Genomic DNA, 57,671 nt, shown 5'->3' on the forward strand with positions numbered 1-57,671 from the left:
AAAGGCGCTACGCGCAGAGCGGCGACTGAGTGTCTACAGAACTCTGGCCGGTCCAGCGCAGCTTTCGATGTCGTTTTATGCGACATGGCGCACCTCCACCTTGCGACGACGCGAAGACGTGGAAGCACTCAAACCCTGGCCACCTTTCAACGTCTCCAACCGCGGCCGTTTTTCCTTGTAGGCCTTCATCGGCTGTGGATCAGGCTGGCCGTTTTGCGCACACAGGATCCGACGGCGCGCCACGGCCATGTACTGCGGACTCAACTCGAAGCCAATGAAGTTCCTACCCGACCTGACCGCAGCCACGCCCGTGGTGCCCGACCCCATGGTGAGATCCAGTACGGTCTGGCCAGGATTGGAGTAGGTCTTGACCAGCCATTCCATGAGGGCGACGGGCTTCTGCGTCGGGTGCCAGCCACGCGCCCAGGCGAAGAACTGCACCGAACGCGGATACCGCGTGCCGGCGTTCTTGCCTCCCTTCCGTTGGCCGTTGATGCCGCCGGCTTTGCCACCCGAATAGGCTCCTCCTGCCCCGGTGTAGGGTTTCCCCTCCACCATCTGCGGGTTGTAACGGGCGGCATTGCGACAGAAGACCAAGATGTCTTCATGCACCTTCAAGGGCCCGCGATTAGCCAGGAACGGATTGGTACCGTTCGACTTCTCCCACACGAGCGTTTGGCGCAGATGTTTCAACCCGTAAGGATTGGACTGCGCCAACACGAACGTGAAAGGCGATTGCGCGGTGAAGACAAAGACGCAGTCGGGCTTACCGACGCGATACAGCTCTTTCCACATCGCGGCCAGATCGATGACCGAGTCCCAATCGAGGGGGGTCGTGCCGTAAGGCAGATCGGACAGCACCAGATCCACCGAAGCGTCTGGCAGCTTTTTCAGTTGGGCGATGCAATCGCCCTGGGTGAGGGAAATAGAAACGCCACCACCTTTGCAGGCAGTGGCGAGACGGGTGGAACGGGAACGACGGGTAGAAATCTCCACGATGAGGGCCTGTAAGACCCACCGCGCAAGGGCGATGGGGCGATAGGCGATCGCGGTGATCTCCTCCAACCGACCGGTTGGGATGGAGCACTGTCCCGGACGTTACCGGGCACTTTTGAGCCTCGTCATAGCCGCCCTTCCGGGTTCCGGACATGCCCGCCTTGCGGCGTCGGCGCGGCGCAGTTCGTGCGTCGCATTGGTTTCCCGTAGGTCGCCAACGGGATAAATGCTACGCCTGTTCAGGTTCGGAAAACCGAGCCTGCCTGCGCGCCGCTTTGGACTTGTTGATTTCTAATAGGGTCAGCGTATTTTTCCCGCCTGATAATCGATGCTGCTCAATGACTTACGTCGTTCAGGTAGGTTTATTCGGCGTTTAGCTAGGCCCTCAAAAAAGGGCCAGTTGCGGGACAGCCAGGCGTTTCTGCTCGCCTAGGAGCCAACCGATCTGGGCGCGGCACCGGCCGATGTGACTGACCACGGCACGCAGGGCGTCGGCCAGCCCTACTTCGGGGCCACTGACCCGATACGCGATGCCGATGTCGTAGTTCGACAGCGCATCCAATCGACGTGCGCGCAGGTCGTCGTAGCGACGGATGTAGCGGCGAAGTTCGTCCTGGTACTCGTCCAGTGCTGCAGGCAACTGGGCACGCCGGCTGTTCTCGTTCTCGGACAGGTCGGGCCACAGCAGCGCGTTCAGCTGGTGCCAGGGTTCGATGTCGTCCGGGGCCGGGAAGGCCAGGGTGATCTGGTCGATATGGTGGGGGTTCGCGTTGGCGCGAAGCTGGGCAACGTCGGATTCAAAGCTCATGGCGGTCTCCTTCGGGGGGAGACCAACCAAGCTCGGGCGAGACAGGGAGCGCGCACCGTAGGGCGAAACATCGTGGAGCAGGCGTCAGCCTTGCGCGGGCACGCGACCGTGCTGTCGTGTGTCGAAACCCGAGGGGATCGCTAAGATGAGGCCGTGCCTAGCTGCCCGAGAAAAGCCGATGGTCGATCAGCCCTTGCATGAGCGTTTGAGCCACCTGGAAGGTTGGGATGACATGTCCCCAGAGGCGAAGTTTGAAGCCATACGCAACGCGGATTTGCTCCTGTTGTTGGACAACGGCATCGGCAGATACAAGATCGATGAACTTGTCGCTATGGCCGAAGATGAGGGAGATGAACTGGATGATTATCTCGACCTCTACATCACGGACCCAGACGACCATTCGTGCGACTACTACAACATTTCGGACCTTGACCAGTTCGAGGGTGGCGAAGTGATGGCTGGTCTAGGCGAACTGTTTCCCGAACTGGAAATCGACGAAGACGACGACTTCGACGCGTGGCTGCGGGTTTACGTTCGGCGCGAACGGCTAGGAACCCTCGGCGGTCGTGGTGCACCCTCAACCGAGCGGGGCAAGTTGTAAGCACGATCAGTCGTAGGACTTACGCGAAAACACGGCCATTACGAACGCCACAAGCCAGCCGATGCCGGTCCAGCCGGCAAACAGGTTCACGAGTGAAACCGCAACGCCACTATTGGCGTTTCGCACCATGGCAATGACAGTGGGCAACCAGTACATCAGGATCATGGATCCGATCAGGGCGGCGCCCCGACCATTGGCGAATGAGGTTAACGTGATATCGCCAACGGTTTGGTTACCGCTGACCACGTACAGGTACAAGGCGACCATCAGGCCGATCCAGAGAGGGAGAACGAGGCGCTTCATGATGTGTGGAGGTTGTGGAGGACCGCCCCAGGGTAGATCGGTTGCAAGGAATGGCAACCCCTACTCCGTCGATCCAAAATAAGCGTGGGCCGCTTCATACGAGGGTCGAATCAGTCGATCCATGGCTTCTGCATCAAGTGGCGATAGCGACATGGCCACGCCTATCGCAAGTTGAACGAAAACCAAGATGTTGTCCACGGCATGGGTCAGCTCGTCCCATTCAATCGTGATATCACCCCATGCATCGTGCTGGGTGTAGATGGCCAGAACTTCCTTGCCACCGTGGACCAAGCCAGACAGGTCTTTGTAATGGCTCTTGACCGTGCGCAATAGCCTTTCTTCGTCCCAGCCCAAGTGCTGCGCAGCTTCCTTGGCAACGTCGGCGACATAGATCTGATTCTTCCCGCGATTGGGCATTTTTCCCTTCCGCCGGAAACGCATGATCTCCTTTTCATTGGCAGCCTTGGCGAAGAAGGCGGCTCGCAGCACGTATTCCATCTGGGCGCGCTGCATGATTAGCGCGGCCACCCAGGATTTCTCAGGCTGATTGATGAGCAAGGCGAATATCGCCTCAGCCGTGTCCATGGACGCAAGCACCAGGGGTAAGACAGTAGCCGTGCGCTCGGAGCTGACATGACCCATGTCTGTCAGCGTGTTGCGCGTCTGGTGCAGTACCTTCAATGCACCGCTGGCGCGTTGGCGTAGGTTAGTTGAGTCGGACATGGCTTCTCCTTCGAGAAAGTGTGCCGTAGCCGCTCATTCTGGAAAAGGGATGCCACCCTGTCCCGAAGGACGGCGAGTTTCATGGCCGCACCTGATAGAGCCTCGTGGGCAATACCGGTTAGCGGTGGTTCCGATCTGGCAACGCAGGTGGCAGTTGTAGTCTGGTCCCTGCCCACGACTGATGCCATCAGCCGAATCCTCGTCGTAGGCTCGGAAAAGTCTTACCTGCCTGACAGGGTCTGCTAACTCGGAGCTAGGCCTGGTGTACCCCCGGAGTGATCCGGGGGTTCTTGGTCATCGGGGATAGAGCTGGACGGCAGCCTCGGCCAGCTGCTTGCCGCGTTCGGCAATCCCTTCTTCATCCCATGTCTCACGCCCCATCAAGGAGCCATTGAGACGCAGCACGGTGTGATCGATGAACAACTTCTTCTTGGTGGCGTAGTCCTTGTTCTGCGCCTGACGGTTGACCGACAGGTTGAGCAGCGTGAGGTTGCCCAAGGTTGGGATGGCCTTGCTGCGGCGCTGAACATCTTGCTGGTGCGGGGGCAACGCCCCGCCGGTTTGCTCCAACAACCTGGCTGCGTACGCTTCGCCCGACGTTCCTTTGCTACCGTCCTTCAGCGGCCAATGCTCATACCAGGACTGCGGCATAACATGGTCGATGTCCAGATTGGACAGATCCGGGATGGTCGGCTCTTCAGTCTTCTTCGACAGGCGCAGCCATCCTTCCAGTTCGGTCAGAATCATGCGGCAGCGTGGTGCATCTAGGAGGCTTGTCCACATGCCTCCATACAACGATGCCGTCTGCAGGGCATGCGAGAACACGGCGTCGTCGGGCCACACCGAAGCTGTCACGGAAGACTGACCGAGAAGCGTACGCATCGCCGCATGAGTCTGGCTGCCCTGGCTCCATTGGCGCAGGACCGACATGAAGAAGTTGTTGTAGTTCTTCGGCGTGAGCCCACAGACGGCCCTTCGCACGATGTACGAGACGATGTCATTGAAAATCAGCGTCTTCTCGGTGTCGTCGATATCGGCAGTGGACACCCGCAACGCCAACGGATGGGTCGTTGTGGTATCGAAGGGTCGGAGCCGGTCGCCGAATCTGGCTACCGGCATGGTGCCCTTGCCGGTGCTCAGCTGCAGATAGTGCTTGCCGTAGAGGTCAAGCATGTCCAACTGCTGCGTGGCCGTCCGACCCTGACCATAGTTCTTGAAGTCGACGTACAGACGCGCGAGGTCGCCATCCTGACCCGTTTCCGCGCGGATGGCCGAGAAGATCAACCATTCCAGTCGCGGCTTCGTGATACGGCCACGCCGCTCCGGCTGCTTCCATGAGTCGGCATCTTCGAACTGTTGCCACTTCTTCTTGTACAGGTCTTGCTGGCTTTCCGTCTTGCGGTCCACCGTCATGAACAGGTAGTTGCGAATGAGATCCGTGGCATGGAGTTCTTCTCCCCGCCCATTCAAGGTCTCGAAGATCACTTGGGCATCGTCGCCCTTTTCCAGCTTGATCATGACGACCTTGAGGTCTGACAACACAGCCATGATCAAGGCCTCGAATGCAGCCTCATTTGCTCCATTCGCCAGCACCCACTTCTCGGCTTGCTCTGCGAAGTACCAAATGGCGTCCAGGGCAGGCGGGTGATTGATGGCGTTGACCCGGAACGAGCCGTGCTTCGTGTAGTGGGCGGGGTACTTGGCCTTCAACTCGTCTCGGCTCTTGGCCGTCATCGCCTTGATGAAGTCTTCCTGGTCCGAGAAGGTCGGCCAAACCTTGAAGACCTCCACTTCCGCATCTTCCATGGTCGACGGGTTGGGGTTGTCCATGACAGCACCCAAGAACGAGTCGACGCTGGTGATCTTCATTTCTCGGCTGGCTAGCCGGATGCCGGCCAGGATGTACTGCAGGGTCGTCAGCCGCTGCTGCCCATCGATGATGTGGTACGTCTCCACACCTCGTAGCCCGGATTTATCCTGCGGTTCCACGACGATTGCCCCTAGGAAGTGGGGCGCAGGGCTACCGTCTCCCAGGCGCTCCACGGCCTTGTCCACGATATCTGCCCAGAGCAATGGCCATTGCTTTCGGACCGACCAGACATAGGGCCGCTGGTAGAAAGGCAACTTGTATTGCTTGCGATCCTGGAATACCTGCTCGATCGTCCACGTATCCGACTTCATCCCCTCTCCGGTTGCCACCCCTGACAACCCCATTATGCCCGCTAGCCGCAAGAGCACGCCATGCTGCATTTGCGATCCGGATTGCAGCCTATGGGGTTGTTGAAACGCACCAATGGCTCACGCTGGAGTACCTCCACAACCAACAATGCCATGGCACGCCAAGGACGATATCCCGACTGGATCCGACAGAAGGTGTGCTGGATCCGCAAGCGACACTTCCGATCATTCAAGGAAATCGCTGAGACGATGGACATGTCGCACTCCACCGTGCGTCGTATCCTCCGCGAGGAAGGCCTTGCTGGCCCTGTGTCAGAGCTGCGCAAGGAAAGGATCATGCAGTACAAGGCAGACGGCCTTTCAGTGAAGGAAATCGCTTCTCGTACGGGCGTATCCGACTTCGCTGTGCGTTATGCCTTGAAGGGCAAGAAGGATCCGTGGCCCTATCGAACGTTCGCCGTCGCCCGACACCCTTCGCGGTAGCGGGAACACCCCAGAAAAGAGCCATTGCGACCGTTCTTCTCCTGGATGGTGCCGCGCCGGCAGACGGGGCATCGATCACCCGACTTGACCGGCACCTGGATCCTTTGTGATCCACCTGTACGAGGTCGGGGCTGCCCCGCCTCTTGCTCCGCCTTCCGCTTGAAGTCGCAAGCAGGGAAACGGCTGCATCCATGGAAAGCGCCGTACTGCCGACCCCGCAGCTGCAGCACGCCGTTGCCGCACTTGGGGCACGCCTCTAATGCCTCACCGTCGACAGGATCGATCTTGAGGTGCTCTGCCTTGACCAGCTCGACCAGGAACTGGGAAGGCTGCCCCAGCGTGGTGTAGAAGCGCACCTGCTTCCGTGCGCGGGTCATGGCCACGTAGAACAAGCGACGCTCTTCGGCGTAGGGGTACGGGTCAGGTGCCGGCATGGCCAACTGCAATGCAGGATCGTCCTGGATCTGGCTGGGGAAGCCGCGCGTTCCTTGCACCACGTTGAGGACGAACACGTACTCCGCCTCCAGCCCCTTGGAGCCATGCGCGGTGCGGAACTCAATCTTCAACCGGTCGCCGAACTGGCGTTGCCAGGCTGCGAGCATTGGGGGCTGGTCGTCACGGTACCGCCCTAGCAGCATGATGGTGATGTGGTTGCCCTTAGCGGGCGTGAGCTTGCCCTCGGAGGCGAAGCGATGCATGCCTGCCAGCTGCTCTTCGACGTGCCCCAGCATTCCTTCCTTCTGCTGAAAGCCATATGCCAGCATCGGCGTCTTGGTCAGCGGGTTGGTCGTACTGACTGACTTCTTGATCTGGGCGGGGTTGGCCTGGATGAACTCGCTGGACACGTCACACAAGTCCTGCGGACAGCGGAACGTGGTGTTCAACGTCAAACGCGTGGCATAGTCGAAAGTCTTCTCGAACTCCGTCATGACCGAGATGTCGGAGCCTGCAAAGCGGTTGATGCCTTGCCAGTCATCGCCCACCACGCACAGATGGGTCTCAACGGGTGGGTTGGCGGCCAGTGCCTTCAACAGGCGTATGCGGGCGCGGGAGCTGTCTTGGAACTCGTCGGCCAGGATGATGGTGAACGGGCTCTGGTACGCCCCGGACTCCACATGCTCGGAAGCCAAGATGAGCATGTCCTCGAAGTCGATGAACTTGCCATCGCGTAGTCGGCGCTCCCACTCTGCTGCAATGCGCTCGTAGATCGCCAGGTACATGCGCAAGCGTGCGGCGAAGCCTTCTTCGGATTGCTCCCTGAGTGCTGCGTGCAACTGAGCGTGCGACAGCCCGTTGTTCTTGACGTGCTGCTGGAACACGCGGAAGGAGCGGGCCAGGTCCTGATTGGAGACGGGCGGTAGCCCCAGAGATGGACGATCGGGATCGAATGCGGGCTGTACACCTCGTTCAATCAGGGCTGCTTCCAGGGTCTCCATCCACTCGCCTGTCGACAGCGTATGCGAGGTGGTCTCGACCAGTGCCGTTTCCTTCTCGGAGTGTATTTTCCGCTTCCATGCCACACCCTGCAGGTAGTCCTTGAAGTCCTTGGGCGCTTCGCCCTTCTCGTTCAGCGCGAAATGCTCGTGGTACAGCTGGGCATCGGGATAGTAGAAGTCGGGGAAGTACTGCCGATGATGCTCGGTGGCGGTGTCGTGTTCGTAGGCCCGCTCGTACTCGTAGTTCACCCCGCAGTAGAACAGCCAGTCGACGATGACCCGCTCTTCCTTGCTCTTGACGATGTCGCCCTTGGCCGTGAGGAAGCCGCGCTTGCCATTGGCGTAGGCGTCAGGCTCCTGGGGCGTCCCCCACTTGCCCACGTCCCGACCATAGACGGTTCGGAACAGGTCCCAGTCCTTCCGGAACTTGGAGTCCTGGGCGCAGAGCGTGTCGATGATGTTGCCCACCTCCCGGATGTCCGCCCCCGGATTGCTGGGGTCGACCCAGGGTGCCAGCGACGGCTTCTTGCCGGTCGCCTTGGCGATCACCTCGATGCCGAATGCGTGGAAGGTGTTGGACCTCACCTTGTCCACGTCTGGCACGCCCCTAAGCTGCTGGGCGATGCGCTCTCCCACCTCGTCTGCGGTGGCACGATTGAATGCCAGCAACAGGATCTGCTCGGGCGTGGCCAGCCCCTCATGGAGGGCATAGCCCGTTTTGGCAACCATGGTCGAAGTCTTGCCCGAGCCTGCTGCGGCTACCACCATGACCGCGTCGTCCATGCAGATGCAGGCGTGCACCTGTTCCTCGGTCAGCGGGTTCTTCTCGACAGTGTCGAAGAACTGCTTCCTGGATTGCCGCTGCTGGGCCAGGTGCGCGTCGTTCTGGCCAGCCGTGATGTTGCGCAACGACTCAGCCTCGGTTTCGCCCCGTGCGATGGCCTTCCATTCCTCGTGGGTCAACCCGCAGCCCAGATCCTCGATCTCACCAGGCAGCATCGAGAGGATGTCGAACAAGGAAGACCCTCCCTTGGTCCGCGGACGCATCCTCAGCTGTTTCATTGCGCCGGCCCAGGTCTCACTCCGCCAAGTGGGTGCAGGGTACGCGCGCACATAGCGATCGATTGCCCCCTTGGGCATCCACCGATCAGCGCGATAGCGGGATCGAAACGACCCAACCCAGTTGGCGACTTCGACCTTGAAGGAGTCGCGTCGAAGCGAATGCGCCCTGTCGGTCGCTGTATTGGTAGGCGTCCCCTCCCACGATGGCCACGCCTTGGCGATTTTCCTGGCCTGGGCCACAGCACTATGGCCGAACACATGGTCCCAGCTGAGATTGCTCGGGATAGAAGGTGGCGCCAGGCTTGCCATGACCTCCGCCGCACTGCGCCGGTCGACCTGAGGGCCTGACAGTTCACGGGTACCCCGCGCGACCCATGCGTCCAGCTCCTCAACCGACCCTTCCACGAGCTTGGCGATGACCCTGGCCTTCGCTTGATCGAACTCGTCGACCATGGAAGCAGCCTTCTCGTTCGGAATGCCGTCGACGGATCGCCTCACTGTGCCAGCAGGCGTACGAAAGGCGAAGTTGCATGTGGCCCAGATGATGCCCGGCCGCACCTCCAACTCCACCAGGTTCAACAGGTGGACGGTCAGCGTTTCCCAGTCCGCATCCCGCAGGTACACGCTGTCGCCGGTAATGGACAGGGACCACTGACCTGAGCCGGTGAAGGTTGCGCCGTTGCTGGTGGGAGTCCAGTACATGCGAACTCAGCCCCCGCCGAGCGCACGGGCACCGCGCTGCGTACGACCGAGCCACCTCTCCCGGGAGAGCACGAGCATTCCGCGGGTTCCGCGTGTCAATGCCACGTAAACATGTGCAGCAGACAGTCGCTCCAGATCCATTAGTACCGCGTAGTCAGCTTCAAGCCCCTTGAGTAGCAACGTGCTCCCGACCGCTCGCGTTGTTGTCGAGCGCCCCTGATGCCGTCGCCGCTCTCTGGCCGCACTCAATGCATCGACAAGGGTTGGATGTCGACCGAAAGTGGTCATGCTTAGGCATTCCAGGAGCATCCGCAGGACCTCTCTACGAAAGACCCTCCGGCCGGCTTGGGCCGACCATCCACGTAGCGCCACACCCGCCTGATTCCAACTAGGCTCAGCCTCAAAGGCCAGCGCTTCCGCCTCATCGGGGGTTGCCGGTGTACGCGCGCGGCCGCCCCGAAGGCTAACGCAGCGTCGCAGCAAGGTGTCGACCGATATTCCTGTCATGACAGAGTGAGCGAGTTCAAGAAGGTGTCTCAGTCGCTCCCCCTCTTCTGCTTGCTCCAACCGAGCTACGCCCTGAAACACGGTCCGGAGGTCCAGGCTCTCGACAACCTGCATCCCTTCTCCGCTTCTCGCTAGGTCGCTGTGACGATGCGGCTCCGTAGGGCTAGCCATAACGAGCACACTGCCGTCGTTTCGACGCCAATAGCTTGTTGCGTTACGGACCATCTGTGTGTCTTGAGCAACGTTGCCACTGAGCTGCCGCCATTCACAACCGTCTGGCAGGTTCTGTAGATCGATCCCTGTTCCGTCCTGTAACTGCGCACGCGCTCGAACAAGCCATTGCCCGAGGTTGTCCGCCCCTACACGCACCCAACGCCAAGGGTGATCCAATGTTTCGACGAGCGGGAATGCAGGAGCAACTGCTTGCTCCCATGAAATGACGGGCGCTCGCGGAAAGTTGAAAACCGCTTGCAGGGGATCTCCGAATACGAAAGTCGGCAGGAGGTCCGCCAACTTGCAAACAATGGCGTGCTGGTCTGTGCCACAGTCTTGGTATTCGTCAACAAACACTCGGCCATAGGTCGCTCGCAACGCGGCATCGACTGAATGGCCTTCAAGTAGGTGAAGGCAGGCGGCCCGCACCCCGGGATAGAACAACGCGGCGTTGGAGGCATCAGGGAGAGGCCCGGCCCGCAAAGGAAACTCGCCTACACGCCGAACGCACCAGGCATCGATAGAAGAAAGCCTGTATCGGCTGCTAGATACATTCGCTGCATTGAGCCGCCGGCGAAGCGCTGCAACACCGGCGAGAGTGTGAGTGAGGATTAGCGTCCGCCGTCCTCGCCACTCCGCGGTCAGCCTGACTATCGCCTCTGTCTTTCCGCAGCCTGCCGCGGCTTCTATTCGGCCTCGCCCTATACCTTCCAGCAATGCGGGATCAATCGTTCTGGCCACCACGCGTCCAATCGTAGATCGCAGTCACCGTCGCTTGAAGGTGAGCGCTGGCACGCTCCCAGCCTGGACCAAGAACTTCTTGACCAACACGCTCCCCGAAATCGATTCGCTTGAACCAGCCATGCTCCTTCGCTGCTCGTGCTAGGTGTTCACGGTGATCTTGTTGTTCGCTCGCCCGACATGTCGCCAGATCAAGCCGCCCTCCGGAAACATTGCCCACGCACTGTGATACGTGAACTTCTCCCCATATCTGTACAGCAATGTCGAGAAGGGACACGACATCAGCCCATTCCAACCCATTGAACAGAGCTTCCTCAGTCGCTTGACCATTGCCCCAGGTAATGACGCTCACGCCCTCGCGTTCAACAGCTTGGCGCTCTCCGGGAGTCAACGGCCGATCATCGTCCATTAGGAGCATGACCCGGTATCCAAGCTTCCCGAATGCAGCGGCTCGCGTTGCGGCCTGAGGAATACCTCCTCCATCCGAGATCGCGATCCCTTGGAGTGCCAGTGGACTCTGGTTCTGAGCGACCCAGAAATAGTCCAGTCCTCGCACCAATCCGATCTCGGTCGGTCCTTCTGCAACAATAACTGCGGCGGCCAAAAAAGATTCGGCGTTTCGGCGAACCAGTGCCTGGGTGTCCAATCCAGTATCGGCATCGGCCACATTCGAAATCTCGTGTGTGCCGAACACTGAGTCGTAGTGAGCGATGGCTAGTTCACCAGACCTCAGCTCCCGCACCACAACTGGTGAATGTGTCGTGAGGAATACCTGAGGGCCGTCGTCTGTGCCTGCCCCGAGCAAACGCAAAAATCTTGCGATTCGGTGCGGCTCCAACCCGAATTCCGCCTCATCGACCAGAGCAATGCCGGTTGTCGCAAGACGACTGTGGAACAAGCCAGCAACCAACAGGCGAGAAGACCCGGTCCCAAGTCGTCGAAGTGGAACTCCTTCATCGTCGTGAAGGGCCAATGATGCGTTCCAACCTGGGATCCCAAACGCGTCGAGCAACACTTGCGCTTCTTGCGCTGGCCGGATTCCCAACTCGCGTGCCCGCGCCTTTACCTGCTCCACGATTGCCGAAACTTCGGCGTCGTCTCCTGCGTCCCCAGCCTGTTCCCGGAGCCCCCTGGCTGCTCTGGCAACCAGCGTTCGCACGGTGAACTGTGGTTCTGCGAGGCGCTGCAGAATTGACTGTCGCGCCCAACGTAGATGAGTGGCTGGCGACTGATCGAGTACCACAGGAGCTACTAGGGCGCGATGTGGTAAGGATAAGTCTCGCGCGTCCTGTCCCTCAGTACGATCCGAGTACAGCGACCAGTGCCCCTCCAGGTCTGCGCCAACAACAAGGCGCAGCGTTAGAACATCTTCAAGTTGCGCCGACGGCTCGTCTTCGATGGCCACTCCTTCGGCATTCCATCCGCGCAGGTAGTCACCATATCGCTCCAGGTCATGCAGCTCTTCTGGAAGCTCCCCAAGCGTGATGCGGATATCGAACCCAGCCTCGACATTCAACCTGTGGAAATCTGTGTCGTAGAACACCTCTCGTCGGGTCGCTGATAGCGTGAGAGCAATCGCGTCCAGCACTGTGCTCTTGCCGACATCACCTGCCCCCAAGATAGCGTTCAGACCAGGCCGCGGAGCCCAATCCAGCTGCTGGATTCCTCGAAAGCGACGAATCGCGATGTGGCGAATACGGCTCATTACCCCTTCCCCCGAAGTCGATGCTATGCCGCTTTGACCAGCTCGTAGTACGGATGCCGCCGGTCGTCAAAAATCGCGAATAGCTCTTCGTCGGAGCGGCCTTCCGGCGTCAGCCATGCATCCACATACTCTGGCTTGATATTGATGATGGTGCGGTCGTGGCCTTGGGCCGCAACTTCGGGTTCGGGCTCGTCGGTGATCGCCGCAAACGACCATAAATCAGGCTCCTTGCCCGCAGGGTCAACCCAGTGCGAGTACAGGCAGGCGATAAACATCGTCTCGCCCGTGCGCGGCCGGAACTGGATTTCCTTGCTGCCACCCTTCCCGTCGTCCACGTTCTCGTAGAAGGTCTCGGCCAGCATCAAGCCATGGGTGTGGCCGAACTGGTTGCGCCAGAAGCGCGTCAGGTTGTCGCGCCTGGCGTTGTACGTGCCCGACACCTGCCCTGTCTTGGTGCGGTCGATGGACGGGTCCATACCGGCAGGCCGGCAGTGGTAGCGCATGGGCCGCACCACCCGCTTGCCGTTCTCGACAAACAGTACGGGCGCATACCAGTCCGGGAAGATGCGGTCGTCCCGGGTGGGGTCGTGCTTCGTGCGCTTCGCATCCTCGATCCAACGGGTCATCTGCTTGATCTTGTTCGTGGCGATCCGCTGCTCGTTCAACGCCGTTTTTGTTTCCTTGACCGCGAGCTTTGCTTCTGCAGTGGCCAAGCGCGCTTCCTGGGCGGCCAGCTCTGCTTCGCTCTCGGCCAGCTTGCGTCCGTTCCACTCACCAATCAGGCCCTGGATCTTGCGTTCCAGTTCGGACCTTGGCTGTCGGAAGTTCAGGTCGACACCCTTCGGGATCTTCGTGCCGTCCGATAGCTTGTGGCGGATGCGGTACTTCTCATCGCGCCCCAAGTACAGCTCCCAGAACGCCTTGATATCGATGTCGGCTCCGAACTCCTTCACGTAGCCGTCGTACAAGGCCCAGCACTCAGCGGAGTAGCACATCAGCTCACCCGTTCCACGTCGCAGTCGGCAATCAACCAACCATATTGGTCGGACACCTGGTTCACTACTTGGCCTGGACCATCTTCCTCGCCCACCTCGTGATCGATGTCCACAACGACCACTTCGGGCAAGCCTGAGACGTGCTGGCCATCGGTGTCCCACTTGATGCCATAAACCCGGTATGTGGCCATTACTCGAAACGCTCCTAAGCGGTCGGGTCAAGGGTAGCGCAGGGGGACGAATGAAGCGTTCCACGCGGCGCAGATGTTTCACGCCCCCTGTTCAGTCAAATACTAATGGCGAGACCGCGGTGGGCAGGCGTAGCCTGTTTCCCCGTCGTCTCAGTGCTTGAGCCGCGGGTTCTCCAGGATTGCCCGCCATGCTCACCATTCCCGTATCACGTCGCACTCTCCCGCCCCCGCCGACCCTGCTCGGGCCGGTGTCGACGTTCACCCAGCGGTCTCTGCCAGTTCTGGCCACCCTGGCCGCGTGCGGCTTTCCCAGTCCCGCAGAAGACTTCTTCCGCGAAGACGACAGGCTCGACCTCAACGAACGGCTGATCGCCAATCCGCCTGCCACCTTCCTCATGCGTGCCGACTGCGGCGGCTCGATGGTCGATTACGGCATCCAGGACGGCGACCTGCTCATTGTCGATCGCTCGATCAACCCTCGACCTGGCCATACGGTGGTGGTGCTGTGGGAGGGCGGGTTCGTGTGCAAGAAGCTGTACATCCAGGGCAACCGGATCGTGCTGGCGTCCAGCGCCGGCTACAAGCCAATCCTCGTACCTGAGGATGTTGAACTCGATGTCTGGGGCGTGGTGCGCAGCAATGTCCACTTCCATGTCTGAGAAAACGCCTTCCGAGCCCCCTCGCTTTGGCCTCATCGACGGGAACACGTTCTATGTGTCCTGCGAGCGCGTCTGGGATCCGACGCTTCGGGGCGTACCCACGGTCGTGTTGGGCAATGGGGACGGGTGCTGCATCGCGTTGTCTCCGGAAGCCAAGGCACTGGGCTTGAAGATTGGCACCCCCATCTTCCAGGTACCCAGCAACATCCGAAAGCAGGTCCAAGTCAGGTCCGCCAACTTCGCGCTGTACGGCGACATGTCCGCCCGCATCGTCTCCATCCTGCGCGACCTGTTCCCGCGTGTGGAGGTCTACTCCATCGACGAAAACTTCGTGGATGTCGAGGGCATCAAGGACCCGGAAGCGCTGTGCCTGGAAGCGCGCGAACGGATCCTGCAGTGGGTGGGCATTCCGTGCTGCGTGGGGTTGGGGGCGACGCGCACGCTGGCCAAGGCCGGCAACAAACTGGCTAAGAACCAGTCCAAGCGCGCCGTCCGCGCGGGCCGTCTCGCCGTGTTCCATGCCACGCCTCAGAACATCCACCTGCTACCGGTGGAGGATGTGTGGGGCGTGGGTTCTCGGTTCGCCAGGCGCCTGGGCCAGGAAGGCGTCCACACGGCGGCGGATCTAGCCGCGTTGCCTGCCGACCATGTTCGCTCGCGCTATGGAGTGGTGTTGGCACGTACCCAGACGGAACTGCGCGGCATCGCATGTGGCGACTTGGAGCTGGAAGAGCCCGACCGCAAGCAGATTGTCGTGTCCCGAATGTTCGGTCGCGATGTCGCCGACCCCATGGATGCCTTGGCCACGTTCGCCACCGTGGCCTGCGAGAAGATGCGCGGACGCGACTTGGCAGCGGGAGCGCTGTGGGTCTGGCTAGACGGCAATCCGCACAAGGGCGACGGCTTCCATATGTCGCGTGCTGTTCCACTGCCCTTCCCCACGCGGGATACGGGCGAGGTACTGCGCGCCGTTCGCTTCCTGGCCAAGTCCATGATGAAGCGTGGCCAGCACTACAAGCGCGGCGGCGTGGGCCTGTCGGATCTGGTGCGATCTGAGCAACGCCAGGCAGATCTGTTCTTCGGCCCGGACTCGAAACGCGAGAAGGGCATGGATGTCCTGGACAAGATCAATGCGAAATACGGACGCGGCACCGTTGGCGTGGGCACCACTGGCTGGCGAGTGGGTGGCGCTCGCCCAGGGGAGCAGCGAGGCGTGGCTGACGAAGCGCGGTGGCGCCCTACATTGAAGGCGCTATCGCCGGCCTACACCACCCGATGGAGCGAGCTATTGCGAGTGCGCTAGCGCGAAACACGCACAGCACCACGCCGAGACGTGCGCCACTTCCAGAAGTTGTCGCACACCCGGAACGAGAAGTAGATGGTGATGAGCTGCAGGGTCATCAGGCCCATGGTGTAGATGCTGCCGAACAGCGTGAACAGCACCCAGAACACGGTAGCTGCTTTTAGCCACCCTCGCCCCATGAGGATGGCGATGAACATGCTGATAAAGATCATCAGCTGGAACCCCAGTACCGCGATCGTCATGACTCCCCCTAGAACATGCTTCCCTGAGATGCCGGCTTATCCATTGAAGCCGTATCGGGCGATCACCCAAGAGCTTGAGCGATCCGAATACCAGCCTGCGCCGTCGTGTTGGTGAAGTCTACTGCGCCATTCGGAGCGGCCATGAAGTGCTTGGCAGCGAAACGGATACGCATGGCTTCGTCCCAGGCAAGGTCATTGAGGGTGAGTGTGTCCTTGGTCTCGCGCACGAGATACAAGTGCTCAACCCCTTCACTTTCCACGACGATGGCCCAGTCCGGCGAATACTCGCCGACTGGAGTTCTCACGCGGAACCGTCGCGGCAGCTTGGTGAACAGTTTGACCGTGCCTCGACTGTTCTCCAGTAGCTCCGCAAACGACTTCTCGACCAGGCTGTCGTAATCAACATGGTCGTACAGGTTGAACCCGTCATTTGGCGACTGGGCTACACCAGTCGGCGGCGCGGGCTTCCCTGGCTCCGCCAGCAGCTTGTTCTTGGTTTCGCTCTCAACGAATACGACGTTTGCATCCCACCAACTTGCCTCGTCAACCGGCACGTACTTGATGTTCTCGATCATCTGCTCGATTACGACCATGCGAATGACCTGGGCAACAGTTCGCGACCAAGTCTCAGGGTCGTGGATCGCGCCCATCTGCAGGGCTGTCGGGATGCCTCCCAGGATTGCGACCACGGTCGGTCGCGTGAGCTGGAGAGGGAACTTGCCGTGTTGGAGTTGGTCTTCGACCAGTTGAACGACATTAGGAAGCCGTTGCCCTTCGAGGACGATACGCTCGCCCGCACTCTGGTTTACGGTTTCGTCGGTCGTGATGACCTTACCCGCGTCGTCGTAGATCAGGTCCGCGCTCTGGATCAGGTTGGCCCGTCGCTGAATGAAGCGCAGGTTCTCCAGGTGCTCGTGGCCGGCCACTTTCAGGGCAAGTTCGCTCTCATCGACGCGGTCGATGCGATAGACCGCGCGGTAGCGAATGCGGTTCCAAAGTGCCTCGAACTCAGGGCTTTCGATCTTGTCCTGCCGCAGCTTTATGGTGACCTTGTGATCCTCGTTCTCGACGTCCGGCCTGTCGCTGCTGGATCCGTACTCGGCGTTGAGGCCATCCCTGAACTCACTGAAGCTCTCGTCCACGACCAGGGTGAGGCGATTGATCGCCTCGTCCTGAAGCCGGTTGCCGTGCTCATCCACCGGCAAGCGCAGGCCGCGACCAATCTGCTGGCGTCGTTCGGTATCGGATCGGGTGTGACGCAGGAAGCCGATCTGAAAGACGTTCGGGTTGTCCCAGCCTTCCCGCAAGGCCGAGTGCGAGAAAATGAAGGCACGCGGATTGCTCAGCTCCAGGAGCTTCGCCTTGTTGGCAATGATCTCGTCATACGCGCGTGCCTCGAAGCTCTCTTCGTTGGCCCTGCCGCTCGTGTCCTTGTACTGGCCTGCCTTTGTGGACGGGAAGTAATGAACGCGAAGGGATGCAGGGTCGGGCATGGTGTTCGCCGGTCGACCCGCCCGTGTCCATTCTTCCTGGAAGATGGTGTCGAACATTGCAGGCAGCACCGCGTCATTGCCAACGTAGTCGGCAACGCGCTCAACGAAGAACAACGAGAGCACCTTCACGCCAAGGCCGCGACGCTCGATGTCAGCTTGCTTCTGCAGGTGAGCGCGGATCGTGTGCCGGACCTGGTCGCGCCATAGCGACAGCCCATCAACGCCCAGTGTCTCGCCCACGGTGATGCTCACGCCGTTGTCGAAGTCTAGGCGCCGCTCTGTACGGCTCATCTGGTCGATCGTGTAGCCCTGATACTGGGCCAGTCCGTCACTTTCTGCCGCCAGGTCGGCTCCTGGTCCTAGGACGACGGTCTTGCGGTCGCCACTCGCGGTATCGACCACAAGCTCCGCCAGCCAGTGTGTCGTCCCCCGCACCCTCCTGGAGGAGATGCCCTTCAGATGGAGGTAGGGCTGGCCCGTTTCGCCCGCCACTACTCCCTTCACGCTAACGCGCTTGACCAGGCCCAGTTCAGCGGCCCGCTTGGCGGTCAGGCGATGAACCATGTTGAATGGCTCGCGGTGCGTAGCGCTGTAACGCAGCGCTACGAGCGGATTGAGCGTGGTGATGGTCTTGCGCCGCTTGGGCGTGGCCATGTTCTGCGGCTCGTCGATCATCACCACGGGCCGCAGCTTGGAGAGCTGATCCATACCGGTGGCGCCGACATTCCACAGGTTGGCCTGCTCGGCTTCGGCGTACAGGGTGTTGGTCGCTGGCTTATCCAGCGAGCTGATGCCGGCGATCAGGAACTGGATCTTCGATGAAGGGTCAGCGAAGTCCGCCACAGCCTGTGTTTCGCCAAGTACGCGCCACTGGTAGTCCAGGTGCGGGTACTTGGCTCGGAAGTGATCACGGGTCTGTTCGAAGGTCTGGACCACACCCGCGCGGATTGCAACGGAGTGGACCAGGATGACGAACTTGCGCAGACCGTAAGCTTCCGCCAGCCGTAGGGCAGTGGCGATGTACACATAAGTCTTGCCGGTGCCCGTTTCCATCTCCACCGAGAAGTTCGGGAACGCGCGGGCCTGATCGAGGAGGTCTGTTTCCTCCATCTGGATCAGCGTGTCCTGTGCCGCAACGGCCTCGCGCTCGGTCACCTTCAGCAGGTTCTGCGCAAGCGCGCCCTCGTTGAGCTGGAAGCCTGCATGTCCCTGCGCCCCAGGATCATGCCCGGCGACGGTAGGGGGTGGAAACAGCGCCCCTTCGAAAAGGTCGACGACTGCTTCGGTGGCTTGGGCCTGGTGGGGCTGGTCATCAAATCGAAACTTCACGCGCCATCCTCTCCAGCATGATCAGCTTCGAGCGCAGGCGCGGTGCCAACGTCAGGGTGAGGGCGTCATCCACCTGGTCGCCCCGCAGGATCAGGGTGTCGTCACCGGTCTCGCGCAAGCCGATGGCTTCAGCTGCGGCCATGGTGAACCGGTCCAGGCAGACCAGAAGTCGCTGGTCCTCGGCATTCTTGAACTCGTAGATCGTGGCGCCATCGACTTCATAGGTGGCCAGTGTCGCGGTCAACGCGGCATCGCTGGCCTTCAGCGCGACCTCCCACGCTAGGGCAGCAGTGTCGGCGCCTTCCTTGACCGGTGGCTTGGCTGCTTCTGCCAACATCATCGCCAGCTGCGCGCCTTCGGTCTCCCCAGCCTTGGCCACGACGGGAGCCTCGATGGCCAGGCCGGTTTCGCGTGTTCGGAAGACACGAAAGCCAAGCTCATCGCCCAGCTGTGCGGCGGCGCGGCGCAGGCGCTCGGCGGTGATCTCGAAGATCGTGCCATAGCCAGCAGCGACGGCGTTCCTGCCTGTTTCGGTAGTGCTGTCGGGCGTTTCCGGACGTTGCACGAGTACCCAGTGCCTGGTCTTCTCATCGCGTGGGTTCTGCTCCCATACGGCATGGCCGGTGGAGCCGGAGCCGGCAAAGAAGTCCAGCACTAGATCACCATCGCCGGTGATGGCGTGGACTAGTCGAGCCAGCACATCCGTGCTTTTCGGGTCGTCGAAAACATCTGCGCCCATCAATGTATTGAGCGCAGACGAGGCACCGCTTCGGTCTCGATAGAACGTTGATGCTGGCGCCCATCGCTCCTGCTCATGAAGATATTTTTTGATGCGGATGCGAGTTGCTCGACCGCTGGGATAGATCAGTCGGCCCTCTCGATCAAGCTGCTCCATCCTGGCGAGTTCATAGCGCCAGCCGTTTTCCGGAGGCGGATGGCCATTGAAGTCGTAGATCAGGTTTTCGCGGTAGTTAGGGCTCGAGCTGTTGTCAGAAGTCCAAACGCCACCGTCGTCTATGCGGTCATAGTGCGAGTGCTGTTTGGCCGGATTGCCTTCAGGCAACTCCTCATACCAGGCTCGAAGCTCAACCTTTGCTGCTTCAAAATCGTTGCCGTGCTTCTGCAGCAGTTCTGCCTCTTTGGCATAAACTGGCTCCAGCCCAGTCTTGCGTTCACGCCAGCGGACATCCAGGTTCTTCAGCTGTTTGCGATTTTTGGCGTAGATCAAGACGTAATCTTGTCCGCCCGCAGTAAGTTTGGCGTCGCCTTTACGGCCCCCTTGCCACGTCATCATGTCAACGAAGTTCTCTGCGCCGAACACGGCATCGAGCAGTAGGCGGAGGTGGTGGACTTCATTGTTGTCGATGCTGGCCAGGAATACGCCGTCCTTCCGCAACAAGTGCCGCGCCGCTACCAGTCGCGGAAACATCATGGTCAACCAGGGCGCGTGCTTGCGGCCCTTGGTTTCCTTCTTGCTGGTCGTCGCGCCCTGTTCGTCGGCCTGACCCGTGTCCCGGAGGTAGTCGGCCTCCTTGGCTGCGAAGTCATCGTTATAGGTGAAGGTGTCGCCAGTGTTGTACGGCGGGTCGATATAGATCAGCTTGAACGCGCCGGTATAGCCGTTCTTGAGCAGCTTCAGGACCTGAAGGTTGTCGCCTTCGATGAGTACGTCCTTGGCGGTGTCCCAGTTGACGGAGGCCGCAGGGTCCGGCACCAGGGTGGTCGTTGTCGGTGCACGGGCATCCTGGCGGGCCTGCTCGATGCCTGGCCAGGTGAAGGCGAATGCGGGCAAGGACGCGTCATCCAGGTCCAGCGCCGCCAGCAGGGCCGGCTTGTCCAGCTCGCCATCCAGGAACGCGCTCGGCAAGAGTTCGCGAAGCTGCGCCAGCAGGGTCGCTTTGGCGTCTTCCGTGGTGGCCGGCACCTGTCCTGCCGTCGGTTCTGGTTCGCTCATGGGTCTAAGTTATTGATCTTGAAGGAGGGTGTCCGACGTGAGCGCGTTTTGCTCTACATGGGTAAGACAGCAGGTTAGCCGTTGGTTACACGGCACCGCCACCCCGAGAGACATTTCGGTTGCCTATGCCGTGTCAAGAAGTCTGCTGCCACCCAGTCTCACGCGACGAGGCGGGGATCGATGAACTGACGAAACCTATCTACTTGGGTGTTTACAGGTCATTTAGACCGTTTGCGCCAGAACTGTCCAAGCGAGCAGAAGTCGCGATAGCCGCCAACTGCGCTCGGCGTTTCTCCGAACGATCGAGCAAGTACAGCCGAACCTGCTCGTCGTACAAGTCCTGGGCGCGGAGATCCAGTACATCGGCGGTCTCGATGTCGCCCAGTACACGAGCCACCTGAGCCCAGAAGCGATCTGTGCGGTAGTTCATCACGACAGCCTTTCGCCGCCGCGCACCGCCCACGATGACAGGGGGTGATGGGATCTGGGGGGCCTTGGACGGAGGAGTCCGGATCCTGGCCATGTCCGGGATGGATACCTCCCAGATGCCGTTGTTCTTTTCAGCCTTCGGCAAGTCGCCGCTTCGCATGCGCTCGCGCACGGTGTCGGGGTGCTGATTCAACACCCGGGCCACCTCTTCCACCTTCAAGTGTGTCTTGCCGGGGTACTGCAAGATCAACAGTTCCAGTGTTTCCTCGTACGTCATCTGGTCGACGCCATCCTGTCCAGGGCTTCGCTGATGCGATCGGCGCCGTCGACCTCAACGACCCGACCACCTCCATCGTACTCGGGGAGCAACTCATGCTCCCAGGTGGCGTGGTAAGGCATGTACACGCCCCACCCGCCCAGCTCGACGACGGGCGCGATGTCGGACTTCATGGAGTTGCCCACCATGGCGAACGCTTCGGGTTGGACCTCGAACTCCTGCAGCAACCTGCGATAGGTGCCCACGTCCTTCTCGGAGACGATCTCGATGCGCTGGAACGCGGTCAAGCCGCACTGTGCCACCTTGCGCTCTTGGTGAAAGAGATCCCCCTTGGTGATCAGGACAACCCGATAGCGTCGTGAGACGTCTTCGACGGCTTGGGCGATACCAGGCAGCAACTCGACGGGGTGGACCAGCAGATCCTTGCCCATGTCCATGATGGCGCGGATGTCGCGGGACTCGATGCGGCCTCCGGTCAGATCAATGGCTGCTTCCACCATCGACAGGATCATGCCCTTCACGCCATAGCCGTACTGAGCCAGGTTGCCGCGCTCGGTAGCCAGCAATATCGCGCGCAGCCCGGCTACGTCCAAATCGATGTAGCGGGCAATGATCGCCTCGAAATCGAGCTGCGCCTGGTCGTAGAACTCCTGGCTGCGCCACAGGGTGTCGTCCCCATCGAACCCGACCATCTGGATCATGCTGCCTCCATAATCGGGGCAAAATCGGGGCAAGAATGGGCCATATCAGGCCGTACATGACCACATGAGCGGCGTCTGGATCGGCGCCATTTTCCGCCGTAATCCTTGTATTTCAATGCTTTACCCCCATTGAACACCCCCACAGCAGACCGCATCTTTTGTTCCTGATGGAACAGGTCGCCCTTGGTGATGAGCACGATCTCGTGGTCGGCAGCAATCTGCTTGACCGCATCACGGATGCCGGGCAGCAGCTCCACCGGATGCTGCAGGGTAGCGCGTCCGATCTCGATCACCCGGTGCAGGTCGCGCGCGCTGATGCGCTCGTCGGTCACCTGGATTGCGGTTTCCAGCATCGACAGCGTCATGCCCTTCACGCCGTAGCCGAAGATCTTCAGGTTGCGCCGCTCGACGTCCAGCAGATGCTGGTGCGTGCGTGCGTCGGCAAGATCCACATAGGCGCCCAGGATGCTTTCGAAGTCCGCTTCCGCCTGTCGGTAGTAGTCCTCGCTCTTCCAGAGCGTGTCGTCCCCGTCGAAACCAACCCATCGGATGCGCGCCATTGGAACCCTTGCCTTCTGCCTGCACGAAGGCCGCGAAGCATAACAGTCGTTCCGACGGCGCATGAAAAACGGCCACCCCCTTACAGGGTGACCGTCGTGTGGCTGGCGAGCGCGGACGGGTCCTCGATCAACCGCCCGAGCTGTGGGGCGGTGCCGTGCCATCGGCGGGCGGTGGCGTGGTTTCCGGTGCGTTCGGGTTGGCCGGTGGCGGCAGCGTTGAATCGGTGGGCGGTGCCGACGGATCCGTCGGCGAAGGTGCCGGCGGTGTCATGTTGTCGGTCGGTGGCGCGGTCTCCACCGGTTCGGGCGCGCTCGGCGGCGGCGTGTCTTCCGGCTTCGGTCCGCATCCCGTCATCAGGGCCGCACTGGCCAAGGCAAGTCCGAGGCTCAGCGACAGCGGAGAGTTGGATAACTTCTTCATGGTTTTTCTCCTTGCATCGTGGGGTCGACGCGGGCGTCAGGGCGTGCCCGGCGCGTACGCCGCATATTCATCGGGGCTCAGGCGACCATCGGCATCCTTGTCCAGCGTGCCGAAGACCTGCGCCAGGGGAGGATCGACCGCCGCCTCATCCTTGCTGATGGCGCCATCCGCATTCTGATCGAGCTCCTCGAAGGGACGCGGCGTGGCCGTGGTGGTCGACGTCGGCACCTGCCGCGATTCGTGGACGCCACGGTCGCTCGTTTCCTGGGAATGGGCCAGCGGTACCGACAAGGCGAGGATCGCCGCGGATAACACGAGGCTTGCCGACTGCATGCGTGCCATGGATTCCTCCCGGTCTGGATGATGCGGACGACGCCTGCCTGCAACGACGATCCGGCATGAAGAAGGGCGGCACGACAGGCCGCCCTTCCAGCGGGATCACACCGTCACGTGGGGGCGCAGCGTCGATCCCGTGCGACGGTCCAGCTTACTTCTGCTGGTCGCCGTAGTTCTTGCTCACGAACGCCTTGTACTCGTCGGCGGTGAGCGAACCATCGGCATTGGCGTCAGCCTGGTCGAACACCTGGCTCAGGCCCGGGTTCGCGGCGGCTTCTTCCTTGCTGATGTTGCCGTCGCCGTTGGTGTCGACATCGGCCCAACCCTGCTTGGCCTGCGTGGCGGCAGCGTCGGTGCTCTGGGTGGGCGTGGTCGCCGAACCTGTCGCAGCCTGCTCGGTGTGGGCCTGCGCTGCGTCTTCCGCCTTTTCCTGGGCGAATGCCAGCGGCATGGCCAGCGCGGCGCTCAGGGCGACCAGGGCAATCAGCGGCTTGCGGTTGTTATTCGTCATGTCAGTGCTCCGTTCTGTGGGAGTGCGTCCGATTGCGCACGGCCCCACCTTGCCGCCCTGCGTCTGAACGAAATTTGCCGCACGACATGAACGTGCACGCCTGCTTAACCAACCGGCATCGTGCATCGGCTAAACCGGTGTTAGCCAACCGTGAGCGCTTTGTCAGCGCCATGTGGAATGCGTGACGTCGCACCGGCTTTGACGTTACGCATCCGTTTTTTCGTTGCCGTTGGTCGCTGTCGGCTGGTCGATTTTTTTACTGAACCATTGCCAACCCAGCACGACGCCGGTCAATGCACCGGCGATTTCCAGCACCACGCGAGACCCCAGACCATCGGGATCGTGGATGCCTTTCAGTGCGATGCGTGCGTAAAGCGGCGACTCGAGCCGCGCAATGCCGAGGTAGAACATGTTCCAGACATCGATACCCGCGCCTATCACGACTGCCGAGACGCAGGCCCAGCCGATGGCATGACCCATCGACCAACGCATCCTGCCGCTCAGCCAGTTCCAGAACAGGAAACACAGCATGCCCACGAGGAGCGCAATCAATCCCGCTTCCAGGGCGCCGAGCACGCCGTAGTGGAGCGGCAGGTTCATCGATCCCTGCCCGCAGGGCAGAAAGGAGCAGGAGCGGCGTCGCAGTGCATGCAGGAATCCCGTGTCATCGGGCCGCGCCCGTCGCGAAAGGGTAACCGATGCCGCCCACCGCGCCGCGACAGGACTGGCAAGATGGCAGCTCCGGTCCCGACCAGGAGGCATCCCATGACGCGTCTACTGCTGGCCGGTGCCACCGGCCTCGTCGGCGAGGCGACGCTGCAGCGTGCGCTCGCATCGCCGCGCGTCCGGCAGGTCGTCGCACCGACGCGGCGACCGCTGGCGCCGCACCCCAAGCTGCTCAATCCGGTCGTGGACTTCGATGCCTTGCCTGCCGATGCCGTCTGGTGGCGGGCGGATGCCGTGGCATGCGCGTTGGGCACCACGATCCGCGATGCCGGCTCACAGGACGCTTTCCGCCGCGTGGACCACGACTATCCGCTCGCGATCGCGCACCATGCACATGCGCACGGCGCGACGACGTTCGCACTGGTATCGGCGATGGGCGCGGACGCACGTTCGCGCATCTTCTATTCGCGCACGAAGGGCGAAGTGGAAGATGCCTTGACCGGCATTGGCTTCGCATCGCTCAGTCTGTTGCGCCCGGGGCTGTTGGGCGGAGAGCGAAAGCAGCATCGACGTGGGGAAGGCCTGGCGCTGCGCGTGATGGCGGTGCTGGATACGGTGCTGCCGGCACGTTATCGCGTCGTGCCGGCGGAACGGGTTGCCGACGCACTGCTGCAGGCGGCGCTGGATGCACCACCGGGCCGACACGTGATCCCCTCCGAGCAGCTGCTCGGCTGACGCCGACTCAAGCGCCGGGATCGTCGGCCGGTACCCGCACGCGGTCAGTAGCCGTGCCGATCCCGCATCAACGCTTCATGGCCGTCTCCTTGCGCCGACGCTGGACGGTCGGACCACACTGACACGCACGGGGCAACAACGGACGTCGGCGACCGAGCATCGCCGCACTCCCTCGCTGGCTACAGCGCCGGCCGCTCCGGCGCCTGCTTCCGCCCCAACGCACGCAGGTAAAGCTCGTAGAGCGCGGTGACCTTGGAGACGTATTCCTGCGTTTCCGCGTAGGGCGGCACGCCGCCGTAGCGCGTCACCGTACCGATGCCGGCGTTGTAGGCGGCGGCGACCAGGGTCATGTCGCCCTTGTAGCGCTTCATCAACAAGCGCAGGTGGCGGGCGCCGGCGTTGATCGACTCGGTGGACGAGAACGGATCCGCCACGCCGTACTCCTTGGCCACGTCCGGCATCAGCTGCATCACGCCCATCGCCCCCTTGGGCGACAGCGCCTTGGCGTCGAAGTCGCTTTCCGCGTGCGCCACCGCGCGCAGCCAGGCATCGTCCACCCCGGTCTGGCGTGCGGCGGCCCTGAACTCGGAGGGGAAGCGGTCCAGCCGCGGCTTGCCGACACGTCCCAGCCCTGGATGGGCCGGTTCGCCCGGCGGCGTCTGCACGGTGAACTTCAGATAGGGAACGGAACCCGGCAGGTTGCGGGTGGAATAGACCTTCTGCCCGTCCTGGTCGCGCTCGTACAGGGTGCCGCTGAAGACGCCCATCGAGCCCCACAGGTTGGGCGTACTGACGGCGTTGTCGTCGATCTCCTTGGCCGTGCACTTGGAACCCGGCTCCGGCGCCGTGGCCAGGCTGACCGTCCCACCCTGCACGCAGCGATACACCGTGCGCGCCCCCGCCTCAGCGCTGGCAAGGGCCAGCACCATCAGCAGCAGGCTGGCGGCGGATCGATGGAGGGGCATGGGCGGCGGATTCTAGGCCCGGACCGTGAAGTTCAACCTGAACCGCGCGGCCGATGCCGACAGTCGGCCAGTGCGCCGATGGTCCTGCTGCGCCGCAGCAGCCAACCGCGTAAAATGCCGGCCCTCAATCACCGTACCCCCTCGGAGCATTCAATGGGCCTGGATCTGGTCAGCGCCGGCAAGAACCCGCCGGACGAAATCAACGTCATCATCGAGATCCCCAAGGACGCCGAGCCGGTGAAGTACGAGGTGGACAAGGCCAGCGGTGCGATCTTCGTCGACCGCATCCTCTCCACCCCCATGCGCTACCCCTGCAACTACGGCTACGTCCCGCACACGCTATGCGGCGACGGCGACCCGGCCGACGTGCTGGTCGTGCTGCCGCTGCCGCTGATCCCCGGTTCGGTGATCCGCTGCCGCCCGGTCGGCGTGCTGCGCATGAGCGACGAAGCCGGCAGCGACGAAAAGCTGCTGGCCGTGCCGGTCGACAAGGTGTTCGCCGGCTACAGCCATATCAGCGATATCGACCAGGTCAGCCCGCACTGGCTGGAGCGCATCGGCCACTTCTTCGAGCACTACAAGGACCTGGAGAAGGGCAAGTGGGTCAAGCTCGACGGCTGGGGCAACGCCGCCGAAGCCAAGGCCGTGCTGCTCGACGCCATCGCGCGCCAGGCCGCCCAGCCGGACGACGAGAAGCACAAGTTCTGAGCCTCGGCGCGTCACCGCGCTCGTGGACGAGAAGGCCGCCTTGCGCGGCCTTCTTTTTTGCTGATCCAGCATCGTGAGGCGCATGAAACACCACGGCCCCTTTCGGGGCCGTGGCAGGTAACGACAGTGCGTGATCCGTGGATCAGAAGCGCTGCTTGTACTGCATGTACATGAAACGGCCAATGTCGAAGCCGCCGTAATACGAGAACTGCGAGTTCGGCGCCGAATACGCCGGTGCGGCGTAGCGGTCGAACACGTTGTTCGCACCCACGGAGATGACGGCGTTCCAGGGCGCGTTCCAGCGGATCTGCAGGTCGTGGAACGTGTTGGAACCCATGCGGTTCATCTCGTAGTTCTTGGTCGGATCCCCGGACACGTAATCCGGCTCGGAGCAACGATCGGCGTAGTAGCAACGCTCCTTGGTGCCGGAGTAATAACGCATGTTCCAGCCGATGCCGAAGCTGCCCATCGTCCAGTTGGTGCTCAGGTTCGAACGGACACGGAAGTACGCACCGAAGCCGTTCTCGATGTTGACCGGCAGGTTGGCATCGTTGGTGGTCTTCAGCTCGTACCTGGACACGTACGTGGTCTGCCAGTTGAAGTCGAAGCGGCCGAAGCCGTCCGTCTCCCAGCGGTACGTGGCTTCCATGTCGTAGCCCTCGGTGTCGAGGTAACCGGCATTGCGGCTGCCGTAGGACAGGGCATTGACATAACCGCGACCAGCATCGCGCGTGAAGGTGCCGCAGCGCTCGGCGATGCCGAGGATGTAGCAGTCGTTGAGCTGGTCGGTCGGGGTATCGTCAATGATGGTGTTCTCCACCTTGACCGCCCACCAGTCGAGCGCGATGTTCAGGCCTTGCGCGAAGCCCGGGCTCCAGACCACGCCCAGCGTCTTGGAGGTGGACGTTTCCGGCGTCAGTTTCGGGTTGGAGCCGGCGGTGAACGGCACCGGGCTCTGCTCGTCCGGACCTTCCGCCACCACGAAGCCCTGCTTCAGCTGGCGGTAGGTGGCGGCGTTGGCGATGTCCTGCGAGCAGCGCGCCAGCGTGGCGGCATTGGTGGCCGCATCACCGAACAGGGTGTCGCACGGATCGGTGAAGTATTCGAACGACTGCGAGCTACCGCCATAGAGGTCGGCGATCGTCGGCGCACGGAACCCTTCAGACCACGTACCACGCACCAGCAGCGACTCCATCGGCTTCCACTTGAAGCCGAACTTGCTGTTCAGCGTGTCGCCGAACGTGTTGTAGTTGGAGTAGCGCGTCGCCACGTTGAAGCTCAGTTCCTGCGCACCCGGCAGATTGGACAGCACCGGGATGTTGAACTCGGCGTAGACCTCGTTGACATCGTAGCCACCGCCGGTGGGGCCGGCAGCCAGGTCGGTGGAGTCGCCAGTCTGCGCCAGTGCATCGGGTTGGAACGAACCCTTTTCCTTGCGGTATTCATAGCCCAGCGCGAAGCCCAGGTCGCCGGCCGGCAGCTCAAGCACCGAACCGGAGATGTTGGCGAAATAGCTGGTGGTCTCCACTTCGCCCGTGGCATGCGAGGTGGGGAACAGGAACGCGGCCAGGTCCGCATTGCCGGTCAGGCCACCGTCGCCGGTGCGGCCGTAGGGGATGAAGGGATTCCAAGGCGTGCAGGCGCCGGGACCCGCGCCGTAGGCCGGGTTGGTGCCCGCAGCAAGGCCCGCGGCAGAGCCGCATTCCACGCGGCCGGTGGTGGCGTTGTAGAAGGACTCACCCGTGGCCTGCTTGACAGCGGAGATACGGAAGTTGCCGGTCTGGCGCTGGACCAGCTCGGCATTGTTGTACAGATAGCCCGCATCCCAGTCGAAGTAGCGTTCGCCGATCTGGAAGCTGCCTTCCAGCGCGCCGGTGAAGCGGTACGTGGTCAGCTGGTTGTTGGAAACGCGCGGCACTTCCCAGCCACGCCGGTTGAAGCCGACCTCCTGGCCTGCACCCGGGTTCCATTGATTGCCCAGCGGATTGAAATAGCTGTCGGCCGACATGGTGATGCCGTAGGCCCCGGACTGCAGCGGGTAGCCCGCCACCTGCGCCTGGCTTTCGCGCCGGGAGTACAGCATGTCGGTGTTGAAACGGATGTTGTCGGTGATGTCGAAGATGCCGTTGACGAACACCGAACGGCGTTCGGTCGGGGTCACCAGGTGCATCTGTTCGTTGGAGTTGCTGACATCACCGGTGACGGGCGTCAGGTCCTGCTCGTGGAAGTTGCCGAAGGCGTAGGGATTGGCGCCGCGATCCAGCGAATAGAAGATCGGGTTGCCGTCGGCATCGACGTCGCCGTTGCTCAGCGAACCCCACTGGCCGACGGGGGTCCAGCCCTGGGTCGGATTGCGGTTGGTACGCGAACTGGAGGAATACCAGCGGTCTTTCGCCCACACGCCTTCTTCCTTGGAGTACTCGACACCCAGGGTCAACGAGCCGCGATCGCCCGAGAAGCCCATGATGAAATCGTAGGTTTCCTTCTGGCCGTCGCCCTTGTTGTACTGGCCGACGTACGCGTTCGCTTCTGCGCCTTCGAAGTTCTTGCGGGTGATGATGTTCACCACGCCCGCCATCGCGTCGGAGCCGTAGATCGACGAAGCGCCGTCCTTCAGCACTTCGATGCGCTCGACCATCACGGCCGGGATCTGCGAGATGTCCTGCCAGCCGCTGACGCTGGCACCCAGGCGCTTGCCGTTCACCAGCACCAGCGTGCGCGTGGTGCCCAGGTTGCGCATGTCGATGTAGGCGCCACCGACCATTTCGCCCGAGGACAGGGGTTCCGAACGGCTGATGGCCGGAGAACCGGCAGCGGTGACGTTCTGCAGGATGTCGACAACGGACTTGAAGCCCTGCTTCTCGATGTCGTCGCGGCTGATCGTCAGCACGGGCTGCTGGGTCTCGGTGTCGACGGTGCGGATGCGCGAGCCGGTCACTTCCAGGCGATCCAGGGTGGTCGTGCTGGTGGCCTCCGTGGCCTCCTGCGCGCTGGCGAACGCCGGGATCAATGCGATGGCGATACCGGCCGGCAGCATGCCGACCCGCATCGCGCGACGCGAATTGCGGTGGTTCATTCAATCTCTCCTCAGAGGAACGTGTTGCGTTATGGGCGTGTTAAAACGCCTTGCAAACTTACGTTCCAGTCTTCACCGCCGCTTTGCGGGCGACGGCCGATGACTTTGCCGAGTCTGTCCTCGACGTCACGGAGGAGGCGCGGTACCGGCTGGCCGACGTGCCGAAGCGCGCACGGAACGCCCTCGCGAAACTGCAGCAATTGTCGAAACCGGAGGCGGCGGCGACTTCGCCCACCATCATCGAAGTGCTGCGCAGCAGTTCCGCCGCATGTTCGAGTCGCATGCGCGCGGCCGCCGCCTGCGGACTTTCGTCGTACAGGCTGTAGAACGTGCGCGAGAAGTACCAGCTGGAGAAGCTGGTCAGTTCGGCCAGCTCGCTGATCCGCACCACGCGATCGCAGTTGCCCTCGAGATACAGGCGCGCGCGCTGCAGGCGTCCGAACACTTGCCGCTTGCGGCTACGCGAACGTCCCGGGCAGCGCGGGATGTAGTCGGAGAATTCCTGCTGGATGGCGCCCAGGTGCAGAAGCAACGGCCGCAGCGCGGACATCTCCTCGCCCTGTTGTGGTGTGCGTGACGCCGCGCGCCAGAGACGCAGCAGCGTCAGCGCATCGCGATGGCCCAGGCGACCGCGACCCGCATACAGCGGGCTGTCGGCGAAACGCGCCATGCCACGCAGTGCCTCCGCGCTCAACGCGACGCCCACGCACAAGGCGTAGCGATCACTCTGCACCAGCGGTTTGGAATCGCGCTCGAGTGCGATCCAATGGCCACGGCGCAGGCGGAACCGCCCCTCCTTGGCCTCCACCCACGAGGCGCCCCGCAGCTGCATCCATACGGTGAACACGTCGCCGCTTGCCTGCGCGGCACCGAGCCGGGAAACCGCCACGCAACCGCTGGGATCCTGGCCGTCCACCGCTTCGACCCGGACGACGTGTCCGCGGTCGGCCCACACCATGTGCTCCATCGGTCCATCCACTTTGCTGATCAATGGCAGTTGATGTGCCCGAAACCACTCGCGCGGACAGGAAATTCGCGGGAGAACGCGCCGAAATCTTCGTGATCGCGCTTCCGATGAAGTTACGAAAGCAGATTCGCTCCGGGAAACAACGATTTACCAGAAGCCGCCGACGCCGGCCGGGGGCGCTTCGCCCAGCGACATGAAGCCGATGTCCGAGCCGTCGTTGATCGCCATCGAGACGTAGGTCACACGATCACGCGCATGTGCGCTGAACCCGTTGATGGTGGCGAGGTGGGTCCGCTCGAGGCAACGGGGCGATGGATGGGAGCGACCGGCACCGATGTGTCGCAGGCTGACATAGCAGCCCGGCAGTTGTTCCAGGTACTCGATCTGACCGTCCTCGGTCACGGTCCAGGTACGGTAGCGCTGGCTCGCCGGACGGTTGCCATCCACCTGGCGGACGCTGCCGGCTGCCAGCGAAAGATCGGCCTGCCACAGGCCATCACGACCCAGCCGGGTGAACAGGATGCGCCCCTGCACGCCGTCCGGCCGCGCGAACGACACGCCATCGATGGCCGCGACGCGACGCCACGGCGTCTGGCTGCGGTCGAAGACCACCAGTTGCTGCCCGTTCCCTCGCCCGGCCACGACCATGATGCGCGAAGGATCGGGCAGATACGCCGCGAACAGCAGGTCTTCTTCCGGCACCGGAACCGGCAGCATCTGCAGCTGGCCGCTGCCCGGCTCGAGTTCGTGGAGACCGTAGTGCCCTTTGGTATCGGTTCCCACGACGAGCAACCGCGTACTGTCCCGAGACCACGCGGGCAGATGCCGCGACTCAGGATGGAAGCCCTCGATCACGCGAAGCGAACCCGCGCGCGACATGTCGGCCCACCACAGTGCGTAGTCGCCGGACCGGTCTGAGGTGAACATGATGTGCCGGCCATCCGGCGCGACCGAGGGCAAGGTATCGCGACCCGTCGATGCGAACAGCCGCTCCGGCACGGCCTCCTGCCCATCCGGCAGGGGCTCGTTGCTGATCCGGTACAGGCCGAACTGCGGCTTGCGCTGCACGAAAGCGAGCAGCGCGGCACGCGACGCGATCGCAGGCGCCTGTGCGTCCTCGATGCCCAGGTCGGTGATCGTGCGACCGTCCAGCGCCAGTCGGTACAGCCGCGTGTGATTGTCGACCCGGCGACCGAACACGATCGCCTTGCCGTCCGGCGTCCAGTCCCAGCCGCGCAGTTCTGCGCGCTGATGGGTCAGCCGCTCCGCAGTGCCTCCTGTCGCGGGGACACGCCACAGGTCCCCCAGTGGCGTGTTGCGGACGAACACGATCCAGCGGCCATCGGGCGAATAGCGTGGTGCCGTGTCGACGTCCTGCGCGTTGGCGCCGTAATCCAGCGCGCGCCAGCGACCGGTGCCCAGGTCCAGCAGATGCAGGCCCGGCTCTCCCCCTCCCGCGAGCGGGCTGCTGAACACCAGGCCGTCACCCTCCGGCATCCAGTCGAAGGTCGGTCGGTTGTGCGGATCGCAAGCCCCCAGCATCCGCGGTTCTCCACCACTGGCCGGCACCGCCATGATGCGGCAGTCCTGGCCAGGAAAACGGCGCAGGAACGCGATCTCGCGGCCGTTGGGCGACCACTCCGGGTTGCTGTCCCACGCGCCCGCCGGTGGCGTCGTCAGCGTGCGCGGCTGTGCGGGCTCGGTGGTCTGTACCAGGATGGCAGTGCCCGCCAGCTCTTCCGTCTGGCTGGACAGATACGCCACCTGCGAGCCATCCGGCGACAGCGACGGCGACATCTCGAAACCAGGCGCGGACGTGATCAGCCGATACGCCTTCGGTGCCGGCACCAGGGTCTGCGCCTTGTCATGGTCCGCAACGGCAGGTGATACCCGCCCGACTTTCCAGGCGATGGCGCCAGCGCCCGCCAGCGCCACGATGCCGAGACCAACGCCCCACGCCCATCGGCGGAACAGACGGCCGTCTAGCGGCAGACGCTTCGGCACGGGAGCTGCGACATCGACATCCGTCGCAGGTGCGCGCGGTACCGCATCGTCGGCCCCCGCTTCGCCGACCGATGCCACGGGCTCCCCTTGTGGCGGGCCGACACCCGGCAACCGTTCGACTTCGACCAGCAGGCGATAACCGCTCTTGGCGATCGTCTCGATATAGCGCGGACCATCGCCGCCCTCGCCAAACGCCTTGCGCAGCTGGGTGATGGCCTGCGTGACCACGTCGTTCGTGGGCAGCGTATCGGGCCACACCGTCGACAGCAGCGTATCGCGCGTTACCACGCGGCCAGCATGCTCCGCCAGCACGCGCAACACGCCCATCGACTTCGGCGTGATGCGCATGGCCCGGCGCGCACCCGGCGCGCGGACTTCGCGCAACGGAATGTCGACAAGGCATTCGCCTACCTTCAGACGGTCAGCGGGCAACGGGGAGGGAGTGTCGATAGATCGTGGCATGTGCGGCGGATGCTGCGCCGGCGCCCAGCTTTCGTCATGTGCCTGAATACCTACCGCAGACCGAATCAGGGAATCGGACAAATTCGGCAAAGTGCAGGGGCAGCATGGGGAAAGCGCACCGTCGCGGTGCATTTTACAGTGATGGCCATGCTCGCCCTGAATGGGAGCATCACAGGCAAACTCTCTCTCCGCCGACGTCCTACTACACAAGCTCCAACATTCGCGCCGCAAGGCGCGAATTTTTTATGTGCCGCGGGCGCTCATTCGGATTTGCGCGCGGGCAGCTTGAGGATCGTCAGTCCGATCAGCCGCGAGACCACCACGGCGATGTACATCACGCCGGCGAACTGCTCCAGCATCACCAGTGCGCGGGCCTGCGGCAGGATCGGCACCACGTCGCTGAGGCCGACGCCGGACAGCAGGCTGAAGCTCAGGAACAACAGTTCCATCCAGCTGCGCGGCGATTGCGGGTCGACCGCCGCGGTGAAGCTGCCGGGGTACCACTGCTGGCAGACCGAAAAGGAAAACGCGAACGCCCATGCCAGCAGGGTGAACGTAGCCCCGGCGGCGAACAGTTCATCGCTGCTGACCGAATGGTCCTGCAGCATGTAGGCGATCAGGCTGCCCGCCGTATAGAAGTACAGACCGCTTTCCAGCACGTGCGCATAGATGCCGAGCGAAGGCTGGTCGAACAGCGCCGACGACACCGACAGCAGCACCGACGGCACTGCCAGCGACCACGCGATCCAGTTCACCGCCGTGCCGCGGTTGACCACCCACAACGCCAGCGCCAGCACGAGAATGCCGAACGCACCGAACAGCGCGCGCCCCGCCTGCGTGTCTTCCATCACCGGGTACAGGAGGATGCCGGCCAGCTGCACGATCAGCAGGAACGCGCAGGGATGCCGCCGCGCCGTCACCATCCAGCGCAATCGGGCCCAGGTGGTCATGCGCATCTCATTTGAAGTGGTGGACCAGCGCGTAATACGCCACGTAGATCCACGACAGCAGGCCGTGGATCACCGCCCACAACAACGACTTGTTCGCGCTCCACGAAATGGTGATGGCCAGCGCCGTGCCGAAGCCGATGCCCGCCTTCGCGATGCCGCTGCCAGCGCCGGTTCCTTTCACTTCGCCACCGGCACCGGCGCGCCGGCACCGGCGCGATAGGGATAGCGCAGGAAGATGTCGGCGACTGCGGCATCGATCTTCGCACCCCGTTCTTCGGGTGTCGTCCGGCCAACGCGACCGACCGCCACGCCGGTCCAGACCAGGCGGTTCTGCTTGGCGTCCACCAGGTCCACGTTCAACGTGCCCTCGGTGTACTTGTAGACGTCGGTGCGGTCGCGCCAGTGGGGCACCGACACGTAGCGATGGGCGCGGTAGCTGTAGTAGTAGTCGTAGTCGACGTCCGGCGTACTGACCACGTCGGTCTTCTCCTGCATGTAGGCGTTGAGGTTCACCCACAGGTCCGGCGCCTTCTCGTCGTACACGTAGCCGCGCGACTCCATCTGCCTGCGCGCGGCCTCCTTGGTGCGGCCGCTGGTCAGCGTGGCGTAGCCCTGCCCCTCGATCACCAGCGGCGAATAGAAGGCGAAGCTGCGGTACTGGCCGAAGTTGGCGGACGGATCCACATCGCTGGTGACGCGCGGGCCGGTGGCACAGGCCGCCAGCAGGAGGACAGCGGCGGCGGCCATCCAGCGGCCGGCATTGCGGGCGAAACGGGCCATGATCGTGCTCCTGTCGGGACACCGCCATCATGGCGGACGTCCCGTGAACTGTACGGCAGCAGGCCCGGAACGGATGCGACCGCCCCTGCCCGGTCAGCCCTGACGATACACCTGCGCGCCCTGGGCCAGGAATTCCGCCGACTTCTCCGCCATGCCGGCCTCCAGCGCCGCCTGCTCCTCGACACCGTGTTCGGCCGCGTAGTCGCGCACGTCCTGGGTGATCTTCATCGAACAGAAATGCGGCCCGCACATGGAGCAGAAATGCGCCAGCTTGTGCGCGTCCTTGGGCAGCGTCTCGTCGTGGAACTCCTTCGCCTTCTCCGGATCCAGGCCCAGGTGGAACTGGTCCTCCCAGCGGAATTCGAAGCGCGCCTTGCTCAGCGCGTTGTCGCGCACCTGCGCACCGGGATGGCCCTTGGCGAGATCCGCGGCGTGCGCGGCGATCTTGTACGCCATGATGCCGTCGCGCACATCCTGGCGGTTCGGCAGGCCCAGGTGCTCCTTCGGCGTCACGTAGCAGAGCATCGCCGTGCCGAACCAGCCGATCATCGCCGCGCCGATCGCGCTGGTGATGTGGTCGTAGCCCGGCGCGATGTCGGTGGTCAGCGGACCCAGCGTGTAGAACGGCGCCTCGCCGCACTCGCGCAGCTGCTTGTCCATGTTCTCCTTGATCAGCTGCATCGGCACGTGGCCGGGGCCTTCGATCATGCACTGAACGTCGTGCTTCCACGCGATCTTGGTCAGCTCGCCCAACGCTTCCAGTTCGCCGAACTGCGCCGCGTCGTTGGCGTCGGCGATGCAGCCCGGACGCAGGCCATCACCCAGCGAGAAGGCCACGTCGTAGGCCTTCATGATCTCGCAGATGTCCTCGAAGTGCGTGTAGAGGAAGTTCTCCTTGTGATGCGCCAGGCACCACTTGGCCATGATCGAACCGCCGCGCGAGACGATGCCGGTCACGCGCTTCGCCGTCAGCGGCACGTGGCGCAGCAGCACACCGGCATGGATGGTGAAGTAGTCCACGCCCTGCTCGGCCTGTTCGATCAGCGTGTCGCGGAAGATCTCCCACGTCAGCGCCTCGGCGCGGCCGTCGACCTTCTCCAGCGCCTGGTAGATCGGGACGGTACCGATCGGAACCGGCGAGTTGCGGATGATCCACTCCCGCGTCTCATGGATGTGCTTGCCGGTGGACAGGTCCATCACCGTGTCGCCGCCCCAGCGGATCGACCACACCAGCTTCTCCACTTCCTCGGCGATGCCCGACGACACCGCGCTGTTGCCGATGTTGGCGTTGATCTTGGTCAGGAAGTTGCGGCCGATGATCATCGGCTCGCTTTCGGGATGGTTGATGTTGTTGGGCAAGATGGCGCGACCGCGCGCGATCTCGTCGCGCACGAACTCCGGCGTGATGAACGTCTGGATGCTTGCACCGAAGCTCTCGCCCGGGTGCTGCGCCAGCAGGTGCGCCTCGCGCACCGCGTCCAGCCGCTGGTTCTCGCGGATGGCGACGTACTCCATCTCCGGCGTGATGATGCCGCGCCGGGCGTAGTGCATCTGGCTGACGTTGGCGCCGGCCTTCGCGCGACGCGGCAGCACGCGGTTGGGGAAGCGCACCGCGTCGAGCTTGGGATCGTGCTCGCGCCCTCTGCCGAAGGTTGAACTCAGTGCATCGAGTTGTTCGGTGTCGCCGCGCTCTTCGATCCATTTCGTGCGCAGTGCTGCAAGCCCCGATGCCAGGTCGATGTGCGCATCGGGATCGGTGTACGGGCCCGAGGGGTCGTAGACGGTGACCGGCGGATTCGATTCACCGCCGAAGATCGTCGGCGTCTGGGTCAGCGCGATCTCGCGCATCGGCACCCGCAGGTCCGGGCGTGATCCCTCGACGAAGATCTTGCGCGAGCCCGGGATCGGCCGGGTGACGGATTCGGAGAGCTGGCCGGTCTGCTGCAGCAGGTCGGTGGCGGGCTTGGGAATGGCATTCATCGGCTTCGTCCTTTTTGAATCCCCGCACATGGATGTGCGGGCTCTTGCGAGGGATTCGCATAACGGGACGCGAGGGATCGCGTCACGGGACGAAGCGGCGGCGCGGCGGCGGACGGATTGCGGGCCCTTGGCGGGCGGAACGGCAACACGGCGCATCCTGCGAAGCTTCCCTACGCCGGTCTCAACCGGATCAGGTTCGAAGGGTCTGTCTCAATCGCCGGCCAGGCCGGCGATACCCCCGCTTCGCCGCGAATTAGACCACAAACGCCGGGGCGGCGAGGTCACTCCAGCGTGTAGCCCACGCGGAAGCCACCCCAGTGCCGCTCGCCGACGAAGACCGGTACCGACAGGTCGAACATGATCTGGCCGGTGTCGCGCCGGTAGACCTGCAGGCGGTACGGATCGGTATGGGCACCCACGCTGCGGCCGACGCGGTCGGCGAAGATGCGCTTGGTGCGGTTGCCGACGAGGTCCTTCGCACGATCACCGGTCAACGGCTGGGTGAAGCGCAGGTTATGCGTGGGCACATAGCCATCCGGATTCGCGCAGATGGCGAACACGATCCACGGATGGCGCGCGGTCACGGGTTCCTGCAGTGGCGGCAACAGTTCATCGCAGAGCGCATCGAACGGCGTGGTGAACTTGGCGGGTTCGACGCCCGGTACCGGCGCGTAGTCGCGGGAGAACAGCGCCGCCTCATCGAGGCGCCCCTGCTGCACCGCTTCCTCCAGCGCATCGCCGATGCGCGAGGCGGCGGCCTGTGCAAGATCGCGCACGCGGGCATGGCGGCGGTGGCCCAGCGGATCGACCGGCAACCGGAACAGGCCTACGCAATCGCGCAGCGTGTCCGTGCCCTGCGCCAGCGCGGTGCCACGCGCGGCCACCTGGTCCGCGTGTTCAAGATTGCTGCGGCTGAGGGCGGCCACGCGATCGACGGCGGCATCGATCGCGATGACTTCCTGGTCCTGCGCGGAGACGCGCTCGACCACGGATTCCATCGCCTGGCTGGCGCGCGCCAGCAGGTCGCCAATGCCGCCCAGCACCTGCCCGGTGGCTTCGGCCGAGGCCGCGCTCTCGTTCAACGCACGACCGCTTTCGTCGAGGATCACGCGGACATCGCGTGCCGCGGTGGCAGCCTGTTCGGCCAGGCGACGGATCTCGGTGGCGACCACGGCGAACCCGCGCCCGGCCGGGCCCGCGCGCGCGGCCTCGATGCTGGCGTTGATCGACAGGATGTTGGTCTGGAACGCGACCGCGTCGATGACTTCGATGACTTCACCGGCGCGCGCGGAGCGACGCTCGACTTCGCGCATCGCATCGCCCAGCTGGCGTGCGGCCGCGACGCCCTGGCGTGCGCTGGCATCGGCGCTGGCGGCGACGGCGATGACCGCCTGCAGTTCTTCGCCTGCGCCCTTCAGGCCCTGCAGAAGACGACGGGTCGAATCCAGCACGGTATCCAGCGCACTCACCTGCGCCTGCGACTGGGTCAGCAGCTCATCGTTGTCGCCGACCAGGTGCGGCACTTCCGCGGCCACCTGCACCGACAGCGCCACCGCCTGGCGGATCGCCTCGGCCAGGTTGCCGAAACCGGCCGCGATCTGCCGCGACAGCGGGTGCGCGGCCTGCGTATCGGGCAAGGCCAGATCCAGGTCGCAGCCACCGAGCAGGCCGCCGATGCGCTCCAGCAGCGCGCGCTCGGTGGCGGCGTCGGCCAGGCGTTGCGCGACATCGCGCAGGGCCGGCGTGGTGATGGCGGGAATCTCTCCCTGCGCGAGGCGCATGGCGTCACGCAGCAGCGCGGCGGTCTCCGGATGCGGCAGCGACAGCAGCCAGCCTCCGCCATCGCGGTCGGCCTGGTAGCGGATGCGGCGGGCAGGATCGTTGCCGGGCGCGCACCAGCTGCCTTCTTCGTCGTTCAACACCTCGGCCGGCAAGCCCCACAGCTGCTCGCAGGGTTGGCCCAGCAACGCGTCGGGCGACACGGCCAGCAGATCCCAGGCTGCACGATTGGCGGCTACCACCCGGGCTGCCGCGTCCAGGCGCACCAGTCCCACCGGCGCGTCCGGCAGGACGCCCTCTCCGGCCACGCTGTCGGCCTGTCTGTCTTCGATCGCTGCCATGCCCCCTCCTCCGTCTATCGGTAGCGGCCGGAAGAGATGTGAGTTGAGAGGCCTGTTCAGGCGGGACCGGTGCTCAGTCCTGGGTTAATGCCACCTCGGACAGCTCTGCAGCGTCGGCAGGAACGAACATGGTGGCGTCGCCGAATTCGGGCCAGCCCACGCGCAGGGCGGTCATCACGCCCGGATCTTCCCGGTGCGCATCCAGCAGCCAGGCTGCCATGGCCTGGCACGGCACGTCGGTCGTCGCGCGGCACAACAACGGACCCGGCGGGATCGGATCGGAGCGCCACAGTTCACGGACACCGTCGGGACGCGATGCGTCGTAGACATCGCCCGCCAGCGCGGCCACATCGGCACGCCCCTCGACGACAGCCTGCAACGCGGCCGCGTGCGAACCCGAATAGATGACCGATGCGAATGCCTTGGCGGGATCCAGTGTCTGGCTGCGCAGATACCGCGCCGGCACGAAGCCGCCGGATGCGGAGTCGCCACCGACCAGCGCAAGCCGCAGCCTGCCGGCCTTCGCCTTCACCTCGGCGAACGATGCGACATCGCGCGCCACCAGCACCGCACGATAGCGATCCGCCTGCAACGCCGGCACCTGCGGTACCGGCAGCGTGGTGACCTGCGCGATGTCGCGCCGTGCCTGCAGGTAGCCATGCAGGTTGGGCACCGCGACATCGACCTGGCCCTCCCGCATCGCCTGCACCAGCGCCGTCGGCGACGGGAACAGCTTCACCTGCACCGGATGGCGACCGCGCTTTGCCAGGTAGTCGGCCAGCGGTTGGATCGCCGCGATGCGGTCACGCTCGGGGTACGCGTAGGTGGCGACGACCCACGGCGTCGGCGCGGTCTTCTCCGCGAAGACCGGCGATGCGAACGCGATCAACAGGCAGACGAACAGGGAGCGGGATGGCATCCGCCTATCAGACGCCATCCAGCAACGCCTTGTCACGCACGGCGCCCTTGTCGGCGCTGGTGGCCAGCAAGGCATAGGCCTTCAGCGCGGTGCTGACCTTGCGCGGACGCGTCTGCGCGGGCTTCCACCCCTTCGCGTCCTGGGCGGCACGACGTGCGGCGAGTTCCTCATCGGACACGAGCAGACTGATCGAGCGCTGCGGGATGTCGATGCGGATCCGATCACCGTCATGCACCAGGCCGATGGCGCCGCCCGCCGCTGCTTCCGGCGAGGCGTGGCCGATCGACAGACCTGAGGTGCCGCCGGAGAAACGCCCATCGGTCAGCAACGCGCACTGCTTGCCGAGGCCTTTCGATTTCAGATAGCTCGTCGGGTACAGCATCTCCTGCATGCCCGGCCCACCCTTCGGACCTTCGTAGCGGATGACGACGATGTCCCCCGCCTTCACCTCGTCGCCGAGGATGCCGGCAACCGCCGCATCCTGGCTTTCGTACACGCGGGCGCTGCCTTCGAAGACGTGGATCGATTCGTCCACGCCGGCCGTCTTCACCACGCTGCCAGCGGCGGCGATGTTGCCGTACAGCACGGCGAGTCCGCCTTCCTGCGAAAACGCATGCTCGACGCTGCGGATGCAACCCTCGGCGCGGTCGGTGTCCAGCGACGGCCAGCGGGTAGCCTGGCTGAAAGCGACCTGGGTGGGAATGCCGGCCGGGCCGGCCTTGTAGAACGTGTGTACGGCTTCGTCGTCGACCGTGGCGACATCCCACTTGGCGATCGCCTCACCCAGTGATTTCGCATGCACGGTCGCGACCTCGGTATGCAGCAGTCCGCCGCGCGCCAGTTCGCCGAGGATCGCCATGATGCCGCCGGCACGGTGCACGTCTTCGATGTGGTACTTCTGCGTGTTCGGCGCCACCTTGCACAGCTGCGGCACACGCCGCGACAGGCGATCGATGTCGCGCATGTCGAACGGCACGTCGCCTTCCTGCGCGGCGGCGAGCAGGTGCAGGATGGTGTTGGTGGAACCGCCCATCGCGATGTCCAGCGTCATCGCGTTCTCGAATGCCTCGAACGTGGCGATGCCGCGCGGCAGTGCCGACGCGTCCTCGCCACCGTACCAGCGATGGCACAGCTCCACCGCCACCACGCCCGCGCGCTTGAACAGCCGCTCGCGGTCGGCATGCGTCGCGACGACGGTGCCGTTGCCCGGCAGCGCCAGGCCCAGGGCTTCGGTCAGGCAGTTCATCGAGTTGGCGGTGAACATGCCGCTGCACGAACCGCAGGTCGGGCAGGCGCTCCGCTCGACGGCGGCGACCTGTTCGTCGGAGGCGTTGGGATCGGCCGCCATCACCATGGCGTCGATCAGATCGAGCTTCTGTTCCGCCGCGTGGTCGGCCAGCCGGGTCTTGCCGGCTTCCATCGGACCACCCGACACGAACACCGTCGGAATGTTCAGCCGCATCGCGGCCATCAGCATGCCCGGGGTGATCTTGTCGCAGTTGGAGATGCACACCAGCGCGTCGGCGCAGTGCGCGTTGACCATGTACTCGACCGAGTCCGCGATGATCTCGCGTGACGGCAACGAGTACAGCATGCCGTCATGGCCCATCGCGATGCCGTCATCGACGGCGATGGTGTCGAATTCCTTCGCCACCCCGCCGACGCGCTCGATCTCGCGCGCGACCAGTTGGCCGAGGTCCTTGAGGTGCACATGGCCCGGGACGAACTGGGTGAACGAGTTGGCGATGGCGACGATGGGCTTGTGGAAGTCCTCGTCCTTCATGCCGGTGGCGCGCCAGAGCGCGCGGGCGCCGGCCATGTTGCGGCCGTGGGTGGAGGTCTTGGAACGATACTCGGGCATGAAAACCAGCGGTGCTGCGACGACGTGGGAAGCCTTGATTCTGCTGGCTTTCCACGGTTTCAGTTGCAACGATATCGAGTGAAATCATCCGATCGTCGAAAAGCCTGCCGAATTGCTTGACACACTTCCGAGCGGCATGTTTCCCTTGCCGCATGTTGCATCGCCACACGCCCACGAGGACCGACCTGACCGCACCCGCTGCGGCGCCCGTCCTCGTACTCGTCCTTATTACCTCGCCCACAACTGCGGGACGGACCGGCGTGTAAGCAACAAGCAACGCCAGATTCGCAAAACCCCGCACTGAGAAGTGCGGGGTTTTTTTGTTTAAGAGCCTTTACTTCCACCTCAACCCTCAGGAAATCCGCGACATGACCACCGCCAACGCTCTCCCGCATCCCACGATCGCCGTCATCGGTTACGGCAGCCAGGGCCGCGCGCATGCGCTGAACCTGCGCGACTCAGGTTTCGACGTCGTCGTCGGCCTGCGCCCGGGCGGCCCGACCGAGGTGAAGGCCAAGGCCGACGGTTTCGTGGTGAAGGCGCCGGCCGAGGCGGTGAAGGACGCCGAGCTGGTCGCCGTGCTGACGCCGGACATGGTGCAGAAGAAGCTCTACGCCGACGTGCTGGCGCCGAACATGAAGCAGGGTGCGGTGCTGCTGTTCGCGCACGGCCTCAACGTCCACTTCGGCATGATCGAACCGCGCGCCGACCTGGACGTGGTGCTGGTTGCGCCGAAGGGCCCGGGCGCGCTGGTTCGCCGTGAATACGAGATCGGCCGCGGCGTGCCCTGCATCTACGCCGTGCACCAGGACAAGAGCGGCAAGGCCGAGCAGTTCGCGCTGGCCTACGCCGGCGGCCTGGGCGGCGCGCGCGCCAACATCATCTCGACCACCTTCAAGGAAGAGACCGAGACCGACCTGTTCGGCGAGCAGGCCGTGCTGTGCGGCGGCGCCTCGTCGCTGGTGCAGGCCGGCTTCGAAACGCTGGTGGAAGCCGGTTACCAGCCGGAAATCGCCTACTACGAAGTGCTGCACGAGCTGAAGCTGATCGTCGACCTGTTCTACGAAGGCGGCATCACCCGCATGCTGGAGTTCATCTCCGAGACTGCGCAGTACGGCGACTTCGTCAGCGGCCCGCGCGTCATCGACGCCAGCGTCAAGGCGCGCATGAAGGACGTGCTGACCGACATCCAGAACGGCACCTTCACCCGCAACTGGCAGGCCGAGTACGACGCCGGCCTGCCGAACTACAAGAAGTTCCAGCAGGCCGACAAGGACCACCCGATCGAGAAGGTCGGCAAGGAACTGCGCGCGAAGATGGTGTGGCTGCAGGCCAATGCCGCGCAACCCGATACAGACGAGCAGGCCGCCGCATGAACGCCGCTGCGGCCACTGCCCCACGCAATGGCGCCCGCTGGCTGACCCGCGCCCTGGAAATCGAGGGCGTGGACACGCTGTTCGGTTATCCGGGCGGCACCATCATGCCGTTCTACGATGCGCTGGTGGATTCCAGCCTCAAGCACATCCTGGTGCGCCATGAGCAGGGCGCGGCACTGGCCGCGAACGGATATGCACGCGCCAGCGGCAAGGTGGGCGTATGCGTGGCCACCTCCGGTCCGGGTGCGTCGAACCTGGTGACCGGCATCGCCGACGCGATGCTGGATTCGGTGCCGATGGTCTGCCTGACCGGCCAGGTCGCCACCACGCTGATGGGCACCGATGCGTTCCAGGAACTGGACGTGTTCGGGCTGACCCTGCCGATCGTGAAGCACAGCTTCGTCGCCCGGCGCGTGGACGACCTGCCAGAGATGGTTCGCGAAGCCTTCCGCATCGCGCGCGAGGGCCGTCCCGGGCCGGTGCTGATCGATCTGCCGAAAGACGTGCAGATGTCCGACGCCTCGCACCTGCCCGACCACGTGCCCGCCAGTGTCGATCCGATCGCGGCGCCGGACAGCGCGAGGCTGGCCGACGCGCTGGCCGCCATCGCCGGCGCCGAGAAGCCGGTGATCTATGGTGGCGGTGGCATCGGCCTGGCCGATGCGGTGGATGCATTCCGCCAGTTCGTCGACGCCACGAAGATCCCCACCGTGCTGACGCTGCGCGGCCTCGGCGCGCTGCCCGCCCACCATCCGCACTACCTGGGCATGCTGGGCATGCACGGTACCCGCGCCGCCAACATGGCGGTGCAGGAATCCGACCTGCTGATCGTGGTGGGTGCGCGCTTCGACGATCGCGCCACCGGCAAGCTGGCCGAGTTCGCGCCGTTCGCGCGCGTGCTGCACATCGACGCCGACGCCTACGAGATCGGCAAGCTGCGCACCGCCGACATCGCGGTGCCCGGCGACGTGGCCACCAGCCTGAAGGCGCTGACGGCGGCACGCAGCACCTGCGACGAATGGCGCAAGCGCTGCGTGGGCAACCGCGAGCGTTTCGGCTTCCGCTACGACGCGCCCGGCACCGACATCTACGCGCCCGGCCTGCTGAAGCGACTGAGCGAAGTGGCGCCGGCGGACGCGATCATCGCGTGCGACGTGGGCCAGCACCAGATGTGGGTGGCTCAGCACTGCAAGTTCATCCATCCGCGCAACCACCTGACCAGCGGCGCCCTGGGCACGATGGGCTTCGGTCTGCCGGCGGCGATGGGCGCGCAGTTCGCGTGCCCCGACCGCACCGTCATCCTGGTCAATGGCGACGGCGGCTTCATGATGAACGTGCAGGAGCTGGCCACGATCGCCCGCTGCAAGCTGCCGGTGAAGATCGTGCTGATCGACAACAGCGCGCTGGGCATGGTGCGGCAGTGGCAGGAGCTGTTCTTCGCCGAGCGCTACAGCGAGATCGACCTGTCCGACAACCCGGACTTCGCTGCACTGGCGCGCGTGTTCGGCATTCCGGCCCGCCACATCGACGCACGCGACCAGATCGAGGACGCGCTGGCCGACCTGCTGGCAACGCCGGGTCCTGCCCTGCTGCACGTCACCATCGACATCAAGGCGAACGTCTGGCCGCTGGTGCCGCCGAACCATGCCAACAGCTCGATGCTGGACGCCAATCCCGTGAAACCAGTCACCGAGCCTGCCGCCGCGGCCGACGGTCCGGAGAAGAAGAATGCGTTACCGGCTTGAACTCAAGCTCAAACCTGCCGAGGGTGCCCTGCTGCGCGTGCTGGGCATGATCGAGCGGCGCGGTTTTCCGCCCCATGCGGTACACGCGACCCACGACAGCGAAGGCTATTGGGCACTGGCGATCGTGATCGACAGTACCCGTGCGCCGGAAACCCTGCGCCAGCAGTTGCTGAAGATCTACGATGTCGAGGAACTGTCCTTCAGTGCCGTGCAGGAACTGAGCCGGGACCGTCGCCAGCAGGACCACGCCGCATGAAGGCCGCACCCGCCAACGCGGGCGTCGTGGTCCGGAGGCGTCTTCTTCGATATCAGCCGTTCGCGTGCCGCGATGCCTGATGCCGGTCGCGCCCGCGCCAGCAACGAACCGGACGTAGGCGACGTCATCGTCACCGTGGCCGACGTGCTGGCGGCACAGGCGCGCCTGCGCCGGTACCTGCCGCCGACGCCGATGCACCATGCCGAGCGCTTCGGCGTGATGCTGAAACTGGAGAATCTGCAGCGCACCGGTTCGTACAAGGTGCGTGGCGCCTTGAACGCGCTGCTGGCCGCGCGCGAGCGCGGCGACCATCGCCCGGTGATCGCCGCGTCGGCCGGCAACCATGCGCAGGGCCTGGCCTGGGCGGCGTACCGGCTGGGCGTACAGGCCATCACGGTGATGCCGCACGGCGCGCCGGAAACCAAGATCGCCGGCGTCGCCCACTGGGGCGCCACCGTGCGCCAGCATGGCAACAGCTACGACGAAGCCTTTGCGTTCGCCAGGGAACTCGCCGAACAGAACGGCTACCGCTTCCTGTCCGCCTTCGACGACCCGGATGTCATCGCGGGCCAGGGTACCGTCGGCATCGAGATCGCGCCGCACGCGCCGGATGTGGTGATCGTGCCGATCGGCGGCGGCGGCCTGGCGTCGGGCGTCGCGCTGGCATTGAAGTCGCAGGGTGTACGCGTCGTCGGCGCGCAGGTCGAAGGCGTGGATTCGATGATCCGGGCGATGAAGGGCGATGTCTCGCCCGTCGATCCCGTGGCGTCCCTGGCCGACGGCGTCCGCGTGAAGGTGCCCGGCTTCATCACCCGCCGCCTGTGCACGCAGTTGCTGGACGATGTCGTCACCGTGCGCGAGGCCGAGCTGCGCGAAACGCTGGTGCGGCTGGCGCTGGAAGAGAACCTGATCGCCGAAGGGGCGGGCGCGCTGGCGCTGGCCGCCGGTCGCCGCGTGGCCGGCAAGCGCAAGTGCGCCGTCGTGTCAGGCGGTAACATTGACGCCACCGTGCTGGCGCAACTGCTGTCCGATGTGCGCCCGCGGCCACCGCGCAAGCCACGCCGGCGCACGTTGGAGGGCGAGCCCGCCCTTGCCACCGGCCGCGCCGCACCACGCGTGGCCACCCCGAAATCCCCCGCAAAGACCGGTGCGCGCCGTCACCCGGCCGCCACCCTGGCAACAGAAGTACACGAGGAAACCATCTGGTGAATACACCAACCCATTCCGCCCCCGCGCAGATCCGGATTTTCGACACCACGCTGCGCGACGGCGAACAATCCCCCGGCTGCAGCATGACGCCGCAGCAGAAGGTGGTGATGGCCCGCGGCCTGGCCGACCTGGGCGTGGACATCATCGAGACGGGCTTCCCGGCCAGTTCGCAGTCCGACCGCGAAGCGCATGCGTTGATCGCGCGCGACCTGCGCGAGACCACGCTGGCGGTCCTGTCGCGCTGCCTGCCCGGCGACATCGAGACCTCGCTGCGTACGCTGTCCGCCTCCGCCAGGCCGCGCCTGCACCTGTTCCTGTCCACCAGCCCGCTGCACCGCGAGCACAAGCTGCGCATGAGCCGCGAGCAGGTCCTGCAGTCCATCGACGCGCACGTGCGGCTGGCGCGCGGCCACGTCGATGAGATCGAGTTCTCGGCCGAGGACGCAACCCGCACGGAGGAAGACTTCCTGCACGAGGCCATCGCGACCGCCATCGCCGCCGGCGCCACCACCATCAACCTGCCGGACACCGTCGGCTTCACCACGCCGGAGGAAATCCGCGCCATGTTCGAACGCGCCATCGCCAAGGTGGCGGGTGCGGATCGCGTGGTCTTCAGCGCCCACTGCCACAACGACCTCGGCCTGGCCGTCGCCAATTCGCTGGCCGCCATCGAAGGCGGCGCGCGGCAGGTGGAGGGCTCGATCAACGGCATCGGCGAGCGCGCGGGCAATTGCGCCATCGAGGAACTGGTGATGGCGCTGAAGGTGCGCAACGCCTTCTACAACCTGGACACGCGCATCGACACGCAGCGCATCGTGCCGACGTCGCAGCTGCTGTCGCGGCTGGTCGGTATGCCGGTCCAGCGCAACAAGGCCATCGTCGGCGCCAATGCCTTCGCTCACGAGTCCGGCATCCACCAGCACGGCATGCTGCGCCACCGCGGCACCTACGAGATCATGCAGCCGCAGGACGTCGGCTGGCCGTCGTCGCAGATGGTGCTGGGCCGCCACAGCGGGCGCGCCGCCGTCGAACAGCGCCTGCGCGCGCTCGGCTACTGGCTGGAAGAGGACGAGCTGAAGCTGGTGTTCGAGCAGTTCAAGGCCCTGTGCGAGCGGCAGCGCGTGGTCGGCGACGCCGACCTGCAGGCGCTGATGCAGGACGCTGCCGTCAGTGACGGCTATCGCCTGGCCTCGATGACGATCAGCGACGTCGGCAGCCGCGCGAATGCACTGGTCGAACTGTCGGATCCGGACGGCAACCGCATCTCCGAGACCGCGCAGGGCAACGGACCGGTCGATGCGCTGTTCGGTGCCCTGTCGGCCGCCACCGGCGTGCAGCTGCAACTGGAGAGCTATCAGGTACACAGCGTCGGGATCGGCGCCGATGCGCGCGGCGAGGCCAGCCTGTCGGTGCGCTGCGACGGCGAGGAGTACGAAGGCACCGGCACCAGCAAGGACATCATCGAGGCCAGCGCGCTGGCCTGGCTGGACGTGGCCAACCGCCTGCTGCGCCAGCGCCGTACCGAACAACAGGAAGCGGCCGCCGCCTGACCTGCGTGCGCCACTCCCCTCTTCCACGTAGCTCCGGATTCCGCATGACCGCGCCACGCACCCTGTTCGACAAACTGTGGGACGCCCACGTCGTCGTCCCCGAGACCGACGCGGCACCCGCCGTGATGTACATCGACCTGCACCTGATCCACGAGGTCACCTCGCCACAGGCGTTCACCGAACTGAAGGCGCGTGGGCTGTCGCCGCGCCGCCCCGATCGCACCAAGGCGACGATGGATCACTCCACGCCGACCCTGCCCGCCGGCCCGGACGGCAAGCTGCCGTACTACACGCGGGCTGCGGAAACGCAGGTCGAGACGCTGGCGCGCAACTGCGCCGAATACGGCATCGAACTGTTCGACATGGCGTCGCCGAACCGCGGCATCGTCCACGTCATCGCGCCGGAACAGGGCTTCACCCTGCCCGGCATGACCATCGTCTGCGGGGACAGCCACACCAGCACGCACGGCGCCTTCGGTTCGCTGGCGTTCGGCATCGGCACCAGCGAGGTCGGCCATGTACTGGCGACGCAGTGCCTGCTGCAGCGCAAGCCGAAGACCATGGCGATCACGGTCGACGGCGCGCTGGCAGCCGGCGTCGGCGCCAAGGACATCGTGCTGCACGTCATCGGCGTGATCGGCGTGAACGGTGGCACCGGCCATGTCATCGAGTTCCGCGGCAGCGCCATCGAAGCGCTGGACATGGAACAGCGCATGACCCTGTGCAACATGTCGATCGAGGCCGGCGCACGCGCCGGCATGGTCGCGCCGGACCGGACCACCTTCGACTGGGTGGCGAAGACGCCGCGTGGACCGAAGGGCGATGCCTTCGACAGCGCGGTGGCCTATTGGACGACATTGCGCAGCGACGAGGGCGCGACCTTCGACGCCGACGTTCGCGTCGCCGCCGCCGACATCCGTCCGACGCTGACCTGGGGCACGCATCCCGGCACCGCGATCGCGGTGGACGCGCCGATTCCCGCGCCTGTCGACGCCGCCGACCAGAAGGGCCTGGACTACATGCACCTGAGCGCCGGCCACACACTGGAAGGCACGCCGGTCGATGTGGTGTTCGTCGGTTCGTGCACCAACGGTCGCCTGCGCGACATGCGTGAGGTTGCACAGGTATTGCGCGGCCGCAAGGTCGCCGCCGGCGTGCGCATGCTGGTCGTGCCGGGCTCGGAGATCGTCAAGCGCGAGGCCGAAGCCGAAGGGATCGACCGGATCGTGCGCGAAGCGGGTGCGGAATGGCGCGAATCCGGCTGTTCGATGTGCATCGCGATGAATGGCGATCTGGTCGCGCCGGGACAACTGGCCGTCAGCACCAGCAACCGCAATTTCGAAGGCCGCCAGGGACCGGGGGCACGCACGCTGCTCGCTTCGCCGCTCACGGCGGCATGGGCCGCGGTGAACGGACGCGTCAGCGATCCACGCGACCTGTTCGGCGCACACAAGGCGGTGGCGTGATGGCCGGCTTCAACGAAGTGCGCTCGCAGAGCGTGGTGCTGGCGCAGACCAACATCGATACCGACCAGATCATCCCCGCCCGCTTCCTGTCGACGACCGAACGCGCCGGACTGGGCAAGAACGCCTTCAACGACTGGCGCTGGCAGGCCGATGGCTCGCCGAACCCGACCTTCCCGTTCAACCAGCCGGAGAACGCGGATCGCAAGATCCTGCTCGCTGGCCGCAACTTCGGCTGCGGTTCCTCGCGCGAGCACGCGCCCTGGGCGCTGACCGACCTGGGCCTGCGCGCCATCGTCAGCAGCGAGATCGCCGACATCTTCCGCAACAACAGCCTGAAGAACGGGCTGGTACCGGTCGTGCTGCCGGAGGCAACCGTGCAGGCGCTGATGCAGCGGCCGGACGACGAACTGGTCGTCGACGTCGCCGCCAAGGTGCTGCGCACGCCCGACGGCGCAACCCACGCTTTCCCGCTGGACGCTTTCGCGCAGACCTGTCTGCTGCAGGGCGTCGACGAACTGGGCTACCTGCTGGCCCGCCACACCGACATCGAACGCTACGAGGCCACCCGCCATGCACGCTGACATCGCCCTCCTGCCCGGGGACGGCATCGGTCCCGAGGTCACCGCCGCCGCCGTCACCGTGCTGCGCGCCTTGGCGCGGCGCCACGGCCACACCTTCGACTTCCACGAATACGACATCGGCGGCATAGCCATCGACAAGCACGGCGAGCCGTTGCCGCAGGCCACGCTGCACGGCTGCCAGCAGGCCAATGCCGTCCTGCTTGGCGCCGTGGGCGGCCCCAAGTGGTCGGACCCGAACGCGAAGGTGCGCCCGGAACAGGGCCTGCTGGCGCTGCGCAAGGGCTTGGGCCTGTTCGCCAACCTGCGCCCGGTGCGTCCGCATCCGGCTGCGCTCAATGCCTCACCAATCAAACCGCACCTGCTGACCGGCGTCGACATCGTGGTGGTCCGCGAACTGACCGGCGGCATCTACTTCGGCGAGAAGACGCGCGATGCACGCGGTGCCAGCGACCTGTGCAGCTACAGCGTCACCGAGATCGAGCGCGTGGTGCGCAGCGCGTTCAAGCTGGCACGCCAGCGCCGCAGCCAGCTGGTGTCGGTGGACAAGGCCAACGTGCTGGAAACCTCGCGCCTGTGGCGCGATGTCGCCACGCGCATCGGCCGTGAGGAATTCCCCGATGTCGCGCTGGAGCACCAGCTGGTCGACTCGATGGCGATGCACCTGCTAGCCAAGCCACGCGAGTACGACGTGATCGTCACCGAGAACATGTTCGGCGACATCCTGACCGATGAGGCCTCGATGCTCGCCGGCTCGCTGGGCCTGCTGCCGTCGGCGTCGCTGGGCGACGGCAAGGTTGGCCTGTACGAACCGATCCATGGCTCGGCGCCCGACATCGCCGGCAAGGGCGTCGCCAATCCCTACGCGACGATCCTCAGCTGCGCACTGCTGCTGCGCCATTCGCTGGGCCTGCATGAAGAGGCCGACTGCATTGAGCGCGCCGTCGACGGCGCGCTCAATGCGCAAGTGTTCACCAACGACCTGGCGACCGCCGGACGCGGTGTATCCACGCAGGTGGCGACGCAGGCCGTGCTCGAGCAGATGCAGGCGCGCTGCTACGTGGCGGAGCTGCGCGACTGAGGCGCGTGCGACCCGATCGCAGCATCGCCTGTGTTGTTGGAGAAGCAGGGGATGCACGCACAGGACCGGCACGATGCCGAGGACGCAGATCGAGAAATGCCGCGTCATCCATTCGGCCAAGACGTTCCGCCGTTGCATCGGCCCGTTGACGGGCGGCGCGCGCATCGGCCCGCGGGGGTTGCATGCCGATGGCGCTGTCTTGCCGCAGGACGGATCGAACGGCACGCAACCGCAGCTGCATTACCACCTGGATGATTTCCAGAACGCGATCGACCTGCTGCGCAACGTGACGCCGGTGTACCTGCTGTACAACCGCAGTAGAGGTGGCTTCGGGAACGCGCTGGTGACCGATACCGAAACGGTTGGCGAAGACGAGACGAGCGTCCCGCGCTTCGCGGGACGCTGACGCAGCCAACCGGCGGCTTATCCCGATACCAGGCGATTGCGCCCTTGCTGCTTGGCGCGATAAAGACGCTCGTCGGCGATCCGCAGCAGGTCGCGCAGGTCCTGCCCGGCGCCGAGTTCGGCCACGCCGATACTGACCGTACAACGCAGGCTGCCGCCATCCGGCGTGTCGATGTCGGCTTCGGCGATGCCTTCGCGCAGGATCTCCAGGCGCGCACGCGCGATGGACCATGGCAATTGCTGGCAGACCAGGAACTCTTCGCCACCGTAACGTGCGATCAGCACGTCTTCGTGGCCACCTGCCAGTTGTTCCGCCAGCGCAGCCACCTGCGACAGCACGTCGTCGCCGAACGCGTGGCCATACCGGTCATTGACCGCCTTGAAATGATCGATATCCAGCAGGGCGACGCATAGCGGACGCCCTTCGCGACGACTGACCTCCAGGGCTTCGGCAAGGAATGCGTCGCCGGCACGCCGGTTGGCGAGTCGTGTCAACGGATCGTGGCGCGCCTGGTAGGCCAGTTGTTCGAGCAGGCGTGCATGCGCTTCGCCCGCCTGTTCGAGCTGCGCGTTCTTGTCGCTCAGTTCCGAAGTCCGCGCCTCCACCAGCGCCTCCAGCCGGCGCTGGCGATGCCGGTGGCGACGCATCGCCAGCAACAGCACGGCCCAGCCCACCAGGCCCAGCAACACGACGTAGATCGCCACGGCCCAGGCCCGCAGCCACCACGGCGCGGCCTTGTCCAGGTCCATCGTGCGCGTCACGACGCCGTCCTGCTTGCTCCAGTCGGCCGGCGCATTCATCACCTGGACTTCGAAGCGGAGCTTCCCGGCAGGCAGGTTGGTATAGACCGCGTCGTGGGCGATGCCGTTGTCCGTCTCGATCCAGTCGCGGTCGAAGCCGACCATCCGGTAGCGATAGCGCAGGCGTTCCGGCGCACGCTGGTTCAGGCCGGTGAAACGGATGACCACGCGCCGCGTGTCTGCCGCCAGCGCATAGCGCGCTTGCAGGGGCAGCACGCGGCCATCGACCTCGACCGCTTCCATCACCAGCGTCACGCCCTGCGCGCGCTGGCGCCGCGCATCGTCGGGATCGATCACGCCAATCCCGTTCGCCGTCGCAAACCACAGCTTGCCATCGCGCATCGGCCAGCCTGCGGGCGCAGACGCGCCATTGGCCTGGCTGCTGGGCAAGCCGTCGGCGTGGGTGAACGCCTCCACCGGCAGGCGCGCCAGATGACGGTTTTCCACCGCCGTCAGCGCCGCTCGCGACATGCGGAACACGCCGCGGTTGCTGGAGGCCCAGAAATCGCCGTTGTCGTCTTCCAGCAACCGGAACAGGCGGTTGTTCGGCAGGCCCTGGCGATGGTCGAACTGCATGAAGACGCCGTTGCGCCAGTGCAGCAGGCCGCGGTCGGACGCGATCCACAGGCTGCCGTCCGGGTCGGCGAGGAAGTCGAACGCCGCCACGGCAGGGAAATCGGACATCGGCATCCACGCCTGCACGGTGCCATCGCGACGCATCATCGCCATGCCGTTGCTGGTGCCGATCCACAACACGCCCTGTGCGGTTTCGTAGAGGATGTACACGTTGCCGGCCGGCAACCCGTCGTCCGCGTCGTAATGGCGTGCGATGCGGCCATCGCGATACACGGTGACGCCTTCATTGCTGCCGATCCACAGCGAGCCGTCCGCACGCTCCAGCAGCGCGCGCACATGGCTGGACGGGAGGCCATCCGTCTCGTCGATGCGCCACGGCGACCCCTGCACACCGTCGACGGCGGCAGGCAGGTGGATCACGCCCTGGTCGTAGGTACCGATCCAAAGCCCGCCGTCGCGCGCATTGGCCATCGACAGGACGGAAGGATCCGTCTTGCCATCGAACGCCAGGGGCACGGCGCGACTCTGGCCTGCCTGCCATACGTCCACGCCCATCGGATGGCCGATCCATACGCCCTGTCCGGGCCGTTCGATGATCGCGCGCACATAGATGTCGCGCAGGCCGCTGCTGCGCGCCAGCCCGAACACCGGTCCGTCGGAGATGCGATACAGGCCGTTGGTGGTTCCCACCCACAGCAGGCCGTCGCGATCCTCGAACAGCGCCGGCGCCAGCCGCCCCATCAGGCCATTACGTTCGCCCAGCGTTTCATGGCCCCCTTGCGCGTAGCGCCGCAGGCCATCGAGCGTGGAGATCCACAGGTTGCCATTGCGATCTTCCAGCATGGCTTCTGCGCGCTCGCCGGTGATCTGCTGGGCACGCGCGTTTTCGATCCGCCATACGCCTGCACTTCCGCCGACGAGGATGCCGCCCCAGCGCGAGGACTGGATGGCGAGCACCGAGGTATGCGGCAGTGCTGTCCGGTCGCCCCAGTCCGTCGCGCGGTCGCGCTCGACGCGAAACAGCCCGTGCCGGTTGCCGACCAGCGCCTGCCCGTCGGGCAGCGGCAGGATCGCCAGCACGCGTTCGTTCGCCAGCCGCGGATGGGTGCTGCCGATCTCCTGCAGGTCGCCCGCAGCGCCCATCCGGAACAGGGAGTGGTCGGTGCCGATCCACAGCACCCCATCGGGGCCGAACCGCAGTACCGACACGTCCGCCAGCGTGCCGGCCGGTCCCGCCAGCCGCTGCCAGCGCCCCTCGTGGAAGCGCAGCACACCTGGTCCGACCCGGCCCAGGCTGAGCACCATGCCGCCCTGCGGATGCGGCGTGACCGCGCGTACCCCTTCGATCTCCAGGCCCGGCACGGCACCGGCGCCGTAGGACGTGAAGCGACGCCCGTCGAAACGCGATGCGCCTTCCCAGGTGCCGGTCCAGACGTAGCCGTCGCGGTCCTGGCTGATGGTGTGCACCAGGTTGTGCGGCAAGCCGTCTTCCATGGTCCAGCGCGCGATCGTGTATTCGTCCACCTTGCGCGCAGGGTCGAGCGCCCACGCGGGGGCGCCGATGAGCAGGACCAGCAGGCACAGGCCGGTGGTGAACAGGCGGGACAGGCAGCGCACGGCGGGCACGGGGTCCGGAGGGCTTCGACCGCCCCAGTATCGGCTGCGGCGGGGGGCTTCCTGAAGCCCCCTGCGTGGCCGCTATGACGCCGTGCCGCGCTCTTCGGGCCGAACCTTGAACCAGGTCGCATACAGCGCTGGCAGGAAGAACAGCGTCAGCACGGTGGCCACGGTCAGGCCGCCCATGATCGCCACCGCCATCGGCCCGAAGAACGCGCTGCGCGAGAGCGGGATCATCGCCAGCACCGCCGCCAGTGCCGTCAGCACGATGGGGCGGAAGCGACGCACGGTCGCATCGATGATCGCGTGCCAGCGGTCGTGACCCGCGCGGATGTCCTGGTCGATCTGGTCCACCAGGATCACCGAGTTGCGCATGATCATGCCCGCCAGCGCGATGGTGCCGAGCATGGCGACGAAACCGAACGGCACCCGGAACACCAGCAGCGCCAGCGTCACGCCGATCAGGCCCAGCGGCGCGGTCAGCAACACCAGCGCCATCCGCGAGAAGCTGCGCAGCTGCAGCATCAGCAGCGTGGTCACCGCAAGCAGGAACAGCGGCATGCCGGCGGCGATGGACTTCTGCCCGCGCCCCGAATCCTCGACGGTGCCGCCGGTTTCCAGCAGGTACCCCTGCGGCAGCGTGGAGCGGATCCCGTCCAGCGTCGGCGAAATCTGCGCCACCACCGTCGGCGCGGTCACCACGTCGCTGTTGAGGTCGGCGCGCACGGTCACCGTCGGCAGGCGGTCTCGGTGCCAGATGATGCCGTCCTCGAAGGCGTACTCCAGATTGGCGATCTGCGACAGCGGCACGCTGCCGCCATTGCTGGTCGGCACCGCCAGGCTGCCCAGCAGGTCGAGCCGCGTGCGCTCATCTTCCGGCCCGCGCAGCAGGATCTCGACCAACTCGTTGCCCTCGCGGTACGTGCTGACGCTCAGCCCCGACAGCGAGCCTGAGAGGAACTGCGACACCTGCGCCGTGCTGACGCCCAGGGCGCGGGCGCGGTCCTGGTCGATCTGCAACCGCACGATCTTGCTCGGCTCGCTCCAGTCCAGGTTGACATTGGTGACGTGCGGGTTGGCGCGCACCTTGTCGGCCATCCGCCGTGCGATCGCCTGCACGCGGTCGACGTGCTCGCCGGATACGCGGAACTGCACCGGATAACCGACCGGCGGGCCGTTCTCCAGGCGCGTCACCCGGAACTGCAGGTCGGGGAACTGCGGTGCCACCTCGTCGATCAGCCAATGGCGCGTGGCTTCGCGCGAGGCTATGTCGTCGGTCAACACCACGAACTGCGAGAAGTTCGCCTGTGGCAGTTGCTGGTCCAGCGGCAGGTAGAAGCGCGGCGACCCCGTGCCGATGTAGGCCACGTAATTCTGGATGCCATCGCGCGCGGCCAGCAGCTTCTCCAGCTTGCGCGCCTGCGCGTCGGTGGATTTCAGCGAGCTGCCTTCCGCCAGTTCCAGGTCCACCATCAATTCCGGCCGCACGGAATCCGGGAAGAACTGCTGCGGTACGAAGCGGAACAGCGCAATCGACGCCACGAAGGCCGCCGCGGTCACGCCGATCACCAGCCAGCGGTGGCGCAGGCAGAACGCCAGCCAGCCACGGAAGCGCTGGTAGAACGGCGTGTGGTACGGATTGTGGTCGTGCGCATCATGGGATTTCGGCGCCAGCATGCCGGCGTACTGCGGCCAGCGATCGGCGAGTCCTGCACGGAACCCATGCCAGCGCGCCGCCAGCGATCCCGGCTTCGGTGGTTGCGGATTGCCCAGGTCGGGCAGCATCTTGTCGCCGAGGTAGGGAATGAACAACACCGCCGCGATCCACGACACCACCAGCGCGATCGTCACCACCTGGAACAGCGAGCGGGTGTACTCGCCGGTGCTGGACGCCGCGGTCGCGATGGGCAGGAAGCCTGCCGCCGTCACCAGCGTGCCGGTGAGCATCGGGAACGCGGTGGACTCATAGGCGAAGCTGGCCGCCTTCAAGCGGTCGAAACCCTGCTCCATCTTGATGGCCATCATCTCGACCGCGATGATCGCGTCGTCGACCAGCAGGCCCAGCGCCAGCACCAGTGCGCCCAGCGATATCTTGTGCAGGCCGATGCCGAAGTAGTGCATCACCGCGAACGTCATCGCCAGCACCAGCGGGATCGACACCGCCACCACCAGGCCCGTGCGCAGGCCCAGCGAAAAGAAACTCACCAGCAGCACGATGACGACGGCCTCGGCCAGCACGCGGACGAATTCGCCGACCGAATCCTCCACGGCAGCCGGTTGGTCGGAGACCTTGCGCAGTTCCATGCCCAGCGGCAGCGTCTTCTGCAGGCGCTGGAACTCGCCTTCCAGTGTCGCGCCGAGCTTGAGGATGTCGCCACCGTCCTTCATCGCCACCGCGATGCCGATGCCCGGCTGACCCATGAAGCGCATGCGCGGCGCGGCCGGATCGGCGAAGCCGCGCGTGATCTCCGCGATGTCGCCCAGCTTGACCGTGCGGCCCCCAGCGCGGATCGGGAATTCGCGGATCTCGTCGACCGAGGTGAACTCGCCGCTGACGCGCAGTTGCACGCGATCGCTTTGCGTCTCGAAGAAGCCGGCCGGCGTGACCGCATTCTGCTCTTCCAGCGCCTGCTGCACGGCGTTGAGCGGAATGCCCAGCGTGGCCAGCTTGGTGTTGGACAGCTCGATCCAGATCTTCTCGGCCTGCAGGCCGACCAGTTCGACCTTGCCGACGTCGTCCACCCGCTGCAGTTCCAGCTGGATGCGGTCGGCATAGTCCTTCATCACCGCGTAGTCGAACCCTTCGCCGGTCAGCGCGTAGATGTTGCCGAAGGTGTCGCCGAACTCGTCATTGAAGAACGGGCCGATGACGCCGCTGGGCAGGGTGGCGCGAATATCGCCGACCTTCTTGCGCACCTGGTACCAGAGGCCCGGCACGTCCTTCGACTTCATCGAATCG

General features: G+C 64.6%; 47 protein-coding genes, 1 pseudogene and 1 riboswitch (1 of these 49 running past the window's edge). Of the genes and pseudogenes, 15 read left to right on the plus strand and 33 right to left on the minus strand.

Features of this window, described 5'->3' with window-relative positions:
- Positions 1–75 precede the first annotated feature (75 nt).
- Complete coding sequence (locus AX730_RS06820; RefSeq protein ID WP_198147061.1) at positions 76–1,065, minus strand: DNA-methyltransferase; 990 nt, start codon at positions 1,063–1,065, stop codon at positions 76–78.
- Between the two features lie 316 nt (positions 1,066–1,381).
- On the minus strand, positions 1,382–1,804 hold the full coding sequence (locus AX730_RS06825) for a hypothetical protein (protein ID WP_062353873.1): 423 nt from the start codon (positions 1,802–1,804) through the stop codon (positions 1,382–1,384).
- Positions 1,805–1,982: 178 nt separating this feature from the next.
- Between AX730_RS06825 and AX730_RS06830 the strand changes: the two genes are divergently transcribed.
- Positions 1,983–2,405, plus strand: a complete 423-nt coding sequence (locus AX730_RS06830) for a hypothetical protein (RefSeq protein ID WP_062353876.1) — start codon at positions 1,983–1,985, stop codon at positions 2,403–2,405.
- Between the two features lie 6 nt (positions 2,406–2,411).
- On the opposite strand, the gene AX730_RS06835 is transcribed toward AX730_RS06830, so the two are convergent.
- The 3 genes from AX730_RS06835 to AX730_RS06845 form a co-directional block, all read right to left on the minus strand.
- On the minus strand, positions 2,412–2,708 hold the full coding sequence (locus AX730_RS06835; RefSeq protein WP_062353879.1) for a superinfection immunity protein: 297 nt from the start codon (positions 2,706–2,708) through the stop codon (positions 2,412–2,414).
- Between the two features lie 60 nt (positions 2,709–2,768).
- Complete coding sequence (locus AX730_RS06840) at positions 2,769–3,431, minus strand: hypothetical protein (protein ID WP_062353883.1); 663 nt, start codon at positions 3,429–3,431, stop codon at positions 2,769–2,771.
- Between the two features lie 294 nt (positions 3,432–3,725).
- Positions 3,726–5,612, minus strand: coding sequence for a DUF262 domain-containing protein (locus tag AX730_RS06845; RefSeq protein ID WP_062353993.1), 1,887 nt, complete (start codon positions 5,610–5,612; stop codon positions 3,726–3,728).
- A gap of 60 nt (positions 5,613–5,672) precedes the next feature.
- Between AX730_RS06845 and AX730_RS18835 the strand changes: the two genes are divergently transcribed.
- Positions 5,673–6,092, plus strand: coding sequence for a hypothetical protein (locus tag AX730_RS18835; RefSeq protein ID WP_157074141.1), 420 nt, complete (start codon positions 5,673–5,675; stop codon positions 6,090–6,092).
- Here AX730_RS18835 and AX730_RS06850 read toward each other — a convergent pair.
- Genes AX730_RS06850 through AX730_RS06865 form a run of 5 tightly spaced genes read right to left on the minus strand, consistent with a single transcriptional unit; the run spans position 6,053 to position 13,644 of the window.
- Complete coding sequence (locus tag AX730_RS06850) at positions 6,053–9,292, minus strand: UvrD-helicase domain-containing protein (RefSeq protein ID WP_062353888.1); 3,240 nt, start codon at positions 9,290–9,292, stop codon at positions 6,053–6,055. The two genes, AX730_RS18835 and AX730_RS06850, sit on opposite strands and share 40 nt — an antisense overlap.
- 6 nt (positions 9,293–9,298) lie before the next feature.
- On the minus strand, positions 9,299–10,756 hold the full coding sequence (locus AX730_RS19555; RefSeq protein WP_198147063.1) for a UvrD-helicase domain-containing protein: 1,458 nt from the start codon (positions 10,754–10,756) through the stop codon (positions 9,299–9,301).
- Entirely contained in the window at positions 10,737–12,458 is a 1,722-nt protein-coding gene (locus AX730_RS18420; RefSeq protein WP_083537778.1) for an ATP-dependent nuclease, read from the minus strand. Before AX730_RS18420 ends, AX730_RS19555 begins: the two co-directional genes overlap by 20 nt.
- 23 nt (positions 12,459–12,481) lie before the next feature.
- The gene (locus tag AX730_RS06860; protein ID WP_332307606.1) at positions 12,482–13,426 is read right to left on the minus strand and encodes an SOS response-associated peptidase family protein; all 945 of its coding nucleotides are present in this window, start codon (positions 13,424–13,426) and stop codon (positions 12,482–12,484) included.
- Between the two features lie 26 nt (positions 13,427–13,452).
- Positions 13,453–13,644, minus strand: coding sequence for a hypothetical protein (locus tag AX730_RS06865; RefSeq protein ID WP_062353896.1), 192 nt, complete (start codon positions 13,642–13,644; stop codon positions 13,453–13,455).
- A 188-nt stretch (positions 13,645–13,832) separates the two neighbouring features.
- Here AX730_RS06865 and AX730_RS06870 point away from each other — a divergent pair, with 188 nt between their 5' ends.
- Positions 13,833–14,303, plus strand: coding sequence for a LexA family protein (locus tag AX730_RS06870; protein WP_083537779.1), 471 nt, complete (start codon positions 13,833–13,835; stop codon positions 14,301–14,303).
- The gene (locus AX730_RS06875) at positions 14,248–15,606 is read left to right on the plus strand and encodes a Y-family DNA polymerase (RefSeq protein ID WP_232310196.1); all 1,359 of its coding nucleotides are present in this window, start codon (positions 14,248–14,250) and stop codon (positions 15,604–15,606) included. The genes AX730_RS06870 and AX730_RS06875 overlap by 56 nt, the downstream gene beginning before the upstream one ends.
- Here the strand turns inward: AX730_RS06875 and AX730_RS06880 are convergent.
- The 10 genes and pseudogenes from AX730_RS06880 to AX730_RS06925 form a co-directional block, all read right to left on the minus strand.
- Positions 15,603–15,848, minus strand: a complete 246-nt coding sequence (locus AX730_RS06880) for a hypothetical protein (RefSeq protein WP_062353909.1) — start codon at positions 15,846–15,848, stop codon at positions 15,603–15,605. The genes AX730_RS06875 and AX730_RS06880 overlap by 4 nt on opposite strands.
- A gap of 62 nt (positions 15,849–15,910) precedes the next feature.
- Entirely contained in the window at positions 15,911–18,670 is a 2,760-nt protein-coding gene (locus tag AX730_RS06885; protein WP_062353911.1) for a restriction endonuclease, read from the minus strand.
- Positions 18,654–20,624, minus strand: coding sequence for a site-specific DNA-methyltransferase (locus AX730_RS06890; protein ID WP_083537780.1), 1,971 nt, complete (start codon positions 20,622–20,624; stop codon positions 18,654–18,656). The genes AX730_RS06885 and AX730_RS06890 overlap by 17 nt, the downstream gene beginning before the upstream one ends.
- 211 nt (positions 20,625–20,835) lie before the next feature.
- A complete protein-coding gene (locus tag AX730_RS06895; protein WP_062353914.1) occupies positions 20,836–21,330 on the minus strand; it encodes a MerR family transcriptional regulator in 495 nt (164 codons plus the stop codon).
- Positions 21,327–22,031, minus strand: a complete 705-nt coding sequence (locus AX730_RS06900; protein WP_062353917.1) for an HAD family hydrolase — start codon at positions 22,029–22,031, stop codon at positions 21,327–21,329. Before AX730_RS06900 ends, AX730_RS06895 begins: the two co-directional genes overlap by 4 nt.
- A gap of 143 nt (positions 22,032–22,174) precedes the next feature.
- Positions 22,175–22,591, minus strand: a pseudogene (locus tag AX730_RS06905) (HAD family hydrolase); the annotation flags it as partial.
- A gap of 127 nt (positions 22,592–22,718) precedes the next feature.
- Positions 22,719–23,012 (minus strand): hypothetical protein, encoded by a 294-nt coding sequence (locus AX730_RS06910; RefSeq protein ID WP_062353920.1) that lies wholly within the window; start codon positions 23,010–23,012, stop codon positions 22,719–22,721.
- A 36-nt stretch (positions 23,013–23,048) separates the two neighbouring features.
- Positions 23,049–23,354 carry an EF-hand domain-containing protein gene (locus tag AX730_RS06915; RefSeq protein WP_062353923.1) on the minus strand — a complete coding sequence of 102 codons (306 nt, stop codon included), beginning with the start codon at positions 23,352–23,354 and terminating at the stop codon, positions 23,049–23,051.
- Between the two features lie 145 nt (positions 23,355–23,499).
- Positions 23,500–23,859, minus strand: coding sequence for an EF-hand domain-containing protein (locus AX730_RS06920; RefSeq protein WP_062353925.1), 360 nt, complete (start codon positions 23,857–23,859; stop codon positions 23,500–23,502).
- Positions 23,860–24,063: 204 nt separating this feature from the next.
- On the minus strand, positions 24,064–24,459 hold the full coding sequence (locus AX730_RS06925; RefSeq protein WP_062353928.1) for a hypothetical protein: 396 nt from the start codon (positions 24,457–24,459) through the stop codon (positions 24,064–24,066).
- Positions 24,460–24,624: 165 nt separating this feature from the next.
- Here AX730_RS06925 and AX730_RS06930 point away from each other — a divergent pair, with 165 nt between their 5' ends.
- A complete protein-coding gene (locus AX730_RS06930) occupies positions 24,625–25,260 on the plus strand; it encodes a Rossmann-fold NAD(P)-binding domain-containing protein (RefSeq protein WP_062353931.1) in 636 nt (211 codons plus the stop codon).
- Between the two features lie 179 nt (positions 25,261–25,439).
- Here AX730_RS06930 and AX730_RS06935 read toward each other — a convergent pair whose 3' ends face one another.
- On the minus strand, positions 25,440–26,225 hold the full coding sequence (locus AX730_RS06935) for a lytic transglycosylase domain-containing protein (RefSeq protein ID WP_062353934.1): 786 nt from the start codon (positions 26,223–26,225) through the stop codon (positions 25,440–25,442).
- Between the two features lie 153 nt (positions 26,226–26,378).
- On the opposite strand from AX730_RS06935, the gene ppa reads away from it, so the two are divergent.
- Entirely contained in the window at positions 26,379–26,933 is a 555-nt protein-coding gene (gene ppa, locus AX730_RS06940) for an inorganic diphosphatase (RefSeq protein ID WP_062353937.1), read from the plus strand.
- Between the two features lie 142 nt (positions 26,934–27,075).
- Here ppa and AX730_RS06945 read toward each other — a convergent pair whose 3' ends face one another.
- The 10 genes from AX730_RS06945 to ilvD form a co-directional block, all read right to left on the minus strand.
- Positions 27,076–30,009, minus strand: a complete 2,934-nt coding sequence (locus AX730_RS06945) for a TonB-dependent receptor domain-containing protein (RefSeq protein WP_062353939.1) — start codon at positions 30,007–30,009, stop codon at positions 27,076–27,078.
- Positions 30,010–30,067: 58 nt separating this feature from the next.
- Positions 30,068–30,976, minus strand: a complete 909-nt coding sequence (locus tag AX730_RS06950; RefSeq protein WP_062353942.1) for a helix-turn-helix domain-containing protein — start codon at positions 30,974–30,976, stop codon at positions 30,068–30,070.
- 147 nt (positions 30,977–31,123) lie between these two features.
- Complete coding sequence (locus AX730_RS06955) at positions 31,124–33,412, minus strand: winged helix-turn-helix domain-containing protein (RefSeq protein ID WP_232310197.1); 2,289 nt, start codon at positions 33,410–33,412, stop codon at positions 31,124–31,126.
- Between the two features lie 290 nt (positions 33,413–33,702).
- Positions 33,703–34,392, minus strand: coding sequence for an ion channel (locus AX730_RS06960; RefSeq protein ID WP_062354002.1), 690 nt, complete (start codon positions 34,390–34,392; stop codon positions 33,703–33,705).
- Positions 34,393–34,399: 7 nt separating this feature from the next.
- Complete coding sequence (locus AX730_RS19115; RefSeq protein WP_198147065.1) at positions 34,400–34,573, minus strand: hypothetical protein; 174 nt, start codon at positions 34,571–34,573, stop codon at positions 34,400–34,402.
- Positions 34,570–35,172 carry a DUF4136 domain-containing protein gene (locus AX730_RS06965; protein ID WP_062353948.1) on the minus strand — a complete coding sequence of 201 codons (603 nt, stop codon included), beginning with the start codon at positions 35,170–35,172 and terminating at the stop codon, positions 34,570–34,572. The genes AX730_RS19115 and AX730_RS06965 overlap by 4 nt, the downstream gene beginning before the upstream one ends.
- A gap of 93 nt (positions 35,173–35,265) precedes the next feature.
- Entirely contained in the window at positions 35,266–37,152 is a 1,887-nt protein-coding gene (gene thiC, locus AX730_RS06970) for a phosphomethylpyrimidine synthase ThiC (RefSeq protein ID WP_062353951.1), read from the minus strand.
- Positions 37,153–37,301: 149 nt separating this feature from the next.
- Positions 37,302–37,402: riboswitch (TPP riboswitch) on the minus strand.
- 31 nt (positions 37,403–37,433) lie between these two features.
- Positions 37,434–39,272 carry a methyl-accepting chemotaxis protein gene (locus AX730_RS06975; protein WP_062353954.1) on the minus strand — a complete coding sequence of 613 codons (1,839 nt, stop codon included), beginning with the start codon at positions 39,270–39,272 and terminating at the stop codon, positions 37,434–37,436.
- Between the two features lie 73 nt (positions 39,273–39,345).
- Positions 39,346–40,191: a phosphate/phosphite/phosphonate ABC transporter substrate-binding protein gene (locus AX730_RS06980; RefSeq protein ID WP_062353957.1), complete on the minus strand. Its 846-nt coding sequence runs from the start codon at positions 40,189–40,191 to the stop codon at positions 39,346–39,348.
- Between the two features lie 7 nt (positions 40,192–40,198).
- Positions 40,199–42,052: a dihydroxy-acid dehydratase gene (gene ilvD, locus AX730_RS06985; protein ID WP_062353960.1), complete on the minus strand. Its 1,854-nt coding sequence runs from the start codon at positions 42,050–42,052 to the stop codon at positions 40,199–40,201.
- Positions 42,053–42,420: 368 nt separating this feature from the next.
- Here ilvD and ilvC point away from each other — a divergent pair, with 368 nt between their 5' ends.
- From ilvC to AX730_RS07030, 9 genes are all read left to right on the plus strand, one after another.
- On the plus strand, positions 42,421–43,428 hold the full coding sequence (ilvC, locus tag AX730_RS06990) for a ketol-acid reductoisomerase (protein WP_062353963.1): 1,008 nt from the start codon (positions 42,421–42,423) through the stop codon (positions 43,426–43,428).
- A complete protein-coding gene (gene ilvG / locus AX730_RS06995) occupies positions 43,425–45,173 on the plus strand; it encodes an acetolactate synthase 2 catalytic subunit (RefSeq protein WP_062353965.1) in 1,749 nt (582 codons plus the stop codon). The genes ilvC and ilvG overlap by 4 nt, the downstream gene beginning before the upstream one ends.
- Positions 45,157–45,429, plus strand: coding sequence for an ACT domain-containing protein (locus AX730_RS07000; RefSeq protein ID WP_062353968.1), 273 nt, complete (start codon positions 45,157–45,159; stop codon positions 45,427–45,429). The genes ilvG and AX730_RS07000 overlap by 17 nt, the downstream gene beginning before the upstream one ends.
- A 72-nt stretch (positions 45,430–45,501) precedes the next feature.
- The gene (locus tag AX730_RS07005) at positions 45,502–46,638 is read left to right on the plus strand and encodes a threonine dehydratase (protein WP_062353971.1); all 1,137 of its coding nucleotides are present in this window, start codon (positions 45,502–45,504) and stop codon (positions 46,636–46,638) included.
- Positions 46,635–48,188, plus strand: coding sequence for a 2-isopropylmalate synthase (locus AX730_RS07010; protein WP_062353972.1), 1,554 nt, complete (start codon positions 46,635–46,637; stop codon positions 48,186–48,188). Before AX730_RS07005 ends, AX730_RS07010 begins: the two co-directional genes overlap by 4 nt.
- Before the next feature lie 44 nt (positions 48,189–48,232).
- Positions 48,233–49,654 (plus strand): 3-isopropylmalate dehydratase large subunit, encoded by a 1,422-nt coding sequence (gene leuC / locus AX730_RS07015; RefSeq protein ID WP_062353975.1) that lies wholly within the window; start codon positions 48,233–48,235, stop codon positions 49,652–49,654.
- Complete coding sequence (gene leuD, locus AX730_RS07020) at positions 49,654–50,235, plus strand: 3-isopropylmalate dehydratase small subunit (protein WP_062354005.1); 582 nt, start codon at positions 49,654–49,656, stop codon at positions 50,233–50,235. The genes leuC and leuD overlap by 1 nt, the downstream gene beginning before the upstream one ends.
- Positions 50,225–51,313, plus strand: a complete 1,089-nt coding sequence (leuB, locus tag AX730_RS07025; protein ID WP_062353978.1) for a 3-isopropylmalate dehydrogenase — start codon at positions 50,225–50,227, stop codon at positions 51,311–51,313. Before leuD ends, leuB begins: the two co-directional genes overlap by 11 nt.
- A 73-nt stretch (positions 51,314–51,386) precedes the next feature.
- Positions 51,387–51,719 (plus strand): hypothetical protein, encoded by a 333-nt coding sequence (locus tag AX730_RS07030; RefSeq protein WP_062353981.1) that lies wholly within the window; start codon positions 51,387–51,389, stop codon positions 51,717–51,719.
- Positions 51,720–51,736: 17 nt separating this feature from the next.
- Here the strand turns inward: AX730_RS07030 and AX730_RS07035 are convergent, their stop codons facing one another.
- On the minus strand, positions 51,737–54,712 hold the full coding sequence (locus AX730_RS07035; RefSeq protein WP_157074142.1) for a ligand-binding sensor domain-containing diguanylate cyclase: 2,976 nt from the start codon (positions 54,710–54,712) through the stop codon (positions 51,737–51,739).
- 81 nt (positions 54,713–54,793) lie between these two features.
- Positions 54,794–57,671 carry the 3' portion of an efflux RND transporter permease subunit gene (locus AX730_RS07040; RefSeq protein ID WP_062353987.1) on the minus strand. It continues 296 nt past the right edge of the window, so 2,878 of the gene's 3,174 nt are visible here — the last part of the coding sequence; its start codon lies beyond the right edge, outside the window — the gene reads right to left on this strand; its stop codon occupies positions 54,794–54,796.

It is taken from the genome of Pseudoxanthomonas mexicana (assembly GCF_001556105.1).
Lineage (GTDB): Bacteria > Pseudomonadota > Gammaproteobacteria > Xanthomonadales > Xanthomonadaceae > Pseudoxanthomonas_A > Pseudoxanthomonas_A mexicana_A.

Excerpts from the sequence above, each read along its gene's own strand:
- AX730_RS06825 (WP_062353873.1), bottom strand. The coding sequence starts at position 1,804 with ATGAGCTTTGAATCCGACGTTGCCCAGCTTCGCGCCAACGCGAACCCC.
- AX730_RS06830 (WP_062353876.1), top strand. The coding sequence starts at position 1,983 with ATGGTCGATCAGCCCTTGCATGAGCGTTTGAGCCACCTGGAAGGTTGG.
- AX730_RS06835 (WP_062353879.1), bottom strand. The coding sequence starts at position 2,708 with ATGAAGCGCCTCGTTCTCCCTCTCTGGATCGGCCTGATGGTCGCCTTG.
- AX730_RS06840 (WP_062353883.1), bottom strand. The coding sequence starts at position 3,431 with ATGTCCGACTCAACTAACCTACGCCAACGCGCCAGCGGTGCATTGAAG.
- AX730_RS06845 (WP_062353993.1), bottom strand. The coding sequence starts at position 5,612 with ATGAAGTCGGATACGTGGACGATCGAGCAGGTATTCCAGGATCGCAAG.
- AX730_RS18835 (WP_157074141.1), top strand. The coding sequence starts at position 5,673 with ATGCTGCATTTGCGATCCGGATTGCAGCCTATGGGGTTGTTGAAACGC.
- AX730_RS06850 (WP_062353888.1), bottom strand. The coding sequence starts at position 9,292 with ATGTACTGGACTCCCACCAGCAACGGCGCAACCTTCACCGGCTCAGGT.
- AX730_RS18420 (WP_083537778.1), bottom strand. The coding sequence starts at position 12,458 with ATGAGCCGTATTCGCCACATCGCGATTCGTCGCTTTCGAGGAATCCAG.
- AX730_RS06865 (WP_062353896.1), bottom strand. The coding sequence starts at position 13,644 with ATGGCCACATACCGGGTTTATGGCATCAAGTGGGACACCGATGGCCAG.
- AX730_RS06870 (WP_083537779.1), top strand. The coding sequence starts at position 13,833 with ATGCTCACCATTCCCGTATCACGTCGCACTCTCCCGCCCCCGCCGACC.
- AX730_RS06875 (WP_232310196.1), top strand. The coding sequence starts at position 14,248 with ATGTTGAACTCGATGTCTGGGGCGTGGTGCGCAGCAATGTCCACTTCC.
- AX730_RS06880 (WP_062353909.1), bottom strand. The coding sequence starts at position 15,848 with ATGACGATCGCGGTACTGGGGTTCCAGCTGATGATCTTTATCAGCATG.
- AX730_RS06890 (WP_083537780.1), bottom strand. The coding sequence starts at position 20,624 with ATGAGCGAACCAGAACCGACGGCAGGACAGGTGCCGGCCACCACGGAA.
- AX730_RS06895 (WP_062353914.1), bottom strand. The coding sequence starts at position 21,330 with ATGACGTACGAGGAAACACTGGAACTGTTGATCTTGCAGTACCCCGGC.
- AX730_RS06900 (WP_062353917.1), bottom strand. The coding sequence starts at position 22,031 with ATGATCCAGATGGTCGGGTTCGATGGGGACGACACCCTGTGGCGCAGC.
- AX730_RS06910 (WP_062353920.1), bottom strand. The coding sequence starts at position 23,012 with ATGAAGAAGTTATCCAACTCTCCGCTGTCGCTGAGCCTCGGACTTGCC.
- AX730_RS06915 (WP_062353923.1), bottom strand. The coding sequence starts at position 23,354 with ATGGCACGCATGCAGTCGGCAAGCCTCGTGTTATCCGCGGCGATCCTC.
- AX730_RS06920 (WP_062353925.1), bottom strand. The coding sequence starts at position 23,859 with ATGACGAATAACAACCGCAAGCCGCTGATTGCCCTGGTCGCCCTGAGC.
- AX730_RS06925 (WP_062353928.1), bottom strand. The coding sequence starts at position 24,459 with ATGAACCTGCCGCTCCACTACGGCGTGCTCGGCGCCCTGGAAGCGGGA.
- AX730_RS06930 (WP_062353931.1), top strand. The coding sequence starts at position 24,625 with ATGACGCGTCTACTGCTGGCCGGTGCCACCGGCCTCGTCGGCGAGGCG.
- AX730_RS06935 (WP_062353934.1), bottom strand. The coding sequence starts at position 26,225 with ATGCCCCTCCATCGATCCGCCGCCAGCCTGCTGCTGATGGTGCTGGCC.
- ppa (WP_062353937.1), top strand. The coding sequence starts at position 26,379 with ATGGGCCTGGATCTGGTCAGCGCCGGCAAGAACCCGCCGGACGAAATC.
- AX730_RS06945 (WP_062353939.1), bottom strand. The coding sequence starts at position 30,009 with ATGAACCACCGCAATTCGCGTCGCGCGATGCGGGTCGGCATGCTGCCG.
- AX730_RS06950 (WP_062353942.1), bottom strand. The coding sequence starts at position 30,976 with ATGGAGCACATGGTGTGGGCCGACCGCGGACACGTCGTCCGGGTCGAA.
- AX730_RS06960 (WP_062354002.1), bottom strand. The coding sequence starts at position 34,392 with ATGACCACCTGGGCCCGATTGCGCTGGATGGTGACGGCGCGGCGGCAT.
- AX730_RS06965 (WP_062353948.1), bottom strand. The coding sequence starts at position 35,172 with ATGGCCCGTTTCGCCCGCAATGCCGGCCGCTGGATGGCCGCCGCCGCT.
- thiC (WP_062353951.1), bottom strand. The coding sequence starts at position 37,152 with ATGAATGCCATTCCCAAGCCCGCCACCGACCTGCTGCAGCAGACCGGC.
- AX730_RS06975 (WP_062353954.1), bottom strand. The coding sequence starts at position 39,272 with ATGGCAGCGATCGAAGACAGACAGGCCGACAGCGTGGCCGGAGAGGGC.
- AX730_RS06980 (WP_062353957.1), bottom strand. The coding sequence starts at position 40,191 with ATGCCATCCCGCTCCCTGTTCGTCTGCCTGTTGATCGCGTTCGCATCG.
- ilvD (WP_062353960.1), bottom strand. The coding sequence starts at position 42,052 with ATGCCCGAGTATCGTTCCAAGACCTCCACCCACGGCCGCAACATGGCC.
- ilvC (WP_062353963.1), top strand. The coding sequence starts at position 42,421 with ATGACCACCGCCAACGCTCTCCCGCATCCCACGATCGCCGTCATCGGT.
- ilvG (WP_062353965.1), top strand. The coding sequence starts at position 43,425 with ATGAACGCCGCTGCGGCCACTGCCCCACGCAATGGCGCCCGCTGGCTG.
- AX730_RS07000 (WP_062353968.1), top strand. The coding sequence starts at position 45,157 with ATGCGTTACCGGCTTGAACTCAAGCTCAAACCTGCCGAGGGTGCCCTG.
- AX730_RS07005 (WP_062353971.1), top strand. The coding sequence starts at position 45,502 with ATGCCTGATGCCGGTCGCGCCCGCGCCAGCAACGAACCGGACGTAGGC.
- leuC (WP_062353975.1), top strand. The coding sequence starts at position 48,233 with ATGACCGCGCCACGCACCCTGTTCGACAAACTGTGGGACGCCCACGTC.
- leuD (WP_062354005.1), top strand. The coding sequence starts at position 49,654 with ATGGCCGGCTTCAACGAAGTGCGCTCGCAGAGCGTGGTGCTGGCGCAG.
- leuB (WP_062353978.1), top strand. The coding sequence starts at position 50,225 with ATGCACGCTGACATCGCCCTCCTGCCCGGGGACGGCATCGGTCCCGAG.
- AX730_RS07030 (WP_062353981.1), top strand. The coding sequence starts at position 51,387 with ATGCCGAGGACGCAGATCGAGAAATGCCGCGTCATCCATTCGGCCAAG.